The sequence below is a fragment of the Achromobacter aloeverae genome (assembly GCF_004121055.1).
GTDB classification, from domain to species: domain Bacteria; phylum Pseudomonadota; class Gammaproteobacteria; order Burkholderiales; family Burkholderiaceae_B; genus Bordetella_C; species Bordetella_C aloeverae.
This window is the reverse complement of the sequence record NZ_PYAL01000004.1, coordinates 455,542-513,212: the sequence shown is the minus strand read 5'-3', so window position 1 is coordinate 513,212 and position 57,671 is coordinate 455,542. Positions and strand designations below refer to the sequence as shown.

The following is a 57,671-nucleotide window of genomic DNA, read 5'->3' as shown; positions in this document are numbered from 1 at the left end:
GCATGGCCGTGCGGCTCCTGTGAAAAATGCCTCGCGGGGCCATTTCCGTGGCCCCGCGAGGCGAGCTTCGTGACGTGCAATGCCCGTGCTGGCCCGCCATATGGTTTCAGCGGAACCCAGCGGGCTTCAACGCCGGCCGGCGCGCGTCTCGCGGAGGAAAAAGGCCGGCGCCGGAGGCTGGAAGACTAGGCGGTCACGCCGGTGCCCCTGCTGGTCCTGAACAGGTCATACGTCGACCTGGGCAGATCGAGACCATAGATGCTCTTGTTGTCGCCGCCGACATTGGCCCGATCCAGGATCGCGTGGACCGTGGAATCGAGGTCCATGAAACCACGTTCGCCGTTATCCAAGGGCTGTGTATCCGTGAAAGCGCGGGTGGCGGGGTGTGCCAGTGCGAGGTTGCCTATCGTGTTCATGAGGAAGATCTCCAAGGAAGATGCGCGGGGAATGGATGCGCAAGAGGAAGGTACACAGGGCTGCCTCGCGAAGGATGCTCGGCAAAAAAACATGACCCGGTAGCGTGCCTTGGTCGGGACATGGGCAGCGCGCATACGGCGCCACCCATGCGGCTCGACGGCGATATTCCGTGTAGGTTCACATGAACGTCGCGTCGGTTCCCTTCCCTTGGCCCTTGGCATCGACCCTCGGTGCGGCCGCGGCGCCGTGCGCAAGCCTCCCCGCCCTACCGCTTCCCCCTCAGCGCCGAAATCGTCGTCCTGGGCGAGATCGCGTCCTGGCTGACGCGCAGTTCGATCAGCGCGGGGCGGCCGGCCGCGCGGGCGCGTTCAAAGGCCGGCGCGAAATCCTCGGTGCGCAGCACACGCTCGCCGGCTGCGCCATAGGCCTGCGCCAGGGTGACGAAGTCGGGATTGTGCAGGTCGGTGGCATAGACGCGGCCAGGATAGTGCCGCTCCTGGTGCATGCGTATGCTTCCGTACATCGCGTTATTGACGACGATGAAAATGACGTTCAGCCCGTACTGCACCGCCGTCGCCATTTCCTGGCCGTTCATCAGGAAGCAGCCGTCGCCGGCGAAGCAGACCGCCGTTCGCGCCGGGTCGTGCAGCTTGGCGGCGATGGCGGCGGGAACGCCGTACCCCATGGTGCCGCTGGTCGGCGCCAGCTGCGTGCGTATGCCCCGGTACTGGTAGAAGCGCTGCACCCACAAGGTGTAGTTGCCCGCCCCATTGGTGATGACCGAATCGGCCGGCAGGACTTCGCGCAGATGCTTGACGATGACGCCCAGGTCCACGTCGCCCGGCATGGGCGTCGGTTCAAGGTTGCGAAGGTAATCCTGGCGGGCTTGCTGGCGCCATGCGGCCCAGGGACGTTTTGCCGGCGCGGGCAGGCGCGCCAGTTGCGCGGCGAACGCGGCCACGCTCGCATTGACGCCCTGGTCGGCCTGGTACACGCGGCCCAGTTCCTCGGGATCGGCATGCACGTGGACCAGGCGCTGGCGCGGCCGCGGCACGTCCAGCAGCGTGTAGCCGTTGGTGGTGGTCTCGCCCATGCGCGGACCGATGGCCAGGATCAGGTCCGCGTCGGCAATGCGCTGCGCCAGCCGGGGGTCCATGCCCAGGCCCGCTTCGCCCACATAGCACTCATGCTGGTTGTCGAGCAGGTCCTGGCGGCGAAAAGCGCACGCGACGGGCACGTCGTGGGCCAGCGCGAACGCGCCGATGTCCCGGCTGGCCTCGCGGGTCCAGCCGCCGCCGCCCAGGAGCGCCAGGGGCCGTTCGCTGGCCGCCAGCATCGCCGCGATCTGGTCCATCGCCTGCGGCGTCGGCGCCGCCTGCGCCAGCCGATACGCCGGCGCGTCGGCCACCACGGCCGCCTCGGCGAGCATGTCTTCCGGCAAGGCCAGCACGACCGGGCCGGGCCGGCCCGACATGGCGATATGGAAGGCCCGGCTGACGAACTCCGGGATGCGCCGCGCATCGTCGATCTGGTCCACCCACTTGGCGATGTGGCCGAACATGTGCCGGTAGTCGATCTCCTGCCACGCCTCGCGGCCGAAGCAGTCACGGGCGACCTGGCCGACGAAGACGATGAGCGGCGTGGAATCCTGCCGCGCCGTATGGATGCCGATGCTGGCGTTGGTGGCGCCCGGGCCGCGCGTGACGAAGCAGATGCCGGGACGGCCGGTCAGCTTGCCATACGCTTCCGCCATATGCGCCGCTCCGCCCTCCTGCCGGCAAACGATCAGCCGCATCGCCTCGCGGGCATCGTGGAAGGCATCGATCGCCGCCAGGAAGCTTTCCCCCGGCACGCAAAAGGCCGTGTCCACGCCGTGTATCCGCAGCGCGTCGACCAGGATCTGGCCGCCCGTGCGGGAAGGCGTGGCGGTGGCGGTTTGACTCATGACATCTCCTTGATCTCGATTTCTTGATACCGCGCCGCCACCGGGTCGCCGGCGCGGCAAAGATAATGCGGCCCCAGGCCGCGCACGTCGGGGCATCCCAGCAGGGCTAGGTCGACGTCGATCTCGCGCGCCAGCAGGCCCAACGCATGCGCGACGCCGGCGCCGCCACCGGCGGCCAGCCCGTACATGGCGGGTCGGCCGATGAAGGCGGCGTGCGCCCCCAGCGCCAGCGCCTTGAGCACGTCGGTGCCCCGGCGCACGCCGCCGTCCAGCAGGACGGTCAAGCCCGGGGCGGCCGCCACGATGGCCGGCAGCGCATCCAGGGGCGCAACCGCGCCGTCGAGCTGGCGGCCTCCGTGATTGGAAACGAAAATCCCGTCCAGGCCCAGCGCGCGCGCCTGGACGGCGTCCTCGGCACGCAACACGCCCTTGACAAGCAGGCGGCCGTGCCAGCGGTCGCGTATCCAGGCGATCTCATTCCAGGTCATGGCCGCGCGGCCGGCCCGGTGGTCGCCCTTGGCCGCCGTAATGATGGGGCCGCCACGCTCCGCCGTGAAGTTCTCGAAATGCGGCATGCCGCGCCGGACCAGCGTCCGCAGGCAGGTCCCCAGCAGCCAACGCGGGTGGCTCAGCCCGCCCCAGGCCAGGCGGGGCGACAGCCGCAGCGGAATGCTGAAGCCATTGCGCAGCTCATTCTCCCGCGCCGACGCGATGGGCACGTCCACGGTCACCACCAGCACCTGCACGCCGGACGCCGCGACGCGCCGCAGCAGCGGCGCCACGATTTCGGTCCTGGCCGGCAGGTAACCCTGGTACCACATCTCCGGGTAGACCTCCGCCACCCGTTCGAGCGGCGTCGTGGACGCGGCACTCAGCACGAAGGGCACGTTGGCCGCGCGCGCCGCGCGCGCCAGCGCAAGGTCGCCTTCATAGCCGCAAAGCCCCGCCACCCCCATGGGGCTGATGCCCAGCGGCGACGCATACTCCCGCCCGAACAACGTCACCGCCTGCCGCCGTTGCGCGACGTTGACCAGCGGCTGCGGCAGGAAGCGCCAACCGGCATAGGCGGCGCGGTTGGCGTGCAGCGAAGACTGGTCTTCGCTGCCGCCATGCACGTACCCGTAGATGCCTGGCGGCAGGCGCCGCCGGGCGGCGCGTTGCAGGTCGGCGATGGAAAGCGCCCGGCTTGCACCCATGCCCATGTCAGCGATCCGCGCCCGGCCGCGGCTCGTCCAGCCGACCCAGCGTTTCCGGAATGATGCATGCGCCGATGACGAACAGCACGCTGATCACCCCGGCGAAGATCGCCAGCGTCGAGGGCAGCTCCGCCGGCGTCGACGCCACCAGCGACACGAACGTGGGCATCATGCCGCCTATCGCGAAACCGATATTCCAAGACAAGCCCGTACCGGTCGCCCGGATGGCGGTGGGAAAGCGTTCGTTGAGGAAGATCAGGATGGGAGCAAAGCTGGCGCATCCCAGCGAAGCCAGCAGCACTGCATAGACGCCTATCTGCATCGGCGTCTGGGCGTTCTGCAGGCTCATGTACAGGGCCGGCAGGCCGAAGACCTGCACGATGCCCACCAGCAGGAACGTGCGCTTGCGGCCGATGAAGGTGCTCAGGTGGCCGATGGCCAGGGCCACGACGATCACGGCGACCGAGCAGGCCATGAGGATGTCCGCGGCGATACCGCTAGGCGCCTGGTTGACCACCTTCAGGAACGTAGGCAGGTAGCCGGACGTCAGGTAATACCCGCTGCCCCCGCCTATGGTCAGCAGCAGATTGACCAGCAGCACCGCCCGGTATTCGCCGGCGAACAAGGTGCGCAAGGGCGAACGCTGCACCGCCACGGCCTTCTCGCGGCGGGCCTGCTCGGCCTTGGCCGCCTTCTCCGCGGCGACCTTCTTCCAGAGGGGCGACTCTTCCAGCCGGTTGAAGATGAATAGGCCCAGCACCGAGCTGATCAGGCCGGTGAAGAACATGCAGCGCCAGCCCCAGACATCGAATTGATCGCCCGGGAACAGGTGCGACATGGCCATGTACACCAGCGACGCCAGCAGCGCGCCGATGCCCGCGCCGCCGCCGCCCACCAGGCCGGACACCGCGCCGCGGTAGCGTGGCGAGACGGACTCCGTCCCGATCGTATGCGTCGACGCCACCACGCCGCCGACGAAGACCCCCTGGACCAGGCGCAGGAGAATGAACAGGACGGGCGCCAGCAGGCCGACCTGCGCCACGGTCGGCAGCAGGCCGAAGGCGGCCGTGGAAACGCCGACGCCTACGACGGCGAGAATCATCGCACCCTTGCGTCCCTTGCGGTCGGCATAGGAACCGAACAAGGCCGATCCCAGCGGACGCATCAGCAGCGTCACGGCGAAGGACGCATAGACGGCCGCCAGCGACAACATCGCATGCTGCGAGGGAAAGAATAGCCGCCCGACCACCGGCGCGACGTACAGGAGCACGAACAGATCGAACAGATCCAGCGCCCATCCCAGGCAGGACGCGATCACCGCCCCCGCCACCTGGCGGTTCTCGGCCCGGTCGGGCACCGCCGCTTGTTGCATACTCATCGACATTTTGTCCACTCCCTGGTTTATGTGCCCCGCTCAACGCTGGAGACTCGCGCACTGCCGCCGATCACCCCATGGCGTCGGCGATCTTCTCGGCGATCATGATCGTCGGAATATTGGTGTTGGCCGATGGCAGGCGCGGCATCAGCGATGCGTCCACGACCCGCAGCCCGCGCGCGCCATGCACCCGGCCCTGGTTGTCCGTGACGGCGCGCGGATCCCCCGCCGGTCCCATGCGGCACGTGCCGCTGGCGTGCCATACGCCGAATACCTGCCGGCGTATGAATGCCGCCAGTTCCGTCTCGTCGGCCAGCAGCGCCGACATCCGGCGTCCGCCGTTGAAGAAGCGGCCGATCAAGGCCCGCCGCAGTGGCGCCGGCGCGTCCAGCGCCGCGCCCAGCACGCGCGTCAGCCGCGCATTCCCCGGCGTATAGCGGCTCAACGCCTTGACGCGCGGTGAAAACGCCGCGGGGAAGAAGTCCCGCTCGTCATCGCTCAGTCCGCTGTCGCGCACCACGTTCGCCAGCATGCGCACGCCCTGGATCAAGCGCGCGAGGTCGCGCGGATCGTCCAGCAGGTTCAGGTCGACCTTGGGCGGCGCCAGCGGGTCCGCCGACGCCAGTTCGACGCGTCCGCGCGAATAGGGCCGGTTGCACCACAGGAAAAACAGCCCCAGCCGGCTTCCCAGCGCGTGCCAGGCGGCCCGCGTGGCGCTGGACAGGTAAAGATCCGCATCGTCGCAATCGGCCACGCCCGAACTCAGGCGCGCCGCCGTCATGCTGGCGCGGCGGCGCTGCAAGGGCACGCGCAGGCGCGGCGCCAGGTAGTGGCAGAAGGTCAGCGAAGGATGGTCTTGCAGTTCGCGCCCCACCCCGGGCAGATGCAGCGTGCTGGCGATGCCGAAGCGCGCCAGGTCGGCGGCATCGCCGATGCCGGCGTGCATAAGCAGCAAGGGCGATTGCAGCGCGCCGGCGCACACCACCACCTCGCGCGCGGCGTGCAGTTCGAAGGGCCGCCCCGCCTGGTCCACCGCCGACACGCCCCGTGCCGACGCCTGGTTCATCAATATGCGCTGGACGCGCGTGGTCGCGTAGATGTCCAGGTTGGACCGCCGGCGCGTGGCGCGGTCCAGGTAGCCCGCCGCCGCGGACACCCGGCGGTCGTTCTCGTTGGAAAAGGCGCCAGGGAAATACCCGTCGCCGAACTCCGCGTTCTGGTCCGCCAGCGGCGCCAGGCCTTGCGCGCGCAGCCCGGCGGCGAACGCATTGCAGAAGGCCGGCCACTGCGGCGGCGCGATGCGGCGGATGGCGATGGGACCATCGGCGCCGTGCAGCGGATGGTCCGGATAGTCCAGGTCACGCTCCAGCTTGCGGAAATAGGGCAGCACATCGTCCCACCCCCAGCCCGCCGCGCCATCGGCCGCCCAGCCGTCGTAGTCGCGCGGCAAGCCTCGGTTCGCCGACTGGACGTTGATGCTGGACCCGCCACCCATCACCCTGCCCTGCTCATAGACGCGGCGCGCCGAATCGCGCGTGGCCGCGGCCGTCAGCCGCGGCCAGATCCAGCGGTCGCCGCAAAACACCGGCATGGGATAGCTGTCGAGTATCTCCTCCGGCTCCGCGCCGGGCTGCGTATCCTCGCCCGCCTCGACCAGCGCCACGCGGACGTCCGGTCGCGCGGACAGGCGATTGGCCAGCACGCAACCCGCCGACCCGCCGCCGACGATGACATAGTCGTAGGTACGCACCGCTGCGCCGCTCATCGTGCTTGCACCTCAACGGCCACGGAACACCGGCGCCCGCTTGCCATGGAAGGCCTCCACGCCCTCGCGGAAATCGTCGGAACTGCGCAGGCGGCTATAGCAATGTCCCTCCAGTTCGATCGAGGCCGACAGGGACGCGTCTTCCGTGTCGTTCAACAGCTTCTTCGCCGTGCGCTGCGCGATGGGCGAGAAGCCCACCAGCTCGGCGACCAGGCCGGCGGTGGCGTTCTCCAGTTCCGCGTCCGGCACCACTTCCGTGGCAAGGCCCCAGTCGTAGGCCTGCTGGCCGCTGATGCGGCGCGAACGCATGACCACGTCCTTGGTGCGCGTGATGCCGACCATTTTCTGCAAGCGGGCGGAGCCGCCGGAACCGGGAATCTGGCCCAGCTTCTGCTCGGGCAGGGCATACTGCGTCGTTACGCTGGCAAGGCGGAAATCGCAGGCCAGCGAAATCTCGAAGCCCACGCCGAAGGTGTAGCCGCGGTTCGCGGCGATCACCGGCTTGCTGCAGCGTGCCGGCGCCGCCACGTTCCAGGCCAGCTTGGAGACATGCTCGGGGGTAGCTTCCAGGAAGCCCTTGATATCGCCCCCGCTGGAGAAGTGTTCGCCTTCGGCGCGCAGCACGATCACCCGCACGCGCTCGTCTTCGTCCAGGGCCTCGAACACCAGGCGCAACTGGTCGCGCTCCGGCATGGAGATGATGTTGAAAGGCGGCCGCGCCAGGACGATGTCGGCGCGCTGCTTGTCCGCGTCGATCTCGACGCGGAAGCCATCGAGGTTTTCCAGCAGGTGTTGGGCGGGATGTCGCAGGGTAGTCACGGTGTAGCTCCTTGGTTCAGGTCGCGGGCGCCGCCTGCGGCTTGCGCAGGCCTTGCCAGCGTTCCAGCAAATGTTCGTGATGAATGCCGAACAGGTCCAGGACCCTTCCGACGGTATGGTTGACCACGTCGTCCAGCGACGACGGCAGGTTGTAGAAAGCCGGGACCGGCGGAAAGATGATGCCGCCCATCTCGGTCACGCTGGTCATATTGCGCAAATGCGCAAGGTTCAGGGGCGTCTCGCGCGCCAGCAGCACGACGCGCCGGCGTTCCTTGAGTGCGACATCCGCGGCGCGGCTGACCAGGTTGTCGGCCATGCCCAGCGCCACCGAGGCCAGCGTCTTCATCGAGCACGGCGCGATCACCATGCCTTCGGTTGGAAAGGAGCCGCTGGATATCGCCGCGCCGATGTCCTTGACGCTGTGCACCACGTCGGCGAGGGCCTCGATATCCGAGCGCTTCATCGACAGTTCCTGGGTCGCCGTCAAGGCCCCCGACGCCGACAGCACCAGGTGGCTCTCCCAGCCGGGATGGCGGCGCAATTCCTGCAGGATGCGCACGCCATAGATGGCCCCGCTGGCGCCGGTGATCCCCACGATAAGACGCTTGCGCCCCCCCATGATCACCCCCCGGTCGCCGTGAAGTCCACATGGCGGCCGGCGTCGACCCATGCCGACAGGTCCACGCTATCTTCGCCCGGCACGCGCACCCGGGTGAAGGTGTGCTCCTGGTACTTGACGGGCCGGGTGGCGTCCAGCCCCATCTTGGCGCTGATGCCTTGTTCATGGGCGGGCGCGACCTGGCCCGCCTGCGCGCCGCCCAGCGTCGTGGACGGGTCCAGCGCCGACCCCTGCGCGCCGCTGATCACCACCAGGTCGCGATCGGCCTGGAAGCGCGTCGCCACGGCCCACTCCACTTGCTGCGTATCGTGGACCTCCACGTCATCGTCGACCACGATGACCTGCTTGATATCGTAGTGCGCGCCAAAGGCCCCCAGGATCACGTTCTTCGGCTGGCCCTCGTGCGTCTTGCGCAGCTTGACGTACAGGTGGTAGCGGCCCACGCCGCCGATGGAAAGGTGCACGTCCAGCACATTCGGGAAGCTGCGCTGCAAATGCGCCAGCAAGGTCGCTTCGCGGGGAATGGACCCCAGCAGCAGGTGCTCCATCTCCGCCGGCACGATGGTATGGAAGATCGGCGAGCGGCGATGGGTAATCGCGTCCACGGCGATCACCTCGCGCTGTTCGCGGGCGCTGTAGTACTTGGGAAACTCGCCGAAGGGCCCTTCGGCCACGCGCTCGTCGTGCAGGATACGGCCCTCGATCACGATTTCGGCGTCGGCCGGCACGTGCACGCCGTTGGTCAGGCAGCGGACCACGCGCAGCGGGCCGCCGTGCAGCGCGCCGGCAACCTCCAGTTCGTCGCTGTCGATGGGCGAGATCGCCTGCGAGGCCAGCAAGGTGAGCGGATCGGCGCCGATCACCACGGCCACGGGCAGGTCCTGCCCACGCTTTTCGGCCTCCTTGTAGAAGGCGAGCAGGTGGCGCGGCAGCATCAGGATGGCCATGCGGTCCTTGGCGTGCACCTGGATGCGGTTGATCGAGACGTTCTGGACGCCCGTGACGGGATTGCGGGCGATCACCATGCCGGCGGTGATATAGGGCCCGTTGTCGTGCTCGCTGTGGGTGGGGATGGGCAGGATCGCCCGCACGTCGGGGTCGCGATGCACCACCTGCTGGCAAGGCGCGTCGGCTTGCGGCACCTCTTTGGAAGGGATGGGCTCGGCCGCGGCATTGCGAAACGCCGCCAGCAGTTCCGACTCCGGCACGCCCATGGCTTCCGCGATCCAGGCGCGCCGGGACATGAAGCCGGACACCACCGGCACGGCGTGGCCGCCGGGCTGCGGGAAATAGGCCGCCTGCTTGCCGTCCAGGCGCTTGGCGATCGCCGCCAGCTCGTGCTCCAGCGCCGCGCCCGGCTTGATCACCGAAAGGCGGTCCGTGGCGGACAGGTGGTTCAGCCAGCCGCGCAGGTCGGTATGGGCTGCCTTGCGAGGTTCAGGTTGCGTCATATTCAGCTCGACGTGTCAGGTTACAGGGATAGGTCCGCGCGCTTACGCTGCCGCGCCGGTCGATGTATCGGGTTCGTATTCGCCCGCCGACAGCTTGCGGCGCAAGACCTTGCCGACCGGCGACTTGGGAATATCGTTGACGAAGACATACTCGCGGGGACGCTTGAAATTCGGCAGATCCGAGCCGCGGCAATAGTTGTCCAGTTCAGCCGCGTCGACGGCGGCCTTGCGCTTGACGAAGGCGACGACCCGCTGTCCCCAGCGTTCGTCGGGCATGCCCGCGACGGTCACTTCGTCCACCGCCGGGTGCAGCGACAGCACGGACTCGATATCCACCGGGGAAATGTTCTCGCCGCCGCTGATGATCATGTCATCCACGCGGCCCGTGACGTACAGGTCGCCATCCTGGTCCACATAACCGGTGTCGCCGGTGCGGTACCAGCCGTTGCGTATCGACTTGGCGTCGGCGTCGGGGCGCTTCCAGTAGCCCTCGAAGGCTTCGTCGCCCGCCAGGTCGGCGACGATCTCGCCCTCCTCGCCACGCGCGGCCAGCGCCTCGGGCGCCCCCGGGTCTTCCGCGCCCAGCGCCACCACGCGCAACCGCGTATTGATGCCCGCCTTGCCCGCGCTACCCGGCTTGCGGGTGGCGTCGGCATCGATGGCCACCGTGTAGATTTCCGACGATCCGTAGTGATTGACGAAAAGACTGGGCTTGAACACCTGGTCCAGGCGCTGCAACAGGGCGTCGTGCATCGGCGCGCCGGCGAAACCCAGCTTGGTCACCGAGGACACGTCGCCGCCCAGGCGTTCCCGGCAGGCCAGCATGTCGTGGTAGAGCGTGGGCACCAGGTAAAGGCAGGTCAGCCGGTGGCGCGCGATCACTTCCAGCGTGCCGGCGGGATCGAACCTGGGCATGCAGACGAACAGCCCGTCGACCAGGGCCATGGCCAATAGCGAACGCACGCCCATGGTGTGGTACAGCGGCATCACGCCCAGGGTCCGCTCGCCGCGGCCGTACAGGTTCTGCGCCACATGGGCCAGGGCGGCGGCGCGCTCGTGGCGATGGCGGCGCGGCACGCCCTTGGGCTTGCCGGTGGTGCCGGACGTATAAAGCATCAAGGAATGGTCGTCGGCCCGCGCCACGGGCGCCAGCGGCGCACCGCGATGGGCCGCCAGCAGGGCATCGAAATGCAGCGCGCCCGGCGTATCGCCCACGGCCACGGCCGGTATGCCGCATTGCGCCGCGGCGCTGGTCACGGCCTCCGCGCTGGCCGACTCGAAAAACACCGCGCGGGCTTCCGCGTTCTCGATGCAATAGACCACTTCCTCCGGTTTCGCGCGCCAGTTCAAGGGCGTCATGACCAGGCCGAGGAACTGGCAGGCCCAGTGCAGGGTCGCCATCTCGTACCGGTTCTGCAGCACGGCGAGCACCCGCTCGCCCTTGCGCAGGCCCATGTCCGCCAGCGCGCCGCCCAGGGCCGCGATGTCGCCATGCCAGGCGGCATAGTCGCGCGATGTCTCGCCATCCACGATGGCCGTTGCGTCGGGGCTGCGCTCGACGCTCTGCAAGAAGGTCTTTCCAAGGTCCAGCATGTCTACCCCGCTCCTCGTAATGCCGCCCGTCGTTCGGCCGCGGTTTCCAGCACGGCCTTGACGATATTCGTGTAGCCGGTGCACCGGCACAGGTGCCCGGACAACATGTCGCGCACCTCCTGTTCGCTGGGGTCCGGATTGCGTCCCAGGTAGTCCTGGCAGGACATCAGGATCCCGGCCGTGCAGAACCCGCACTGCAACGCATGGTTGCGCCGGAACGCGCGCTGCAGGTCGTTCAATTCGCTCTCGCGGCCGGCCAGGCCTTCCACCGTATCGACGTTGCGCCCTTCCACCTGGACCGCCAGCGTCATGCAGGCACGGCCCGCCACGCCATCGATCAACACGGTGCATGCGCCGCAGACGCCGTGTTCGCAGCCGACGTGCGTGCCGGTGGCTCCAAGGCCGTGCCGAAGATGGTCCGACAGCAGGGTGCGCGACTCGCACGCCGCGCGGCGCGGCTCGCCATTGAGGATGAAGGACACCGTGTGCGCCTCATCGCGTTTCAGCCGTTTCATGCGACCTCCCCTCCTGCATCGGCACGCATCACCTTGCCCAGGGCACGCGCGCCCAATGTGCGCACCAGATGGCGGCGAAATACCGCCGTGGCGTGCCCGTCGTCCTGCGCGTCCAGCTGCCACGCGAAGTCGTTCACGGCGCTGGCCAGGTCCGCCGCCGGCATGCGCGGCCAACGCCGCACCATGGGCCGGTCGGCCACGCCGCCGACCGCCAGCGTCAACTGCTTGTCATCGGCCACGGCCGCGACGGACGCAATGGCGAAGTCGCCATGCCGGGACGAGAATTCGTCGAAGGCGTAGCGCGTGCCGGGCGCCGCCAGGGGATAACGCACGGCCGCCACCAGTTCATCCGGCGCGCGCGCCGTCATCAGCATGCCCTGGAAGAACTCCTCCGCCGGCAGCGTGCGCTGCTTGCGGCGCGTGCGCAGCAGCACCTCTCCGCCCAGCGCGGCGAGCACCAGCGGCAACTCCGCGCTGGGATCCGCATGCGCCACCGATCCGCAGACCGTCCCGCGATTGCGGATCTGGAAATGCGAGATGAAGGGAATCGCCTGCGCCAGCATGGGCACCTCGGCCGCCAGGCCGGGCCGCCACTCGACCTTGGCCTGCGTGGTCGCCGCGCCTATGGTCATCCACCCCTGCTCGACCGTCACATAATCGAGATCGGCGGCGCGCGAGATATCGATCAGCGCCGTGGGCTGGGCCAGGCGCATGTTCAGCACGGCCATGAGCGACTGGCCGCCGGCCAGGATGCGGCCGTCGGCGCCCAGTTCGGACAAGGCGTCCAGTGCATCCTGGGCATGGTCCGCGCGGATGTAGTCGAAAGCCTGGGGTTTCACGATACACGCCTCCAGCGGCCCAGAAGGCGCCGCCACCACGGCTCGGCCGCCGTGCCGCCGCCAGCCTGGCGGCCCAGTTGATCGAAAAGCTGACGCAGCACGATGCGGGCGGCGCCTTCCAGCATGCGGCCGCCCACGGCCGCCACCTTGCCGGAGACCTCGGCCTCGTAGTCGTAGGTCAGCAGGGTGCCGCCGTCTTGCGGTTGCAGCGTCACCAGGCCGCTGCCCTTGGCGGTGCCCACGCTCGATATCCCCGTGCCGGACAGGCGCAGGCTGCGCGGCGGGTCCAGGTCGGACAAGGCGACCTCGGCGGCGTAGCGGGCCTTGATCATGCCCACGCCCACGGTGACGTCGGCGCGATAGCGGTTTTCCCCGGCGGGATTCAGGGCATTGCAGCCCGGGATCACCTTGGCCAGCGCGGCGGGATCCATCAGCACCGCGAACACGGCCTCGGGCGTGGCGGACAGCCTGACTTCGCCGCGCGCGGACAGCGACTTGCCGCTCTTGCCGGCGGCCGGCGCCAGCCGGACCGCGCCGGCCGAGGGCGGCGGGTCCGCCATCCCGATGAGGTGCATGACCTTGGCGGGCGTCAGCGGCAGGGTCACGTCGTCCGCGCCCAGCGCATCCGCCACCGCGTTCGCCACGCAAACCGGGGTGCTCATATTGTTGCCCTCGCCCAGGCCCTTGGCGCCCAACGGCGTAAAAGGGCTGGGCGTTGCCATATGCAGGATGACCGGCTCCGGGACCTCGCAGGTGGTCGGCACCAGGTAGTCGGCGAAAGTGCCGGACTGGAAGCTGCCGTCCTGCCCGTAGCGGAATTCCTCCATCAGCGCGGCGCCCAGGCCCTGGGCGAAGGCGCCGCGGATCTGCCCGTCGGCCAACGCGGGATTGAGGATGCGGCCCGCGTCGTGCGTGGTGATGTAGCGGTCGACGCGCACGCGACCCGTGGCGGGATCGACCTCCACGGCGCACACATCGAAGGCGAAGCCGTACGCGGCCGACGTGTTCACGCGGTCCTGGTCGTCCGGGGCGCTGAGCTGCGGCGGCGTCCAGAAGACGGTCTCGCGCAGGCCCGGCTCGACGCCGGGCGGCAGCAGCGCGGGCGCCCAATGCGGACTGGCCGCGAGACGCGCGAAGGGCTGGGCCGCGTCCGGCTGGTCGCGCCGGCCTATCCTGCCGTCGGCGAAAACGATGTCATCCGGCGCGCACCCGAACTGATGCGCCGCGATGCCGGCCAGCTTGTCGCGCAACTTCGTCGCCGCCAGGTGCACCGTGCCCGCCACCGCGCCGGCAAACCGGCTGGAATAATTGCCGGCCGCCACGGACCAGCCGTCTTTCTGGGTGTCGAACTCGATATTGACCGAGACCGCCGAGGGATCCACGCCGAAGACATCCGCCGCCACCTGCGCGCAGACGGTCTTGTGCCCTTGCCCGGCCGGCGCCGAGGCAATCACCACATTGACGCCGCCCAGGGGGTCGACCGACACGGTGGCCGCCGCGATGGCGCCGTTCTTGGGACCGGCCTTCTCCCGCGCCTCGCGCGGCAGCACCGTGGTGATGTAGCCCATGTTGGAGATCGAGGGCTCGACAATGGCGGCGTAGCCGATGCCGTACAAGCCGCCCCGGGCTCGCACCTGGTCGCGCCGCGCCAGCAATTCCTCCAGGCCGCCCTTGGACCGCACGAGGTCCAGCGCGCCCGGGTAGTTGCCCGAATCCAGCAGCGCGCCCGCCGCCGCCCTGTAGGGAAAGGCGTCGGCCGCGATGAAGTTGCGCCGGTACAGCTCCAGCGGATCGATATCCAGCTGGCGCGCGATGCGCTGCATCAGGCGCTCCAGCGCGAAGTACACCTGCGGACCGCCGAAGCCGCGCACCAGCCCCGCCGGCGTCTTGTTGGTCAACACCACCCGGTTGCGCACCGCCAGGTTCGGGATATCGTAGGGCCCGGTCAGGCAACCGTGCATGCGATAGAACGTCGCCGGCTCGGGCGCGCGCAGGTAGCCGCCGCAATCGTCGAACTGGTCGTAGGACAGTGCCGTGATACGGCCGTCGGCCTGCACGGCGGCTTCGATATGAGACAAGCGGCCGGTCGCGGACGTCGCCGCCGCGAGATGCTCCAGCCGGTCCTCCACCCACTTCACCGGCGCGCCGGCCTTGCGCGCGGCCAGGCACATCAGGACCGCGTAGGGGAATACCGCCTGCTTGACGCCGAAGCTGCCGCCGGAATCGGGAAACGTGCGGTGGCGCAGCCGGTTGCCCGGCACCTTCAAGGCCAGCGCCATGACCGTGTGCAGCGAGAACGGCCCCATGAAATTGGACTGCACGTCGTAGCCGTCCTGGGCCGACAGGTACTCGGCCACGACGACCGCGCATTCGATGGGCGTGCAGGAATTGCGGGGATAGCGGATGGTCATCCCGATGCGGTGCGCCGCCGCGGCGAACGCCGCCTCCGGATCGCCATAGCGGAAGGACCGGTCGCTGACGACATTGCCGCCCACCTTCTCGTGCAGCACCGCCGCGCCCTCGGCACAGGCGTCCTCGACGGTGACCACGGCGGCCAGCGGTTCATAGGACACCTGCACCAGGTCGGCGCCGTCCTCGGCCAGGTAGCGGTTTTCCGCGACCACCACCGCCACCGGTTCGCCGACGTAGCGCACCTTGTCGACGGCCAGCGACCATTGCTCCATCGGCTGCTTGACGCCCACCACGAAGGGCCGCGACCACGCGGCCAGGTCCGCGCCGACCAGCACGGCGCGCACGCCGGGCAGCGCCATGGCCTTGGCGATGTCGATGCCGGTCAGGCGTGCATGCGCATGGGGGGACCGGACAATGGCCGCGTGCAGCGTGCCCGGATGCAGGGCGGCATCGTCGCCGTAGCGTCCGCGTCCGGCCAGGATGGCCTGGTCTTCCACGCGCTCCCGTCCCTGGCCCACGTGGGAAGGCCGGAGCGGCGTGGTGTCCGCGGCGGGGAAGGATGGTCGAGTGCTGGTGTCCATGTCGATGAGCGCTGCCGCGTGGGGATGTCGTGGGCTGCCTGCGTCCTATTCCGCCTGGATTCCGGCGTTGCGTATCACGCCGCCCCACTTCTTGATCTGGCCGTCGAAGAAGGCCTGGAAGTCCTGGACGGAGCCGCCCACGGGCTCGACGCCCTGGTCGGCGAACACCTTCTTCACGTCGGGCGACTGCAAGGCCTGGTTCAGCACCTCGTTCAGGGACGACACGATGGCCGGCGGCGTGCCCGCGGGCGCGGCCAGGCCATACCAGACCGCCACGCTGAAGTCGGGATAGCCCTGTTCCGCCACAGTCGGCACATTGGGAGCCAGCGCGGAGCGCTTTTCGCTGGTCACCGCCAGCGCGCGCATCTTCCCGGCGTTCAGATGGGGCAGCACATTCGGGCTGTTGTCGAACATGACGTCGACCTGGCCGCCGAGCAGGTCGGTCACCATGGGCGCGCTGCCCTTGTAGGGGACCTGGACCAGGGACACCTTGGCCTGCTCTTCGAAATACACCATGGTCAGGTGGTTGGACGTTCCCGTGCCGGCGGTTGCATAGTTCAGCCGGCCCGGACGTTCCTTGGCCTGCTTGACGAAGTCGGCCAGCGACTTGACCGGCGACGACGTCTTCACGACCAGGAAATTGGGCGTCTGCGCGCCGACGATGATGGGCGCGAAGTCCTTCGCGTCATAAGGCAGCTTCTTGTAGAGAAACTGGTTGGCCACCAGCGGAAAGCCGACGATGGTCAGCGTGTAGCCGTCGGGCGCGGCGCGCGCGCCCTGCTCCGTGCCCACGATGGTCCCGGCGCCCGGCTTGTTCTCCACGATGAAGGGCTGCTTGTAGGCCTCCTGCAGTTTCTTCGCGAACAGGCGCGCCATGGTGTCGTTGAATCCCCCCGGCGTGTAGGGCACGATGATGCGTACGGCCTTCTCCGGGTAGGCGGCCCGAGCCGCGCCGCCCGCCGTCAAGGCCGCCGCGCCCACCAGGGCGGCAAAGGCTACCTGCAAGTACTTCCCCATGCGCGTCTTCATATTGCGTCGTCTCCACGATACGGACCGTCAACGCGGTCCTTTCCTTTATGTCGGTGTGTTTATCCAGGCGTACCCGCTGGCAAGCGCGTACGCCTGGCCGCCGGACACGGCCGCGACAGGCGCGGCGGCCCGACTTCCCCCCAGGGGCGTCTAAGCCATGCGTGGGACCACGCCGGCTTCCTGGTAGATGTGCTTGATTTCCATGAAATCGATCAAGGCGTCGTAGCCATGCAGGCGGCCGATGCCGCTGCGCCGGTAGCCGCCGGTCTCGGCTTCGGCGAACAGCTTGTTGTGGTCGTTCAGCCAGACCGTGCCATTGCGCAGCGCGCGGGCGACGCGCATGCCGCGCGCGCCGTCGTGCGTCCAGACGCTGGCCGACAGGCCGTATTCGGTATGGTTGGCGCGCGCCACGGCCTCGGCTTCGTCCTCGAATCGTTCCAGCACCAGCAGCGGGCCGAAGATCTCTTCCTGCACGAAGAAGGCCTGCGTATCGCGGTGCGCGACCAGCGTGGGCGACACGAAGCAGCCCGCGGCCAGTTCACCGTCCAGCCGCCGCCCCGCCAGCACGACTTCGTCGGCCTCCTGCTGCGCGGCCTCGATGCGCGCCTGCACCGCCGACGCCGATGCCGGGTCGATCAGCGGGCCGATCTGCGCGCCCGGCGCGGTCCCCGGCGCCACGCGCAAGGCCGCGAGGGCATCGCGCAACGCCGTCTTCATTTCCTCGTAGCGCGAGCCGTGAACGAGCACGCGGCGGGCAGCGGTGCACTGCTGCCCCGAGATGATGGTGGCGGCGGCGGCCAGGCGAGGCGCGGCCCACTGCACGTCCACGTCGTCGAAGACGAGGCAGCAAGACTTGCCGCCCAGTTCCAGCGACAGTTTCTTCATGGTGGGCGCGGCCGCGGCCATGATGCGCTGCCCCACGGCATTCGAGCCGGTGAAGCTGATCACGTCCACGTCGGCCGATGCCACCAGGGCCTGCGACGCCGCGCTGCCGCTTTCGGTCAGCAGGTTGACGGTGCCAGCCGGCACGGCGGCGTCCTCGATCAAGGGCGCCACCAGGGCCGCGGTCAAGCGCGCCGTCTGCCACGCCGACTTGATGACCACCGTGCAGCCCGCCGCCAGCGCCGGCGTCAAGGCGCGTATCAACAGCACCGCGGGCGCATTCCAGGGAATGATCAGCCCGGCCACGCCGGCCGGTTCCTTCAGCAGCGTGGAGAACGCGCCCGGTTCGACTTCCAGGACGTGGCCGGGGATATGGCGGGCCAAGCCGGCGTAATAGCGTATTTCCGATATCGCACCGGCGATCTCGCCGCGCGACTGCGCCAGCACCTTGCCGTTCTCCAGCGTCAGCAGGTCGGCCAGTTCCGCAGCCTGCTGTTCCAGCCGGTCGGCCCAGCGCAGCATGGCCATCTGGCGCACCCGCGGGCTCTGCGCCCAGGCCGACTGGAAGAAGGCCCGGTGGGCAGCCGCGATGGCGGCCTCGGCATCATCGGCGCCGCTATCGGCATAGCGGCCCGCCAGCTCGCCGGTGGCGGGATCGCGCCGCTCGCCGATGCGGCCGCTGTTCGCGGGCACCCATCGTCCCGCGATCGAATTCAAGGCAATATCGGCGGCGCTCATGCGTAGCTGTCTCCTGTCCGACGAGCCTTCCGGCCCGTTCTTTTGATGTACGCAGTCTAGGAAGCGGCCAGTATCACGTCAATTAATCTTTAATTATCCAGTTCATCACACAAACTGATAATATGGCCCGAACGCCCAGGCACCGGCCGGACGCCAGGACTCGACAGGATCGACTTGCACCATGGAATTGCGGCAAATCCAGTACTTCATCTGCCTGTATGAGGAAGGCACGGTCACGCGTGCGGCGCGGCGGCTCAATATCGTGCAGCCCGCGCTTAGCATGCAGATCGCGCGCCTGGAGGACGAAATCGGCCGCAAGCTGTTCGAGCGCAGCCAGCAGGGCATGCGCCCGACGGCGGCGGCGCGGCAGATGTACCGCACCTTCCTGCCCATCATGCGCGACTTCACGCATGCCCGGGACCAGCTCCTGCGCACCGATGGCGAGCTCAAGGGGCATGTCAACGTGGGCATGATCGCGTCCATCGCACAAGGGGTGCTGTCCGATGCGATCGAGGAATTCGCCGCCCAGCATGCCAAGGTCACCATCACGGTCACTGATGGGTATAGCGCCACCCTGGGGGACCTGGTCGCGGGCGGCCAGCTGGATGCCGCGTTCATCAACAAGCCGCGCCGCCCCCTGTCCCTGGCGGTCGAGCACATCGTCGACGAGGACCTGGTGCTGGTCACCGGCAGCGCCCATGCGCACAGCCTGGGCCAGACCGTGCCCTTGCGCGAGGCCGCCATGCTCAACCTGGCCTTGCCGACCCGCCAGCATGGGTTACGCGGCATCCTGGAGAGCTTCGCGCAGGCCGAGGACATCGACCTGTCGCCCACCTATGAGATGGACTCCATCGTTTCCATCATCAAGCTGGTCGAGCGCACGGCCTACGCGACCCTTCTACCGCGCGTCGCCGTGCGCAATCGCGTGCAGCGCGGCAGGCTGCGCCTGCACGAAGTCTCGGCGCCGCACCTGTTCCGCCAGGTCGTCTGCGTCACGCACCCCCGCCGCGCGTTGAGCGCCGAAGCCGCCTCTTTCCTGGAAGTCTTGACCCGCCACGTCCGCGGCTTGTCCGCGCCCCTCAGGCAACCGGATACCATGCGCGGTGACTTCCCCCTTTCGAACCAGGTAGCTCAAACCCGATGAAAACCTACCAAGGCACCTGTCATTGCAAGGCGGTCCGGTTCGAGATCGATGCGGATATCGACCATGTGCGCGCCTGCGATTGTTCGGTCTGCTCGCGGCGCGGCGCGCTGATATTCCGGGTGGCGCCGGAGGCGTTCCGGCTGCTCACGCCCATCGAAGACCTGTCGGTCTACCGCTGGGGCAGCATGACGGGCGCGGACTATTTCTGCCCGGTTTGCGGCATCCTGCCTTTCCGCAAGCCCAGCGCTCCCACCGCAACGGAAGCCGCCGCCGGCCTTCGGCCATTCCTGGGATGGGCAATCAATACGCGCTGCCTGGAAGGATTCGATCCCGCCAGCGTGCCCCTGATGAAAATCCACGGCAGCCGGCTATGAAAGAACAATAGACTACGTTTCAAACAACAGGAGTTCACGTGCCCAATGCTGCCGTCGATATAGAAGCCGTCACCACCGTCACGGATGAAATAGTGACCGCCTTCGAGAAGTTGCTGCCGCAGCTCTCTCGCTCCGCCACGATACTTACGGTAGAACAACTGGCACACATCGTGGCTGCGCCCGCGAACACCGTGCTCCTGGCCCGCGACAGGCGCAACGGCCGCATCGTGGGCACGCTGACCCTGGTGTGCATGCGCATTCCCACCGGCCAACGCGCCTGGATAGAAGACGTGGTCGTGGACAGCAGCGCGCGCGGACTGGGCGCGGGCAAGGCCCTGGTCGACGCGGCGCTCGGTCATGCGCGGACATTTGGCGCGCGAACGGTGGATCTCACCTCGAATCCCTCCCGCGCCGCCGCCCACGCCCTTTACGAAAAATCCGGTTTCGCCGTGCGCGATACCCGTGTTTATCGTTATACGCCTTAAGGCCGCAACGGCTCGGCGCGCAGTGAGCCGCGCAGGTTGATGCCCACGTGCGGTTCGCGTTCCAGCTGCGCCACCAGGCCGATTTCCCAATCGAGATAGGCCCGGAACTTGGCGTCGCGTTCAGCGAGATCCCGGTACACATATGGGCCGTACCAGGTGTCTTCCTCGCCCGTCTCGATGCCCTCGCGGCCCGTGCCGGTCTCCAGGCCGGCGGCGAACCAGGCCCGGCTGCCGCCTCGCAGCACGTGCACCGTCCGCCCGGTCGATCGCAGGTCCTGCGCCACGCCATGGGCCAGCAGGCCGTCGACGGATGCCAGCACCACCCGCGTCCCGCCGGGCAGCGCGGCCAGCGCCTGCTCCAGGGCATGCGCCCCGACGAAACGCGCGCCGGCGATATGCCGCCGCGCATAGGCCACGCTGTTCTCGATATCGAACACCACCGTGCCCCCTTCCTTCAACCACGCCGCCAATTCCGTCGGATCCACCGCCGGCGGCTCCTCGATATGGGCACGCAGCACCCGCACCGGCTCCGCGCCCGTCTCCAGGCCCACGCCCGGCTGCAACGCGACGGGATACACGTGCACCTGGAAACCGCCCAGCTGCGCCAGCCAGGCGGCCGTGGTCAGCGCGCGCACGCCGTCCCAATCCGCCAGCACGATATGCGCGCCGCGGGTCGCCGCGTATTCGTCCGTCGCCTGCACCAGCTGACCGCCCGGCGCCCACCGCCAACCCGGCAGATGACCCGCAAGGTATTCCTGCCGGTCACGCACATCGAAGCGGTACACCGTGTGCGTCGCCGACTGCGACAGCAAACGCTGCAAGTCGGCCTCATCGAGGCGATTCACACCGGCGCGGCTGGCCATCTGGTCGGCGCGCGCCCGCGCCTGCGCCAAGGTCCGGTCCGTCGGCACGGGCGCCGGACGTATCTTGCCGTGGTCCAGCGTATCGCCATTCAACAGCCAGGCCATCGTGCCATCGCGCAATGACACGACCGGGTTGGGGATGCCCGCATTGATCAAGGTCTGCGCGCCCACGATGCTGCGCGTGCGGCCGGCGCAGTTGACCACCACCAACGTATTCGGATCCTGGGCCACCTCGCCGATGCGATAGACCAGTTCCGCCCCCGGCAGGCTGTATGCGCCCGGAATGCTGAAGTCAGCGAACTCCTCGGTGGTGCGGCTGTCGACCACCACCAGGTCATCCCCCCGCCGCAGGCGTTCCTTGAGGTCCGCCGCATCGATGGAGGGCGTACCCAATTCATGTTCCAGCACTTCGCCAAAGGCCTTGCTCAGGACATTGGTGCCGCTGAACAGCTGCTGGCCGGCCGCCTGCCATCCCTCGACGCCGCCCTGCAACACCGCCACGCGCGTATAGCCCAGCACCGCCAGCTTGCGCGCCGCGCGCTCGGCCAGCCCGTCGCCGTCGTCCACCAGCACCACCTGTGCATCACGGCGCGGCACCAGGCGATCGATCTCCAGTTCCAGGTTCCAGTACGGCGCCGAGGCGGACAACAGGAGATGCCCGCGCGCATAGACGCCATGGGGACGGACGTCCAGGACGGCAAGCTCGCCGGGATTGCCCAGGAGGCCCAGCAAGTCATCGGTGGCAAGTACCGTATGGGCGTAGGAGGTCTGTGTAGTGCGGGTCATAGGCGCTTCCGTAGGTCGAACAGAAAATGAAGACGGGAATCCCGAGGATCATAGGCATCGCTCGCGCCGCCGCCAAAGACCGACTGCGCATATGTTTAAGGGCTGCTTGAATGCGCGGTACGTTTCAATGCGCGCCGGGGCACGCATTAAGACGCGCACATGATCGCGCGCATGAACGCGCGCATGAACGCGCACAGGAACCCGCAATGAACCCGCACAGGAACGCGCATTTGAACGCGCAGGGGATTCAGGCGAAACTAGCGCGGCGGCGGTGCGACGCACGAACCGCCATCCAGCCCGCTTTTCCAGGATCAGCAGCCGTGATCACCAACATCAGCATTCTCGTCCGCGACCGCCATGGCCGCGCCCTCCTGCAAATGCGCGACAGCGGTGCCACCCTGGGCCCGCTGTGCTGGAGCTTCTGGGGCGGCGCGGTCGAACCGGAGGATGAAGATCACGCGCATACGGCGGCGCGCGAACTGGAAGAAGAGCTGGGTATCGTCGCCCGCCCGGCGGAGTTCATCGAGATCGGCCGGCGCACAGGCGGCGACGGCCAGGAGGCCCCCTTGATGCTGCTTCCCCGTCCCATCGAATGGGGCGACTTCCGCGTGATGGAAGGCGCGGGGGCCGGCTACTTCAAGCTGCACGAAATACAGCAGCTGCCGGTCACCCGGTCCCTGGCCTGGTATCTCGCCCATCGTCCGGACGTCTTCCTCTGGCAAGAGGGTCGCTGAGCGCTACAGGCGACGGCTTCTCCGGGGCCCTTGCCCGCGGCCGCTCTACCCGTGCCCGCGGCCGCTCCACTTAAGCCGGCGCCCGGCACATCGATGCCCACAACGCCCATGAGCGCGCTGTCTAGGACCCCGACCGCGCGGTCTCCTTATCGATCGAGCGGTACTTGTCCACCGCGCGTTTCAGCATGGCGCCGAACGCCTCCGGACTCGCGCTGGGTTGCACTTCTATTCCCTGCCTGGCCAGCACGGCGACGGTCTCCGGTCGCCGCAGGACCTGGGCGATGGCGTCATGCAGCCTGGCCACCACCGCCGCGGGCGTCCCGGCCGGCGCCAGGATGGCATTGAACGTATCGTCCTCGAAACCCGGCAGGCCAGCCTCGGCGATGGTCGGCACATCCGGCAGCAACTTCGATCGGGTGCTGGTGGTCACGCCTATCGCATTGAGCTTGCCCGCCTTCACATACGTGCCCGACGTGCTCACCTGGTCGAACATGATCATGACCTGGCCTCCTACGAGATCCGTCAATGCCTGTGAATTGCCCTTGTACGACACGCTCAGCATCCTGATGCCGGCCTGCTTGCTGAAGAGTTCCGCCGCGATGTAGCCGGTCGATCCCACCCCCGAGGATGCGAACGACACCTCGCCGGGATGCGCGCGGGCCCGCTCGATCAGGGCCCGGACTGTGCGCTGCGGCACCGAGGGATGCGCCACCAGGACCATGGGGATCTGGCATGTCTGCGTGACCGGCGCGAAATCGGCGAGCGGATCGTAGCCGGCGTCCGGCACGAACTGGGGCGCCGACACGAAGGTATTGGCGACCGCCAGCAGCGTATAGCCATCCGGCGCCGCGCGTGCCACCTCGCGGGTGCCGAGCAGGCCGCTGGCCCCCGGCTTGTTCTCCACGATCACGGACTGCCGCAGGTCCTCGGACAGGCCCTTGGCCACCAGGCGCGCGACCAGGTCCACGGTCCCGCCCGCCGCGACGGGCACGATGATGCGTATCGGTTTGCTCGGAAAGGCATCACCGGCATGCGCCGGCAGCGCCAGGCAGGCCGCCGCGACGGCGAACGCCCCCGAGAGCGCGGCCAGGCCGCGTGCAAGCTTGTTCATGATGTGTCTCCTGATAATTATTCTCTGCCGCGCCGCGCCTTAGGTTGTCCGACGTCCCGGGCAGCCCGTGCCGGCCGCCGCGCGATATGGCCGCGCGCACGCCCCGCGCCGCAGTCGTGGCGGCGCGCCGCGGAAGCCGCGGGGTTCCGGCATGTCCGCCCGGCACGCGCTCAGAACTCGTACAGCCGCGCCGCGTTATCCACCAACAGCTTGCGCGCCACGTCCGGCGTCCCGGCCCACGCCAGGGCGCGCGCCATGGCCCGCGCGTCGTCCTCCGCGCGGAACGGCGTAATCTCATCGAGCGGCCGCGGCTTGCCCGCCGCCGCCCCCGGATGTGGCCAGTCCGATCCCCACAGCACCCGATCCGGATTGGCGGCGATCAGCGCACGGGCGATCGCCGCCGCGTCGGCATAATCCGCGTCCTGAGAAATGCGATAAGGCGCGGACAACTTCACATACACGCGGCCTCTGGCCATCGCATCGCACAGGCGCTCGAATCCGGGTTGCGCCGTTCCCAGCGCCGCCTGGGCGCGCCCGAAATGATCGACGACCAGCGTTGCGGGCAAGTCCGCCAGCGGCCGCATCAACGCCGACAAGGTCTGCAGGTTGGTGTAGGCCTGCACATGCCACCCCAGCGGCGCGACGCGGCGGGCCGCCCAGAACAGGCAGTCTTGCGCGTAATCCGGATCATGCCGACCGTGGGTTTCCAGGTTGACGCGTACGCCCCGCACACCCGCCGCGTGCAGCGCGCGCAAGTCCTCGTCGGAAGTCGATGCATCGATCACCGCCACGCCGCGGCCCGCGTCGCCCAGGCGCTCCAGCGCCGCCACCGTGCAACGGTTGTCCGTCCCATAGGGGCTGGGCTGCACGATGACCATGCGATCCACGCCGATGCGCGCATGCAGCGCCAGCAGTTCGTCCAGCGTCGCGGCCGCCGGCGTGTAGTTGCGGGATGCATCCCATGGGTAGCGCGTCCCGTCGTCGAAGACGTGGACGTGGCAATCGCAGGCGCCCGGGTAGCGCACGGGCGCCGGACCGCCTTGTCCTTGCGCATGCGGGGGTGTCGAGGGGACCGTCGTCGTATTCATCGCGGCGACTCCCGTCAGGCGTCGTAGGACGGATACCCGCCCGGCTCGGCTTCGAGCAGGCGCAGCATGGCGTGCCATTCGAGCTCGCCGTAAGGCCGGCGCGTGCCCGGCTGGTACAGGTGCGCCGCGCGCTCCAGCACCTCATTGCCGGGCAGCGCGACGTTCTCCAGGCCGCCGGCCATCGCGTCGACCTGGGCGCGGCAGGACATCTCCAGCTGGTACATCAGGTTGAACGCCTGCGCGATGGACGCGCCGCAGGTCAGCAATCCGTGGTTGCGCAGGATCATCGCATTGTGCGGACCGAGGTCGCGGACCAGCCTGTCCTGCTCGGCCAGGTCGATGGCCGGCCCCTCGAAGTCGTGATACGCGATATGGCCATGGAAGCGGGAAGCGGTCTGCGTGATCGGCAGCAAGCCGCCGCGCATGGCCGACACCGCCATGCCGGCGCGCGTATGCGTATGGATGACGCAATGCACGTCCGGCCGCGCGCGATGGATGCAGCCATGGATGACATAGCCGGACCGGTTGATGCCGTAGTCCGTATCGGGCTTGCGCAGCACATTGCCGTCCAGGTCGATCTCGACCAGGCTGGACGCCGTGATCTCCTTGTACAGCAGGCCATAGAGATTGATCAGCAGGCTGCCGGGCTTGCCGGGAATCTGGGCGGTGATGTGGTTGTAGATCATGTCGGTCATGCCGTAGCGATCCATCAACCGATAGCAGGCCGCCAGGTCCCGGCGCGCCCGCCATTCCTCGGGCGCGACCTGGTCCCGCAACGACGGAAAGTCGGTGCCATATCGGGTATTCATGCAATGTCTCCCGCCCCGATAGCGTAGTAAAAGTAATGGGTTCGGGGCTCGCCACCGGGCTCCACCATGGCGCTCTCGGCGTTATTCCTTGATCTTAGGGACAGCTTCGTCCGGACACCATCGAGAATTTTTCAAGGCCGCATGAGCAAACCTAATAAATGAATCCGCAACTGCCTCCTCTCAATCCGCTGCGCGTCTTCGAAAGCGTCGCTCGCCACCTGAGCTTCACGCTGGCCGCGCAGGAACTGCACATCACGCAAGGCGCGGTCAGCCACCAGATCAAGGCCCTGGAGTCCTGGGTCGGGTTCGTGCTGCTGGATCGGTCCGGCCGCCAGCTGCGCCTGACGCGCGGCGGCGCCACCTATGCCGCGGCCCTGACGCAGGCCTTCGCCCGCATCACGAACGCCACCCGCGAACTCGTAACGACGGGCGCCAAGCAGGTCCTCACCATACGCGGCCACACGACCCTGTTCGTGCGCTGGCTGATCCCGCTGGTGCCGGCCTTCCAGGCCGCGCATCCCGACATCAACGTGCGCCTGAGCAGCGCCGTCGAAGGGGTGGACTTCACGCGCGAGAACGCGGACATGGGCATCGTCTACGGCGACGGTCCTTGGGAGGGCCTGCGCAACGACCTGCTTTTCAGCGACGAATTGACGCCGGTGCTGGCGCCCGCGCTGGCGCGGCGCCTGCCCGTGCCCTGCGGCACGGAAGCCTTGCTCCGCCTGCCGCTGCTGCACTCCAATCGCCGGCCGCAGCACTGGCCGGACTGGATCGCCCTGGCCGGCGCGCAACGAGGCGTCAGCGCCGGCGACATGTACTACGAAGACCTCAGCATCATCTACCAATGCGCCACCGAAGGGCTGGGCGTCGCGCTGGGCCAGTTGCGCTATCTGGAAAAGGACCTCGCCCAGGGCAGACTGGTCGCGCCGCATCCCCTGGTCCTGCGCCGTCCGCGCGGCTATCACCTGGTGTGCCCCGCCAGCCGCGCCGACGAACCGAAGGTCGCCTGTTTTCGCGCGTGGCTGACCGCGCGGGCGCGCGGCGCCGTGGCGGACTGACCTCAAGCGCCCGAATCTTGCCTACCCCACTTGCCTACCCCAGATAGGCGCCGCCATTGGCATGCAGGGTCTGCCCGGTCAGGTAGCGGGCCTGCGGGCCGCACAGGAAGACGATCAGGTCCGCCACTTCCTCGGACGTCCCGCGCCTTCCCAGCAGCGTGGCGTGCGAGGCGTGATGCGCGGGCGCGCCGGTCGCGGAATGGCCCCGCACGGTATCGATCAGGCCGGGCACCACGCAGTTGGCCGTCACGCCGCTGTCCGCGAGGTCGTGCGCCAAGGCGCGGGTCAAGCCCACCAGGCCCATCTTGGCGGCCATCACGTGCGCGCGTCCCGACGACCCCGCGTGCGCCGACATGCCGCCGATATTGACGATGGCGCCCGCCGGCGACTGGCGCAGCCACGGCGTGGCGGCTTGCGCGCAAAGAAACGCGCCGTCCAGGATCACGCCGGTCACCTCTCGCCATTGCGCCCAGTCCAGGTCGTCGATGCGGGCTTCGCGACGCACGGCGGCATTGTTGACGAGGATATCGATCCGGCCGTACCGCGCGACCGCCGCATCGACCAGGGCACGCGCGCCTTGCGGCTGCGACACGTCGGCCAGATGCACGGTCGCCTGGCCGCCGGCCGCGCGCACCAGCGCGGCCGTTTCCTCCGCCATGTCGGCGGACGTATGCACGTTGACCACCACGCTCGCCCCTTGCCGACCCAGCGCCACGGCGGTGGCCCGCCCGATATTGCGCGCGGCGCCGGTCACGATGGCCACCCTGCCGTCCAGGGGTAGATTCTTGCCGAGACTCATGCTGCCTGCTCCTTTGCCGAGCGTTGTCGATAAACCTGCGATGTGGACTGCGCCGGCGATGCAGTTCCGAATTGCGCCGGCGGGTGCACGGCCAGCTCGCCCGGTGCCGGCGGCTCCAGCGGCCGGTCCGGCCGCATCCAGAATGACATGACGATCCCGAATGCCAGGATGGCGATGGACAGGGCGAAGGGCGACGTATAACTGCCCGTGACGTCAACCAGGTAGCCGAAGGTGATGGGGGAGATCACGGCCGCCAACCCCGCCGCCGTGCTGACGAAACCCGTCGCCACGCCTGCGTGGGCCGGCGCGATATCCATCGGGGTGGCGAACACCGGCCCCGCGCTCAGTTCCAGGAAGAACAGCGCGACGGCCAGGCACAGGGCCACGCCGATCTCGTTATGCAGGAACAGCACGCTGGCCAGGAAAGGAATGGATCCGCCAAAACCCAGGATCACCACGTTACGCCGCGCGGCATTGAGATTGCCGGTCCGTGTGTACAGCCAGTCCGTCAACACGCCGCCCGCCGTATTGCCGATGACCGCCGCCGCGAACACCGCCCCTGAATGAAAGGCCGAATGCTTCAGGTCGATATGGAAATGCGAGACGAAGAAGCTGGGCAGCCAGCTCAGGTACATCCACAGCGCCCAGGCATGGGCGAAGAACACCAGCGTGACGGGCAGGATGCGGCGCAACAGCGCCAGCCAGGGCACGGGCGGCGCGCCGGCGCCCCCGTTGCCGCGTCGTCCACGACCCGCCTGGCTGAAGGCCGGCAAGGCCGCGAGTTCAGCCGCGGTCACCGCGCCATGGTCGCGCGGGTCGTCGCGGAAATAGCCGTACCAGACCACGACCCACGCCAGGCTGGCCACCCCCATCGCCATGAACGCGCCGCGCCAGCCGATGAGGGGAATCAGGAACACCACCAGCGGCGGCGTCAGCGCCGCCGCCGCGCGCGAGGCCGAATGGGTGAACCCCTGGGCAAAGCCGCGCCGGTGGCGCGTCACCCAATTGCTCATGGCCAGCGTGGCCACCGGTATCGTGCCGCCCTCCCCAGTGCCGACCAGCAGGCGTGCGAACACCAGGCCCGCCAGGCCGCCGGCGAACCCGGTCAACAAGGTCCCCAGCGCCCACAGCACGCCGGAGATGGCCAGCATGCGCCGCGGTCCCAGGCGGTCGCCCAGGTAACCGCAAATGACCGGGAACACGGCATAGCAATAGCCGAAAGCGGACAAGGCCACGCCCAGGCGGGTATTGCTCAGGCCGAACTCCTCCTTGATCAAGGGCGCCGCGACCGAGAGGTTGACCCGGTCGACGTACTCGATGAAATACATGGCGCACAGCAGCAGGAATACCCTGCCCGGCGCGCCCCGGAAAACACCGGTCCTGACGAAATTGGACATGTCTCGACTCCACGTTGTCATGCGGGCGCGACAGCACCCGACCATCCTGCGTGGTCCTCCCGCGGCAGACGCTCCGTCCAGATCGGCAAATTAGGCGACGTTATTTATCGTATTTGCTCTTATGCTGACGATTATTGATATTGTCGACGATCAGACAATATTGGCGAGAGCATATTCCAAGCGCCTGACCCGGCGCTGAAGATGGCCAAACCCCGCGCTCCCGGCGTACCATGCCCGGCGACGCCGCAGCCTCATGCGTATGCGCTTATTCGACCGCCCATGCCTCCAACGCCCAACATTCCCATCGACCTGTTCCGCTCCATGACGCTTTCGGCCCTGGTGCAGGAAGAGATATTGCGCGGCATCAAGTCAGGCGAACTGACGGGCGGCTCGCGCTTGAATGAAAGCGAACTGTCCCAGCGGCTGGGCGTAAGCCGCAGTCCCTTGCGCGAAGCGTTCCGCGCGCTGGAGGAAGCGGGGCTGGTGCGGCTGGAGAAGAACCGGGGCGTCTTCATCCGCGACCTGTCGGACGAAGAGGCGGCGGAACTGTACGACCTGCGTGCGGGCCTGGACGAAATGGTCGGCCGCCGGGTCGCCCCCCGCATCACCGACGAACAGCTGCATGAACTGGGCGGCCTGCTGACCGAACTGGAGGGCACGGCCGCGCGCGAGGGCGTGAATCGCTATTTCGAGCTGAACGTCGCATTCCACGACCGCCTGGTGCGGATGACGGGGAATTCGGCCCTCATCGGTGTTTATCGCCAGGTCGTCAACCGCATGCACCTGCTGCGCCGCCGCGGTTTTTCCCTGGCCGGCAGCTCCACTGCCTCGCACGAGGAGCACCGCGCCATACTCGACGCCCTGGCCACCCGCGACCCCGACACCGCCGCCAGCGCCATGCGCCAGCATGTCCACAACGGGTTCGAGCGGGCGGTCAAGGCCCATCATCGGCAGGAAGCGGAAAAAGCCTCACCCGCGGCGGCTTGAGGGCTGGCTTGAGGGCCGGCTTTAGCGTTGCCTTGCGGTCGTCCTGACCCCGGCTTGCTAGAATCGCCCAATTTTCAGGGCACAGCCATGCCTCGCGTCAATAGCGGCCGCCACGCGATCCTGGTCGGCGCCGGCATACTTTGCAGCCGGTTGATGGGACTGGTCCGGCAACGGGTCTTTTCGCATTATTTCGGGCTCTCGGACATCGCCGACGCGTTCAGTTCCGCGCTGCGCGTGCCCAATTTCCTCCAGAACCTCTTCGGCGAAGGCGTGCTTTCCGCGTCCTTCATCCCGGTCTACGCCCGCTTGCTGGCCCAGGGCAAGGAAGAAGAAGCCAACCGGGTGGCGGGCGCCCTCGCCGCCATCCTGGCGCTGGTCATCTCGTTGATCGTCCTGATCGGCATCCTTGCCACGCCCTAGCTGATCTGGGCGGTCGCCCCGGGCTACACCGGCGAAAAGCGCGAGCTCACCATCCTCCTGGTCCGCATCCTCTTTCCCGGGGTGGGCCTGCTGGTGGGCTCGGCCTGGTGCCTGGGCATCCTCAACAGCCACCGCCGCTTCTTCCTGTCCTATGCCGCCCCCGTGATCTGGAATCTCTCCATGATCATCGCCATGGTGGTGTTCAGGCATGCGCCGCTACCCATGCTGGCGGTATGGCTGGCCTGGGGCGCAACGCTGGGTTCCCTGCTGCAATTCGCCATCCAGGTGCCACCCGTCCTCAAGCTCACGGGCAGCCTCCCGCTGCGCCCGGACGGGTCCAACGCCAACGTCCGCGAGGTCGTCCGCAACTTCGGCTCGGTCGCCATCAGCCGGGGCGTGGTGCAGATCAGCGCCTATGTGGACCAGGCCATCTCCACCCTGCTGGGCCAGGGCGCGATGGCGGCGATGACGACCGCGGCATCGATCAACATGCTGCCCGTCAGCCTGTTCGGGATGGCGATCTCGGCGTCCGAGCTCCCGGCGATGGCGCGCACGCTGGGCGATGGCACGGCCGCGGACGCCCACGCCGCGCTGCGCGGGCGCCTGGACCAGGGCATGCGCCGCATCGCGTTTTTCGTGGTGCCATCGGCCATGGCCTTCTTCGTCCTTGGCGATGTCATCACGGCGGCGCTCTACCAGTCCGGCCGGTTCACGCACGAGGACGCGGTGTTCGTCTGGGCCATCCTGGCGGGATCGGGCATAGGCCTGCTGGCCTCGACGCTGGGCCGGCTGTACTCGTCGACCTACTATGCCCTGCTCGATCCTCGCACGCCCTTGCGCTACGCCTTGGTGCGCCTGGCGCTCACGACCATGCTGGGCCTGGCCTGCGCGCTGGGCCTGCCCCCCTTGCTGGGCATCGCGCCGCAATGGGGCACGGTGGGCCTGACGGCGTCCGCGGGCATCGCCGGCTGGGTCGAACTGTTCCTGCTACGCCGCACCATGAACGCCCGGATCGGCGTCACCGGACTGCCGCGACGCCTGGTCGTCACCCTATGGACGTCGGCGGCGGCCGCGGCGGCCGCGGCCTATGCCGCGAAAATCGCGCTCGGGTGGAAGGAACCGATACTCCTGGCGTTCGCCGTGCTCGGGGTCTATGGCAGCCTGTACCTGGCCCTCACCTACCTGGGCAAGGTGGACGAGTGCCGAGGGTTCCTGCAAAAACTGGCGCGGCGGCTGAAGCGTTGACCCCGGGACGCCGGCGCGCAAGGCGCAGCTTGTATTTGATGAAAAACAAAATTCGGCGGATAGTATCTCCAGATACACCACGTATCCAGAGGTGACAGTAGACTCGTTCGTCCGAAAGTCCGTCCACACCCGCCGCGCGACCCTACAGGCGTCTGGACACACTGGGTGGCTTCAATGCCTGTTCGTAATTGGCTCGGCTTCGCGCTGCTCCTGATCAAGCTGGTCGTCATCGGCCTGGCGGGAGCGCTTTGCTGGCGCACGGTCGGCCAGATGGGCGAGTTGGACACCAGCCTGGCGCGCATCCAGGCCATCAAGGCGCTGGCCAATATCCAGGGCTACATAGCCTCGGAGCGCGGCGCCTCGACCCTGGCGCTGAGCGACGCAGCCGCCGTGCCTCACTTGCATGCCGTGCGCAAGGAAACCGATGCGGCCGTCACCACCGCGCTGGCGCGCGTGGACGTCCTGGTTTCGAGGGATAAAGGCAGCGCCGGCCTGCTCGCCAGAAGCAAGGCGGTCGCCGCGAAACTGGCCGCCAGCCGCGGCTTCTGCGATGAACAACTGAATCGCCCCCCGGGACAACGGCGGGCCGCCGCTCCCCGCATGGTCGACCTGATGATAGGCGTGAACGCGGAAGTCACCTGGCTGGTGCGCAGCGAGGTCGACCTGCTGTCCTCCGTCGACGGGCCCGCCTATGCGTCAAGCCAGATCGCCGGCCAGGCCGGCATCCTGCGAACGGTTGCCGGCGAGCAGGCGGGCCTGCTGCAACAGCTTGTCGTCGACGCACGGCCGGTAAGCGCGGCCGACAAGGACGATTTCCTCGTCTACGAAGGACAATTGCGGCAGGTCTGGGCGGGCATACTCGCGTCCCGCAGCGACAGATGGATAGCCCCGTCGCTGGTCGAAGCCATCGACAACGTCAAGATCCGGTTCATGGACCGGTACGAAACCCTCAAGCGGCAACTGGCGCCCCATTTCTCCGATGGCGCCTTCCCGATGACGGGACCGGCGTATCGGGAGCGGGCCCAGGCCACCTACCAGCCCATCATCGCGCTGCGCGACGCTGCCTACGACGCCGCGCTGGATGACATAAGCCTGGCCTATGGCAGGCTGCGGGCCTGGCTCATCGCCTCCGTCGTCGCCACAGTGTTGACCTTGCTTGCGCTGCGGATCATTTTCTTGCGGGTCAACCGGAAACTCACCGGCCTGGCCATGCACGATGCCCTGATCGGCCTGCCGAATCGCCTCTTGCTGGAGGGCAGGCTGGCCCAGACCATGGAAAGGGCCAAACGCAACGGCGATCATTTCGCCGTCATGTTCCTGGATCTCGATGACTTCAAGGCGGTCAACGACGCCTGCGGCCACCATGCCGGGGACCAGCTGCTGATCGCGATCGCCCGCCGCATCAGCGACACGGTCCGCCTGCAGGATACCGTCGCCCGCGTCGGCGGCGACGAATTCGTCCTCCTGGTCGAAAGCAAGGAGCCGCAGGACGTCGCCATCATCGCCCAGAAGCTGATCGAGGCGGTCGACCACCCCATCACCATCGCCAACCACGAACTGCGCGTCACGGCCAGCATAGGAATCGCCATCTACCCCTGGAACGGCACGACGCAGCATGCGCTGATGACCAGCGCGGACACCGCGATGTATCACGCCAAGCAACAAGGAAAAAACAGCTATCGCTTCTACGACGCGATGATGAACTCCGATGTGCAGGACCAGCTTTCCATGGTCAAGGCGCTGCGCAACGCCTTGGCCGGGCACGAATTCGAGCTGCATTACCAGCCCAAGTTCCTCGCTTCCGCCGGCACCGTCGTCGGCGCCGAAGCCCTGTTGCGCTGGCGCCATCCAGAACGGGGCTATGTGACCCCGGACGGCTTCATGCCCGTGGCGGAAAAGTCCGGGCTGATCGTTCCCATCGGCGCCTGGGTGCTGGACGAAGCCTGCCGGCAAATGGCGCGCTGGCATGACGACGGCCGTGAGGACTGGTCGATTGCCGTCAACCTGTCGCCGCTGCAGTTCTTCCACGCCGGCCTGGTCGACTCGGTACGGGACACCCTGCATCGCCACGGGCTGCGGCCGGGCAGCCTCACCCTGGAGATCACCGAGGCCACCGCGATGCGCGACCCGGAGGCCAGCGTCGCCATCCTCAACCACCTCGCCGGGATGGGCGTGAGCATCTCCATCGATGATTTCGGCACCGGCTATTCAAGCCTGCTGTACCTGAAGCGCATCGCCGCCGCCGAGCTGAAAATCGACCGGGGGTTCGTCGCGGCGCTCGCCCATGGCACGGAGAACGCCACCATCGTCACGGCCATCGTCGCACTGGGCCGGATCCTGCGCATGAACATCGTCGCGGAAGGCGTGGAAACCGCCTTCCAGCAGGCTTTCCTCACCGATCTCGGCTGCCACGTGCTGCAAGGCTATTTCCTGGGCAGGCCCTTGCCCGGCGCATTGTTCTACGCGGCCGCGGGCAGCGTGGCAAGGCCCCAGGATATGCCTCCGGAAACAGGCTGGGAATTGCCGGGATGCGCGGACCGGCCAGGGCCTATGCCGGCGCAACGGCCCGATTCCCCGCAGCGGCCTGCAAGCACAAGCATCACGTGATGTCATGCCCCAAATGGAGGATGACACGCTGACATCCCGCTGTCATCATTCCGCATCGGCCCCTCGTAAGAAAGACTAGAGTGCTTCGAGTTCCTCTTAAACGAAACACGTGGGCCATATCGGACGAATGCGCCGAGATCTGGCGGCGCGTCGGCTCGCTGGGCAGCCGCGCTACCTTTCGCAAGGGCAGCGTCATAGGCCACCAGGGCGAAACGCCGCAGTCCTTCTATTTCATCCTCGAAGGTGAAGTCCACCTGACCGTCGTCTTTCCCGATGGCTACGACGCCGTGTACGACATACTGGGGCCCGACAGCATGTTCGGGGAAGGCGCCGCGTTGATCAGCGTGCCCCTGCATTGCACGGCCCGGGCCGAACGGGATACCGACGTGCTGTGCTTCGACGCCAAGGGGTTTCGCGCGGCGCTGTCGGCCGATCCGGACCTGATGGGCGCATTCGTGCAAGTCCAGGCGTCCCAGCACCAGGTCTGTGCGCAACGGCTCTCACATATGTTCAGGACGGAGCCCGAGTGGCGCGTCAAGGAATTCATCCTGCGCATGATGCGCCTGCACGGACAGGACGTGCTCGATCCCGTGGCAGGCACGCTGCTCGCGGTCAACCTCACGCACGGCGAAATCGCCAAGATGACGGGATTGACTCGCGTGACCATCACTCGCACGCTCAAGCGCATGTGCAGCCAGGGCGTCATCGCGATCCTCAATCGCCGCATCGTCGTGCTCGATGTCCGCCGGCTGGCGTCCGAACTCTGACTCCAACCGGCATGCGGCGTACCGGCCTTCCGGACGCCCTGGCCTGGCACGGCCGCCCGCCTGCAACCGATATCTAGAATCGATACCTAGAACCGATACGCCAGCTTCAGCGATCCCGAATGGCTGGTTCCCCTGGACGCGAACTCTCCGTCGTATTGAAGCCGAAAGTCCAGTCCGTCGGCATGCATGATCTGGAGCCCGGCGCCGATACGGCCGATCACATTGTCCGTGGGCATGACGGTGGTGAAGCTGCCGGCATCGTCGCTCGCGCCGCTCAACCTCGACCTGGTTTTCCAGCCATCTTCGGTAAGCACCGACACGCCCGCGTAGGCGAACGGCCGCATGACCGCGCCGCGCGGCAGTTCCGTGCGTCCGCCGATTTCCAGGGTGGGCGCGATGCCAAGCACGAACTGGTCGCTGCCGGCCACTTGCAGGCGCAGGGCGTCGCCCGATTCCTTGTAGCCCGGCATGCGCGAATAGGTCGCGTCCAGGTCCACATAGGGCTTGACGTAGAACGCGCCGTCGCTGAATGTCCGCGCCACGCGCAATCGTGCCCCGAAGCTGTACACATCGGGCGAACTCTTGGCCTGCCGCTGGTAGTTCGGGATATTCAGGCTGCGGTACATGTCATAGGAACCATAGCCGCCGCCCAGCGCGCCGGAGAACGTCCACGGCCCCGCTTCGCGCTTGAGCACCAGGCCGGCATATCCCGAGTCTCCCGAGCCGGTGACACGATGGTCGTCGCCACTGAGATGGGTGTTCTGGTAAGCGAACGAACCGCCCATATACCAATCGGGCGCGATCCGCTTCTGGCCACCGACCTGGTACGTGACGCTGTCATAGTCGAATCCCGACGACCCCTTGCTGGCGTCCTGGCTCGTATGACGCCCGGTCACCTGCCCCCATACGCAGTTCTGTTCCTTCGTCGCGGCGGCGTCGCCGATGAATGCGGGGCAGGACATCATCGACCCCGTGAACCTTGCCATGCCCAGCTGCATCTGCGCGGCCGGCGCCAGCGTGACGCCGGGAGACAGGTCCGACAAGCGCGACTGGTAGGCGCCCGCGCCCTGGCGAGAAGCGGTGTCCAGCACCGCATAGAGCTCCGCCAGCGCGGACGATCCACCCTGGTCCCAGTCCCGTTGCAGCGCACCGGCCAAGGTCGATGCATTGTGCTTGAGCTGCATCGCGCCGGCATTGAAGTTGGCGGCGACGGCGCGCACGCGGGTGATATTGCCGTCTTGCCGCGTCTCATAGTCCACGACCGGCGAGTCCGATGCGACCAAGGCACCGGACTGGGCGCCATTGACCGTCAGCACGCCCAGTTCCCGATTCGGCAGCAAGGCGCGCGGCGCCACGCGCAAGACCCCATCCAGGTTCGCGGGACCGTTGATCGTCAAGTAATCGGAGGTCAGGTTGTCGAAGTTCGCGCCGACCTGCAGGACGCCGGCCGGGGTTTGCGCATACGCCGTATTGAAGGTCGTCGCGGCGAACCGGGTCCGGTCGTAGCCGAAATATGTCCCTTCGCGGCCGCCCAGGGCAACCGTGCCGCTGTTCGCCAGCGACGCGCCCTCGAACTCAGCGCCCGCCGCATACGTGCCCGTGTTCGTGAACGAGCCGCCGTTCAAGCTGACCGATCCCGTCACGGTGCCGGCATTGTCGACATCGAGTCCGCCAGTCGTGGCCAGGATGGCGGTGTCCGCGGTGATCGAACCGGTGCTGCCCACGGTCATGCCGCCGCCGGTGTAGGCGTCCAGCCATACGCCGATGCCCGCCGCGGAGGACGATCCGGCGGTGACGCTGCCGTCCACGGTAACGATGTTGGAGGAACCATTGGCGCTTTGCGAGAAAACGCCGATGCCGTTCTCGCCGGTGGCGTTGACGACCGAACCTTCCGTGAGCTTGACGCTGACCGCGGCGGCGCCGTAGCCCACGTCCGGCGTCCCGCCCGCATAGACGGTATGTCCATCGGACGCCAACCTGAGCCCGCCGGCGCCCGTGACGCTTTGTGCCAGGATGCCGATCGCGCCGGCGCCGCTGACATTGATGGTGCCGTGGTGGGTCACCGTGACGGTGCCGCCGAATCCATCGCCCGCCGTCAGGCCGGGGTCCTGGACGGTGACCACCTTCAGCGTCGGCGCGCTGCCGGGCAGGCCTATGATGCCGCCGCCACCGCCCACCGACTGCGCGATCAGGCCGTGCGCGCCCGTGCCGGACGTCGTGATCAGCGTATCGGCGGCGAGGTCGACGAATACGTCGCCGCCATTGGCCGTCGCGCCGATTCCGGGCGTGGTGCCATAAATGGAAGCGTTGACCGCGCTGACCGTCTGCTGCTGGTTCTGGGAGTTGATGATGATCCCGCCACCACCGCCCACGCTTTGGGCCACCAGGCCGTAGGCATTGCTGCCTTTGGTGGTGATGGCCGGGCCGCCTACATTGTTGAAGTTGTTTACCGTTACGGCGCCGCCGTCGCCCGAGCTCGTGTTCTGGACGCCCTGGCCTGTAGCCGTGTCCACGGCGCTGCCGCTGGTCAGGTTGAGCGCCGGAATCGGACCATTGGCCAGCGCCACCCGGACGCTGGTCCCGGCACCCGCGAAGCCGCCCCCGCCGCCGACCGACTGCAGCACCACGCCGAATGCCGCCTCGCCTTGCGTGCCTATGGTCGTGGCGGTGGAGGGATTCAGCGTGACGACGCCCCCGTTGCCCGCTCCGCCGCCGGACCCGCCGAAGCCTAGGCCCAGGGCCAGCGTGCCATAGAAACCGTCCGATCCATTCGCGCCATGGCCGCCGCCGCCGCCGACGCTTTGCGCGAACAGGCCCGTCGCGCCAAAGCCGCCGGTCGAAATCTGGCCGCCATCGAGCGCCACGGTCACCGGGCCGCCGTTCGATCCTCCGCCGCCGTCGCCGCCGACGCTGACATTGTTGTTGAGGTCGAAATGCGTGGGATCGAGCCAGCCCGAACCGGTCGCCAGCGCCGCGCCGCCCTTGCCGCCGCCGCCCCCCACGCTCTGGGCGAATATCCCCATGGACCAATCGCCCGCGGTGGTGATGCTGCCGGTGGGATCCAGGGTCACGTTTACCGGACCACCCGTATTGCCGGGGCCGCCCGCGCCGCCCACGGATACGTCTATGCCGAGATTGAGCTGGTACGTGCTGGGCCATTTCTGCTGGACCATTTCATAGATGTCTTTCAAGGCATCTATCGCGTCCGCCCGGCCGTCCAGCGCGGAAAGCACCGGGTTGTCGGCGGAGCCGTCCGACCCTGCCGCGCCGCCCTGCCCGCCTCCGCCGCCGATGGACTGGGCTTGCACGCCCGCCGCATCGCCGCCGTTGGTCGTAATGACGCCGCCGACGCTCACGTCCACGGTACCGCCCTTGCCGCCGGCGCCGCCCGGCCTGCCGACCTTGACATCGATGTTGGGCTCGACGTGCTTGGCCTCGAAGATGAGATTGTAGGAACCGCCCTGCGACGTGCCGCCGCCCCCGCCTACGCTCTGGGCCAGCACGCCTATGGCGCCCGACCCCAAGGTCGTGATCGTTCCCGTCGGCATGACCTGCACCTGGACGTCGCCGCCATTTCCGCCCTTGGCTCCCAAGCCGCCCAATCCGATGTTCACATTGAGGATGTTTCCCGTGCCCAATGACTGCGTGTTCCCACTGCCGAAACCCGCATTGCCGCCTCCGCCGCCTATCGATTGGGCCGCGATGCCGTTGGCGTAATCGCCGTAGGTCTCGATCGTGCTCTTGGCTGTGCCAGGTGCATCCGCGGTGAACGTCGCATTCCCGCCGGACACGCTGACCAGGCCTCCCAGGGCGGACCAGACAGAGCTGCCGTCCCCGCCGCCGCCGCCGTTGCCGCCGAGGGCGATCGACGTCTGGATGGACAGTGACAGCGCGCCGTCCGGAAGCGTCGATCCATAATCGAGCGCCGCGGCCAGCGACGAGGAATCGCCGCCGGCGCCGCCGCCGCCGCCGATGCTCTGGATCAGGACGCCGTGCGAGCCTTGCCCCCGCGTCTCGATGGCCGCGCCTTGGGCCGCGGCGAAGGTCGCGTAGCCGCCATTGCCGGCGATATTGCCGGAGCCGCCCACCGCGACGGCGACGGGTATCGCAACCTGGTCCCCTTTCTCGTCCACCGGAATGCCGATCGCCGCAGCCTTGGCCGTTGCGTTTCCGCCCAGGCCACCGCCCCCGCCTATGCTTTGTATGACGGCGCCGAAGGCATCGACCGGCAGCTCGTTCATGCCCGCCAGGCAGTCGGATCCCGTGCACGTGCCGGTGAGCAGTTCCTGGCTCTGGCCGGTCTTGATGCTGCCGCCCACCATCTGCGTATTGATGCTGCCGCCGTTGCCGCCGGTGCCGCCTTGCCCGCCGACCCCCACGGTGGCGCCGGCGCCCACGCCAACGGTATAGGCAAAGGCCTGCCCCCCGGTCCCGCCGCCGCCGCCGATGGACTGGCTGACCACGCCCGCGGCCTTGGTGCCCTGGGTGGAGATATTGGTGTTCGACAGCTTGAGGTCTATCGCCCCGCCTGTGCCGCCATCGCCGCCCGACTGTCCGATCGCCACGGACGTGAACAGGCCGAAACTATCGGCATTGCCCGCGTTGCCGCCACCGCCGCCGATGGATTGACCGACATACCCGTAGGCGTTGTCGCCGTTGGTCGTGATCGACAGGTTCGTCAGCGTGCCGGTGACTTCGCCGCCCGAGCCACCCTTGCCGCCGCTGCCGCCGATGCTGACCAGGCCCTGGGACCCGCCGCCCGTGCCGCCCCCGCCACCGACCGATTGCGCCAGGATCCCGATCGCGGAAAGGCCGTTGGTCGTGATGGAGCCGGACGCATTGATGTTCACGCCGTTGGCGTTGGAGCTGTAGGGATTGGTGTCGCTATCGCCGCCGAGGGAAACGCCCAGGCCGGCGGCGCTGCCCGCCACGCCGCCGCTGCCGCCGACGGACTGCGCCAGGATGCCCAGCGCCAGCGTGCCGCCGGTCGTGATCGTTCCGGTGTTGTTGACGGTAATGACGCCGGCCGACCCGGCGGAACCGCCGCTGCCGCCCTTGCTGTAGAAGATGCCATAGGCCTCGTCGCCCGCGCTGCCTCCACCGCCCGCTAGGGACTGGGCCACGATGCCGGCCGCGTCCAGGCCCAGGGTCGAGATCGTGCCGCCGTTGGTCACGGTGACCGCGCCGGCCGCGCCGCCCGACGCGCCATTGCCGTCGACCCCGCCCAATTGCGCATCGGCCGCGCCGCCGTTGCCGCCGGCGCCGCTCGCCGTCTGCGCGACGATGCCGGCCGCGCCTGCGCCAGCCGTCTTGATCGATGTGTTCGAGTCCGTCGAGATCGTCAGCGCCCCGGTCGAACCGCCTCCGCCACCATCGCCGCCATCCGCGACGGAGGTCGTGGCCGAGCCGCCGTCACCGCCATTGTTGCCCAGGTTCTGGGCCAGGATGCCGAACGCGTTCGCGCCCTGCGTGGAGACCGTCGTAGACTGCAACGCCACCGTCATTTTCCCGGTAGCGCCACCGGCGCCGCCGCCGCCGCCGCTGCCCCCGCCTACGGTGCCGGTAAGCTGCCCCCCATCGGCGCCCGTACCGCCCTTGAGCAGGGCACGGATGCCGGGGGAATCGTTGCCTATAGTCGTAATGGTGATGGCATGGGCACTGCTTCCGGCCAGCGTGATGGACAGGTTGCCGGTGTCGCCGCCATTGCCGGCCGTACCCGCGTCGTGGACTCCGATCCCGATGCCATCGCCGCCGTAGTCGCCGCCGGCGCCGCCGGCCCCGCCTGTCTGCGAGGTCTGGATGCCGGCGGACGTGTCGCCCTTCGTCGACAGTGCAATGGCGACGCCCGAGGTGGACATCGTAACGGCCGCGTCGCCGGCCGAGCCGCCTTGGCCGCCGTTGCGATCGTGGTAGCTGCCCTGGTTGTAGGTTCCGGCGCCAGCGCCGCCTTGCGCCAATATCCGCAAGGCCGGCAGTTGATCGCCGTTCGTTGACACGCTGGCGTCGGTGACGTTGATTTGCAGGGCGGCCGAGGAAGCGCCTATCGTCCCCGCATTGCCGCCATTGCCGCCGGACGTGCCATCCTCGTCGGCCAGGCCGTTGCCGCCCTTGCCGCCAATGGCGATAGCCGCCACGCCCGCGCCCGCCGCGGGCGGCGTGCCGGTCTGGTTGACCGTCACGTTGCCGCCGCCCAGCAGGGTCACGATCGCACTGAGATCCCGGGCGTCTCCCGTACCCGCATTTCCGCCATTGCCCAGGCCGTCCGTCAGCGACGCCCCGCCGTTGCCCGATTGGGTCTGGGCCAGGATGCCATAGAGCGCGGATGAGGCCTCGGCGTTGGGGGCCCAGGTCCAGTTCAGGTTGATGCTGCCCGTGCTCCTGACCGACGCGGAACCGGATCCGCCGCCGGTATTGAGGCCGCCGTCATACTGGTCGGCGGCATTGCCGCCGCTGCTGGATGCCAGCAGGCCCGCGAAACGCTTCGTCCCTGCGAGGGTGACGTTGATCGTGCCGGCGTTGTCGATGGCGACGCCCGCGGACTGGCCACCGGCGCCGCCCTGGTTGTGGTCGTCCGTGGTGCCGGCGCCCGCGCCGCCGGCGCTGAAGGCGCCCACGGCCGCTCCCCCTTGCGACGTGACGCCCGGCAGGTTCATGGTGATGTTGCCGTTGTTGGTCACGGACAGGATCTCGCTCGGCGACTGGCCGGCCACTCCGCCATTGCCGCCGTATTTCTGGTCGCTGCTGGATGCGGCGTTGCCGCCCAGCATCTGGGCGAACAGCCCATAGACCGTGCCATTGGTCACAATGGAGCTTGTCGGCGGCACCAGCGTAAGCGCACCCTGGTTCGTCACGGTCATGCCCTGGGTATCGACGCCCGTCAGGTTGCCCGACGGGTCGCCGCCGTTGGCGATGGACAGGACTTCCAACGCGGCCTTGGTCGACGATCCCATCGTCACCGTGATGCTTCCGGTGGAACTTGCCGTGACGTGCGGGATGGGGTTGAAGGTATTGTCGGCCTGCATGACCAACGTGTCCGTATAGATATTCCCCGTGGAGCACGAGAGCCCGCTGGTGCTACCCCCGCAGTTGATCGAGTTCCCGGCGAACGCGGCGCTGCCCACAAAGGCGCTGGCCATGCTGGTCGAAAGAACGGTAAGGCGGAAAGGAAGCCGGCGGCGGGCCATGGACATCATCCTCGGTTCAAGGGAATTACAGCTTTGGGACGATGGGCAAGCATAGAAAACCTGCGCCTAGCTGTATGTCCCTAGAACTGAGGACATGACGCGTGAAGACGGCCGAATTGGCCTGGGGCCCTGGGGACATGGGGGCCTGTGGTCTGGGCTGCGCAGCGCCCCACGCCGCGACCGGGGCCCGGTCGGCGGTATTAAAGGATTCGGGATTCGACGAGCTGCCTGCGGTCGCGCAGGATGGAAAACAGAGCGGGCCGTTTTGAAACCAGCGCCAGGAAGTGGAGAGCGGCTATCGCATCAGGACTTATGCTTCGCGGACGACGAGGATTTTTCGCAATCATCCCGCTCCTTGCGCAATTCCTCGGCGCTGATATGAACCAGCTTCCCCTCTTTCTGCACGACGATCCCGGTGTTCGTCTGGATGGCTATTTCGCGCGCCATCTCGGCCGCGCGCAGCATCCCGGCCATCGAGGCGCGAAGATCCGGGGTTCCTGGCCTTGGATATGTCCTTGGGCTTCATAGTTCTCTCCCCATTCGATCATGCGGGGGGTCGACGCTTCGTTGGAGTACATGACCCAATCGTCAACGGCTTGGCAGTAGCTGTCCTTGAAGTTACGCAATCCGGCTTCGAAGCGACGTCGTATCACCGGCTCCGGGATATTATGGCCGCCTTGACTTACTCGGCGCGCCACGCGGTTAACCGCAACGTCCGCCGAAGGTAGAGACAGGAAAAACAAGGTGACCCAACACCCCGCTTCTCGCCATTTTTTTTATGTGGCGCAAGCGGCTTGATGGTACCAGCGAATCGGCGGACGGCGTGTATACGCGGCGCTACCACGCCGATCAGCGCTGTGCTGTGGCCGCGAACCGCGCGAACCGCGAGGGCGGGACGGATGCCCGCCCGCTTGTCGCTCGCATTGCGCAGGTCCCAGTCAACCAGGGGTTCGAAAACGGGATAACCCAGGAACCGCATGCCCTCCGAACCGTTATTGGGTACGCCCGGGGGTGGTCGAGATATCCGCGCTTGTCATGGCGATGCGCAGATGGCCTGTCGCTGCAAATACCTCTTCGGGAAGACCCGACAGAAAGGCCGTAAATGTTGTGCACGCGCACGTCCCTGGTTTGGTGCAACTTCTTGTCAGGCGCGCAATTGATCCATGCTGATGTCCCGCGTGAGCAGGCTACGCTGGACCATCGCGTGGATGCCCTTGTTCCCGTCGACCAATTGCGTCACGCGCAAGTCGCAGGCCAGGCTGCAGAATGTGTAGGCATCCTGCTGGGACCAGCCCTGGGTCCTGGACAGCAGCGCGATCATCTTGCGCAAGGCGATCTTGGCGGCATCGTCCAGGTCATCGTGGAACGCCATCGTGATGATGTGCGTTTCGGTCTGCCCCAAAGGGAGCTCCAGCGGGACCTGCTTGTGGAGAAAGAATTTAAAAGTACCGGTCAGCGACGTCTCCAGGGCGGTCAGGCAGACCTCGCCGTCTCCCTGCACGGCGTGTCCATCGCCGGTGGAGAACAGGGCCAAGGACGTTTGTACCGGGAAGAAGACGGACGAGCCCGCGCCCAACTCCTTATTGTCCATATTGCCCCCGTATTCGCGCGGCTCGATCGAACTGACAGGGCCGTACTCAGGACGCGGCGCCAGGCCCATGACGCCGAAGAACGGCGCCAGGGGGATCGACGGGCCGAACGCCGTGTCGGCGGTCATGCGCTCCCGGTCGATGGGTATGGCCACGATGCGCCGGTTGGGAAAGTCTTCCGGCAAGGTGCCGCGCAAAGGCAGTTGTGAGTTCCAGCCCCATGGATAGCGCAGCTTGATATCCAGGACACGGACCTCCAGCACATCACCGGGCTCGGCGCCGCGGATGCCGACGGGCCCGGTCAGGATATGGCCGGCGAACATGGGCTTGCACTGTTCATGAATGAGACGGTGCTCGGGCAGCAGCTCGACACCCAACTCGTTCAGGTAGCCGGGGCCGCCGCTGACCGTATCGATGGTGACCGTTTCGCCGGAGTCTATGGTGATGGCCGGTTTGAGCGACGCGCTCAAGTATCCCCAGTGGATGGTTTCGGGGGAAGCAGGCAGGTGATGTGAGGGCATGGCGGGGTGGGCTCAAGATGGGACGGGGTCCTATCATGATCCTGACCCGGCCATCATCGATATGGGGCCTATTCCTAGGATCGCGAGTCAGAGGTTCGCGGACAAAGGTCTCCCGCTGCTTGCGACGCAAGCCTACGTCGACACGACCGTTGGCATCGGCCGACCGCACTGCGCCCCGGCCAGGCAAGGCGGTGGCCGCCCCGATACGTTGCGGGTTCGTCGCCAGCGGCGCCCAACCGATCTTCTATCGGGCGCCGAAGAGTTGGCCCGGGACAGCCGAACGAGATCACATTCGCGAAAAATCGTAGTCTCGCTCAACGCGGCAAATACGGGTCTTGTAGGATTCGTACCATTTCTCCCTGCCCGTCTGCTGGGCGATGAGGTGCGCGGCGTCCCGTTTCCAGGCGGCTATCGATTCCAAACTGTCCCAATAGGAAACCGTAATTCCGACCTCTTCCCGCGCGGACTCGACGCCCAGGAATCCGGGTTGCCTGGATGCCGCCTCGACCATCGCCTGCGCCATGTCGGCATAGCCATCGTCGCCGGGCGTACGGATGGACGTGAAGATTACCGCGTAGTAGGGAGTGGATCCGGTCTTTGCGATGGACATTGCTGCCTCTTGGTTCTGCCTTGTTTGCCGCCACTGCCTGGATATCGCAATGGCGCCTTGAGCGACGGAGCGATGATAACGGACTGCCTATGCGGCGCCCGAGTTCGACAGAAGAAACGCCAGAAACGCCGCCGTGGCGGGCGAGAGGGTCCGGTCCGGCGGCACGATCGCCCCGACCTCCCGCGTCGCCGCCGGCTTCAGCGGCAACAATCGGCAATGCGCCAGATCCAGCCCCTGCAGTGAACTCAAGGGCTGTATGCATACCCCAAGGCCTATTGCCGTCATCGCGACCAGGGGCGCGGTGCTGGTCAGTTCCTGCGCGGCCACGATGGCTAGTCCGGCCGCCTGGAACATCTCCTCGACTCGCTCCCTATGATCCACGCCCCGCGGATTGAGCAGCAGCGGGCGACGTGCCAGATGTGCCAAGGTCACCGACCGGCGCTTGGCAAAGTACGGGTCGGATGCGGCTACGACAGCCATCAGCTTCTCTTCGAACAGCTTGTGGAAGGTCACATCCGGCGACCCGCGCGAAGCAATGGCAATGTCGACCCCTCCCCGCAGTATCTGCTCGTGCGCACGCTGCGAGTCAGCGTCTTTCATTCGAACCTTGATGCCGGGAAAGGCGTCCTGAAACCGCAGCATGACCCGTGGCAGAAATGTCGACGCAAGCGAAGGAAGCACGGCCACGCTGACAGTTCCCTGCTGCAAGCGCCCCTCCTCCCGCAAGTTCGACAGCACGCGCGCCAGGCCCTGTCCTGAATGCTTGAACGCCTCGTGCAGCCGTTCGCCTTCGCTGGTCAGGCGAACGCTGCGCGTATCCCGATGCAGCAGATGAACCCCAAGGGCAAGTTCCAGTTGCTGCACCTGCACGCTGAGGGCCGATTGGGAAATATGCAGGCGCGCCGCGGCCCGGCGAAAACTGCCCTCGGCGGCGACCGCCGAAAAAGACACGAGCTGGTTGAGCTTGGTGCGCCGCAGCGACAAAAGCCAGTTTTCGTCCATGGCCCAGCGATCGGATTTGGTTATCGATTAGCGCAAACATAACATTTGTTTTGATCGCCGAGCCTCCTTAAGATCGATGCCAGCGCACCAGAGATGCGCACCGGGACAGGAGACAACCCCATGCATCGCTTCGATCGATTTCCAGGCACAAGGGCATTCCCAGGCGACCGACGTCGGCAACTGCTATCAGCTGCCCTTGGAGGCCTGCTGTCGCTGTCGGCGGCACTTGCGTCAGCACAGGACGCCGCGGCGCCGAAGTACCCGCTACGCCCCATCACCATCATCGTCCCCTACGGCGCGGGCTCCAGTACCGACATTCTCACGCGCGTAATCGCCAGGAATATGTCGGAGCGACTGGGCCAGCCTGTCATCGTCGAAAACAAGGCTGGGGCGGGAGGCGCGGTGGGAAGCGCGATGGTCGCGCATGCGGCGCCGGACGGATACATGCTTGCCATGGGCACCATCTCTTCGCATTCCATCAACCAATCGATGATGCGTAGCCTGCCCTACAACGTCCTCAAGGATTTCGCGCCTATCTCCTTGGTTGCCTACTTCCCCAACGTGCTGGTGGCGAATAAAGACCTGCCGGCCAACACGCTGCAGGACGTCGTGCAACTTGCTCGCAAGCGCGGCAGCCTGGACTACGCCACGGGCGGCATCGGCTCGTCGGGCCAGATGGCCGGCGAGCTGCTGAAACTGCGTACCGGTGCGCCGTTGAATCACGTCCCCTACAAGGAAGTGGGCCAGGCCATCGCGGACACGATCGCGGGTCACGTACCCCTGCTCTTCTACCAGGTCCCGGCGGTGGTCGCGCAGATCAACAGCGGGCAACTGAAGGCCATTGCCGTGCTCGCACCGCAGCGAACACCCTTGCTGCCCGAGGTGCCTACGACTACGGAGCTGGGCATCAACGATTTCGACGCGACCGCCTGGATGGGCCTGTTCGCGCCCGCCGGGACGCCGCGCCCCGTCGTCGACGCGATCAATCTATCCGTCAAGCAGGCGACGGCGGACCCCGCGGTGCAGAAACAGCTCGCGCAACAGGGATTCTCCCTGGTGGGAAACTCGCCCGAAGCCTTTCAGCAATTCCTGCGGCGGGATATCGACAAGTGGGCGGAAGTGATACACGCCACCGGTGCGCAAATTCAATAAGGAAGTCATGGAGATGAACAAGACCGTACCCTTGCGAGAGGTGGCGCATTCGCGCTCTGGCGAAAAGGGAAACAGCAGCATGGTGTCGGTGATCGCGTACGACGCCAAGGACTACGACATTCTTCGCGACCAGATCACCGTGGAGGCCGTACGCAAGGTCTATGGATCGATTGCGCGTGGACCGATTCATCGCTATGAGGTGCCTTCCATCGGAGCATTGAATTTCGTGATGGAGGAAGTGCTGGAAGGCGGCCGCTCCCGAACGCTCGCTTTCGAGGAGTCCGGCAAGGCGCTGTCGTCGCTGATGCTGACGCTGCCGGTGGAAGTGCCTTCAGGCTACGTCGGTCGTCGCGATCGGGATCAAAGCCATCCCATTGAAACCCTTGCCCAGCCATCGGGCCGCAGCATACGCCTGGGGTCGGCGACGGCCTGGTCGCGCGACCGCTTCAGCGCTGCTCGCGATCTGGTCGACCGGGGCGACCTGGACTACATCTGCTTTGAATCGATGTCGGAAGTGACCATGAGCGCCGCGCAGGTGGCCAAGCAGGATACTGGCCGGGGCGGGGCCGCGGCAATGGCCTATGACCCGTACCTGGTCGACCGACTGGGTCCCATCCTCAAGGATTGCAAGGAAAAAGGCATACGCATCATCAGCAACCAGGGCTGGCTGGACCCGGTGGGCGCGGCGCGCCGGATCAAGGCATTGGCCGACTCCCTGGGGCTACCCGGCCTGAAGGTCGCCGCGGTGACGGGGGCCGACCTGACGGACCGCATCGCCGACATGGGACTCAAGTTCCTGGAGACAGGTAAACCGGTGGCCGACGCGGGGGCTTCCATCGTTTCCGCGGAAGTGTATCTGGGTTGCGAGGGTATCGTGCAAGCCTTGCGCGACGGCGCCGACGTCGTCCTGACGACGCGCGTGGCCGATGCCTGCCTTTATCTCGGCCCCCTGGCCTTCGAGTTCGGCTGGCCGCTGGGCAATCACGAAAAGATGGCGCGAGGCATGGTCATCGGACACCTGATGGAGTGCAGCGCGCAACTGACGGGCGGCTATTTTGCGGACCCTGGCTACAAGGACGTGCCGGGACTGGAAAACCTGGGCAGCCCCATCGCGGAAGTCTGGGACGACCACATCAGGTTGAGCAAGGTGCCAGGCAGCGGCGGGCTGCTCACGCCGGCCACCTGCAAGGAACAGTTGCTCTATGAGGTGGGTGACCCAGCTCGATACCTGGCCCCCGACTGCGTGACGAATCTCGGCGCCGTGACGTTCACGCAAACCGCCAGGGACGAGGTGGCCGTCCATATCGGGCAGTTGGCCGGGCAGAAGCGGCCCGACACCTTGAAAGCCTTGGTGGGCATACGCGAAGGCTACATGACCGAGGAGATGGTCATTTTCGCCGGACCGAGTTCGCTCCAGCGAGCGAAGATGACGCAAGATCTCCTGAGCAAGCGTTTCGAGGCGGTGAACCTGAAGGCCCAAGAGCTGCGATTCGATTATCTGGGCCTGAATGGCGTACATCGGGAAGCGACGCCTCCGCCTGGCCAGGATCCTTATGAAGTCATCCTGCGCGTGGCGCTCAAGACGCAGGACCCACACGAAGCGGAAAAACTGCGCAAGGAAATCGACCCGCTCGCGGTCAACGGCGTAGCGGGAACCGGCAAGTGGGCCACCAGCGCGCCGGGCTCCCGGGTCCGCTCGGTCATCGGCTTGAGTTCCTGCCTGGTCCCGCGGGACTGCATCGAGACCCAGGTCAGCATTCTTTGAGGACACCATGATGCGTATCACTGCGCGAAGAATGTGGGCGGGCGCGGCGTGCCTGGGTATCGGGCTTGCGCTGGCAGGAACCAGCCAGGCCGCTGGCTGGCCGGAACGGCCCATCATGTTGATATTGCCTTCAGGCGCCGGGGGGTCTTCCGATCCGCTCGCCCGGCTATTGGCGGCCGAGCTGGGGAAGCGGCTCGAAACGTCGATAGTCGTGCAGAATCGGCCCGGGGCCGGCGGCAACGTCGGCATGGCGCAAGCGTCCCGTGCACAGCCGGATGGCTACACCATCACCTTATCCTGGACCGGACCGCTTGCAACCAATCTCGCCCTCTACAAGCAGGTGGGTTATGACCCGCGCACCGATTTCGCGCCGGTGGGCATGGTCGGCTGTACGCCCAACGTCCTCGCGGTCGGGCGCGACAGTCCAGCCAATTCACTCAAGGACTTCGTGACCTACGCGCAGGACAAGGCGCACAAGATCAGCTACGGCTCCACCGGCGTCGGCAGTTCATGGCATATCGCCGGTGAAATGGTGAACCGGCTGGAGGGAGGGCGGATGGTGCATATCCCCTACCAGACGCCTGGGGCGGCATTGACCGACCTGGAAGCCGGGCGACTGGATGCGATGTTCCCGGTGGTGCCCATGACGGTCGGGCACGTCAAATCCGGTGACATCAAGGTGCTCGCGGTCTTCTCGAAAACGCGGGCCTCGGTGCTCCCGCAGGTTCCGACGGCCGCCGAGCAAGGCTATCCCGACTTGATCAGCGACACCTGCTTTGCATTGCTGACGCCGAAGGGCGTTTCCGCGGACATCATTGCCAAGCTGAATGCGGCCTTGCAGGGCGTACTGAGCGACGCCAACTCCAGGACCGCGATCGAAGACATGGGAGTGCGGATCCAGGCGGGACCACCCGCCGCGCTCTCCGCGTATCTGGAGAGCGAAATCCCGCGTCAGGCAGAGCTCGTGCATGCCGCGGGAGCAACCGCGCAGTAGGCCTCACCCACGGCGACCCAAACCGCCGTGCTGATCTGGTCGGGACACATCAGCGAGAAAAGCGCGGGCGCAATGGCAGCACGAGCATGGCGGTCGCACCTCCGATCACGCTGCCCAGCACCGTCTCCCACAGGCGCGCAAGCAGCACGGGGAGCCCGTGCTCTCCTCCCGCCGCCAGCGTGACCAACAACGTGAAGGCGAACGCGCCGCAGGCGATGTCATACCGCTCGGGCAGGGCCATGGCGTAGACGATCATCGCCAGCGCGGCGGCGCACCAGAGCAATAGCGGCGCCTCCGTGGCCAGCGGCAGGCACACCAACGCCAGTGGGACGCCTACCAGGGTTCCGGCGATCCGCCGCCTCACGCGTTCGAGCGTCCCCGCGGCTGTCGCGGCGACCACGTAGATGCAGGCGGTCACCGCCCACACGGACTCGATCAGGCCCAGAAGGTCGGCCAAGGCGACAATCAGCATGGTGGCCGCCGCCGCTTGCAATCCCATCGCCAGCTCCGCGGAATACCCCCTGCCGGGCTCGGCCACTGGCGCTATAGCCGCCATCAGCGCGGGGCGTTCGGCGGAGCCGCTCAGCAAGCGCGGCACGATCGACGCCAGCATGGCGATCAGTGCGGCGACGACAATCGCGCCGATGTCTGTCCGGCCCAATCCCATCGTGCAGGCGGTCAACTGGCCGATATAGATCTGGGAGCCCATCCCGGCACCCAGGATGCCGTATCGTTTCAGATAGCCGACAGCGAACGCACCGCTTACCAGCACCCATTCCTTGTCCGCGCCAAGACGCGCGTGCAGCAGCGGCGCGAGCACCGCGAAGAGCGCCGCACCCGCAGCGGCTGCCAAGCACAGCAAGAGCAGATCCCGGCTGGACGTAAACCGTGTCGTCCTGGCCTCCGAGACGCTGGCCCACAAGGCAAAGCTCGCCGCCAATGCGCCCGGCGAGACACCTGCCGGCGCACTGACGCTCACGTCATGCAAGGTTCCCACGGCCGTCGCAATGCCGTAGGCCGTGCCTAGACGCAGTCCCTTGATGCGCCGGTGCGCGCCGGGATCGACGCGGTCAAGCCAGGCCACGATGAGAGTCAACGGACGGCGCACGTGCCGACATCCTTGCGGTCATACCGAAATCAACTCACGCATTGCCAGGCAATGTCGCACCAGCTCAGGCCGGGACGAGACATAGCGCTTGAGCGGCGTATCGATATCGTAGAAATAGATATTCGCCACGCAGCCGAAGATCGCGGCATCCACCGTACGGGGCGTCGTGCCGAATACGAAGGCCTTACCTCCGATCAAATCGGCCGCCATCCGCAAGTCCGCCACGCCGCGCGCATAGACCTGGGCCGGCTCATAGCGCCCGATGCCTTGATAGTGATACCGCAGGTGGTTGTACTCTCGCGCCGCCTCCAGGGCCTCCCGACTGATATCCATATGCGTCGTCATGATCGCATCGCGGAATGCCGGCCAATACCGTTCATCGCGCCATCGCGAATAGCTCATCGGCCAGTAGAGGTCGTCCAGCGTTCGGCGCATCATGAAATCCAGGTCCTGCTGCTCCCGTGTGAGCCCGGCATCGATGCCAAGGTCGAATTTCCCGGTCAGGTAGGCAATGATCGCATCGCTATCCCCAATGCTCGCGTCGCCGTCCGTCAGGTATGGCAGCTGGCCCCGGGGCGCCGACTTCGTGTCCAGGATGTGTGCATGCTGGAATTCCAGCCCGCACAGCCGCATGAAGGTGTAAACCTTGAGCCCGAACGGATTGTTATCCGCGACGCCGAACAGGTCCGGGTAGGAATAGAGGGTCAGCATGGGGCCTCCCATTTGGAACGACGCCGTCTTTGATCAGGACGGCCCCCAGTATCGGCCACTTTTCCGCGTCGCGCCAGCTCATGCGGGGGCGCCGCGCATGAGCTTGTCCAGCGTAACGGGATAGTCCCTGATACGAACGCCGGTGGCGTTGTAGACGGCGTTTGCGACCGCCGCGGCTACGCCGCATATTCCAAGCTCGGCGATGCCTTTTGCCTTCATCGGCGAAGAAGTCGGGTCGGTCTCATCGAGGAATATCACCTCCTGATGAGGGATATCCGCATGAACGGGAACTTCGTAGCTGGCCAGGTCGTGATTCACGAAGAAGCCGAAGCGCTTGTCCACGACCAGTTCCTCCATCAAGGCAGCGCCGGCTCCCATCGTCATGGCGCCGATCACCTGGCTGCGCGCCGACTTCGGATTAAGGATGCGACCCGCGGCGCAGACGGCCAGCATGCGCCGAATCCGTATCTCGTACGTCGCGCTGTCAACCGCCACTTCCACGAAATGGGCGCCGAAAGTGGATTGCTGGTACTTCTTGGCCAGGTCCCCATACTCCATTTTGTCTTCCGCCTCGATGTCACCGTCCGCCGCAAGACTGGCCAGGCTTGCACGCTTTCCATCAGCTTCGACAAAACCCTCCGTGAAGCGCGCCGCCTCATGCGGGACACCCAGTTTCCGGGCGACGGCCTCGCGCAGTTTCACGCAGGCGGCGTAGACACCCGCGGTGGAGCTGTTCCCGCCCCACTGTCCGCCCGAGCCCGACGAAACAGGGAAGTCCGAATCACCAAGACTTACCGCGACCTGGTCCAGCGGCAAACCCATCATTTCGGCAGCAGTCTGGGCAATGATGGTGTAGCTTCCCGTACCGATATCGGTCATGTCGGTCTCGACCGTGACGATGCCGCGCGCGTCCAGCCGCACCCTGGCACCCGAAGGCGTGACCAGGTTATTGCGGAAAGCGGCCGCCATACCGAGACCCACCAGCCAGCGCCCTTCCCGCGCCTGGCCAGGACGCTTGCGCTTATTCCACCCAAAGCGCTCGGCCCCGATACCCAGGCATTGCACGAGCTGTCTTTGCGAAAACGGGCGGCTTGGATCTTCAGGATCGACCTGGGTGTCATTGCGCCGACGAAACTCGACGGGATCCAGGCCCAGCTTCTCCGCCATCTCGTCCATCGCGATCTCAAGGGCCATCATGCCGGGGGCTTCCCCGGGGGCACGCATCGAATTGCCCTCCGGGAGATCCAGCGTGGCTAGCCGCATCGCCGTCATCCGATGGCTTCCACTGTATAGCAGCCGAGTCTGGTTCACCGCCGTTTCCGGCTGCCCGTCCGGTTGGTCGCCCGACCAGCTTTCATGGCCGATGGCCTCGATGCGTCCGTCGCGTGCCGCCCCGATCCGAATGCGCTGGATGGTCGCGGGCCGATGCGTGGTGTTGTTGAACATCAGGGGGCGCGTCAACGCGACCTTGACGGGACGCCCCGCCGCCTTGGCGCCGAGCGCCGCCAAGAGCGCATCGGCACGCAAAAAGAGCTTTCCGCCGAACCCACCCCCGATGTAGGGGGATACCACCCTCACATTCTCACGCTTGATATTCAAGGTCTTGGCGATGTCGCCCGCATCCCAGGCAACCATTTGCGTCGAAGTCCAGATCGTCAGCTTGTCGCCGTCCCACCGCGCGGTCGTCGCATGCGGCTCCATCATCGCATGGCCCTGATCGGGCGTCGTGTACGTGGCATCCAGCTGCACGGGAGCCGCGCTGAAGACGCCCTGGAAATCCCCCACCGACGTCGCCGCTTCTCCCCAGTACCCGCTTCCAGCCAGCGGAGCATCGGCCCGGGCTTCGGCCAGGTCGAACCTGCCCCCCTGCGCCACATAATCGACCTTGACCTTCTCCGCCGCGTCGCGCGCTTGCTCGAAGGTTTCCGCCACGACCATGGCGACAGCCTGGTGATAATGGTCGACATCCGGGCCCGCCAGCAGCTTGGCCGTATTGCGGCCCGCCTTGGCGAGTTTTCCGGCGTTATCGGCCGTAACGACGGCGAGCACGCCCGCACTGGCTTCGGCCGCCCGCAGGTCGACGGACGCGATCCGGCCTTTGCCGATGGCAGCCCCCACCACGAAGCCGTACGCGGGATTCTGGACCACGTCGTGCCGTTCATACGCATAGGGCGCCGTCCCGGTCACTTTGAAGCGTCCGTCGATGCGGTCAGTCGCCCTGCCGACGACGCGAAGCTGGTCGATCGGATTGATATCCGCAGGCGTATCGAATTTCATCTGTCAGCTCCTGGCTTGAGTCATCAGCGCGCCGAGCGTACGTTCAGCCAGCTCGATCTTGAACGCGTTGTGCTGCGTTGGTTGGGCATCGGCAAAGAGCGACGCCGCCACGGCTTTCTCGCCCCGGGTCATCTCCTGTTCCGCCGCTTCGACTCGCCACGGTTTGGGAGCCACGCCGCCGACCGCCACGCGACCACTGCCGTCATCCTGCACGATCGCCGCTATCGAAACCAGGGCAAAGGCATAGGACGCGCGGTCGCGCACTTTGTGATAGAAGTGCTTGCCGCCCACCGGCTTGGGTAGCGTCACGCCGGTTATCAATTCACCCGGGACGAGATCCGTTTCGACCTCCGGCGTATCGCCCGGCAGCCGATGCAGTTCGACTATCGGTATTACCCTGGACTTGCCGTCCGGCCTGATCGTTTCCACCTTCGCATCCAGCGCGCGCATGGCGACCGCCATGTCGCTGGGATGGGTGGCAATGCATGCGGTGCTTCCGCCGACCACCGCCAACGTCCGGTTGTAGCCCTTCATCGCGCCGCACCCGCTACCGGGACGGCGCTTATTACAGGGCATATTGGTGTCGTAGAAGTAGGGGCACCGTGTTCGCTGCAGGAGATTGCCCGCTGTCGTCGCCCTATTGCGCAATTGCCCCGATGCGCCCGCCAGCAGCGCGCGCGACAGTACGGCATAGTCGCGGCGCACACGTTCATCGGCCGCCAGGTCCGTATTCCTGACCAGCGCACCGATATGCAGGCCGCCGTCGGACGTGGGCGTTATCGCGTCCAAGGCCAAGCCGTTGACGTCGATCAAATGCATGGGGGTTTCTATCCGCAGCTTCATCAAGTCGAGCAGATTCGTCCCCCCTGCGATGAACTTCGCGCCGGGCGTCCCGGCCAGCGAAGCCGCTGCCTGCGCGGCCGACGTCGCGCGCTCGTAGGTAAAGGGCTTCATGGCTGGCTCCCCGAGACCTCCAGCATCGCCTCGGAAATATTCGAATACGCGCCACAGCGGCAGATATTGCCGCTCATGCGTTCGCGCATTTCCATGGCGGTGGGTTGTGGCGTCGCGACGAGGTCCTCGGTGACGTGACTCGGTACCCCTGCCTTGATTTCGTCCAGTACACAGACCGCGGAACAAATTTGCCCGGGGGTGCAATACCCGCATTGATAGCCGTCATGCTTGATGAAAGCCGCTTGCATCGGGTGCAGGCGATTTGGCGTGCCCAGGCCCTCTATGGTCGTGACCGTACTACCGTTGTGCATGACGGCCAGGGAAAGACAGGAGTTGATGCGCTTGCCATCGACGATGACGGTGCAAGCGCCGCATTGACCGTGATCGCAGCCCTTTTTCGTGCCGGTAAACCGGAGGTGCTCCCTCAAGGCGTCGAGCAGCGTGGTTCGCGTATCCAGCGACAGGGAATACTGGCTACCGTTCACGGTCATCGTCGTATCCACCGTCACCGGCGCCATTTCCAGGTTTTCGTCACGGCCGGCGGTAGTCAACGCATTGGCGGCATTGGCGGCATTGGCCTTAGTCTGGCCCAGCGGTACCGAGCCAATCGCCGCGGCGCCTGTACCCGCCAGTTTCAACAGTTCACGGCGGGTAATTTTCAGGCCGTCGACGTCATATACGTGCATGGCCGGCTGAACGGCCGGTGAGCCAAGGCGTTCTGGCGTTGGAGTACTCATGGTTTGCTCCCAGGAATCGCGTAGCTTGAATCCGGACTGGCAGGTCGCCTGTCCGGGGACGGTTTCCGTACAACGGTATTCGACCAGATGAGCAGGCCGTGGCGAAGGGCACGGAGGGCACGGCCTCGATAAATCAATAATAGGGAATTTCGTGCGCCGCATCTGATTTTCGGCAACAAGCAGGCAAAACAGTATTCAAAAAATTGGATCGAATTGAAAAACGCCTTAACCATGTGCAAGACGGCAGTGTCGTCATGCTCCGGATAACACGACCGCTGCTGATGTGGAGCACGCCAGTTGCCCTCGAAGGCAAGCCACGCGAGCCCATCGAGCGCGCAATCCAAATTCGCAGGCCCGGCGAAGCTTGCGACCCGACATGACATCACGACCTGGAGACTTTATGAAAAATCCCCGCTGCAATTGCAGACGCGCATTCAACCTGTCTCTGTTGAAGGGCGCGATCCTCCCGGTCACAGGTTTCCTGGCGCATGAAGCCAACGCCGCGGAAGACGCCGGCAGCCCCGTTGCGGGCACCGGACGCAGCGCCAAAAGCCACCTGTTGGATGCGGGCGCCGGGGTATTGCAATCCAAGCCGACCCTCGACGCGATGAATGCCTACCTCAACGGCTTTCACTTCTATGCCGACGACATGAACCGGCAAGTCGAAGCGCACCATTTCTGCACCCACCTGACGGAAGACTTCCACCAGTGCGTGATATTCGACTCGAACGCCAAGGACGCGAGACTGATCGGCATTGAATACATCGTCAGCGAGCGCCTTTTCCTGTCGCTGCCTGAAGAGGAAAAAAAGCTTTGGCACAGCCATGCCTATGAAGTGAAGTCCGGGGAGCTGATTGCCCCTGGGATACCGGACGTGGCGGAACACGCCTTGATGCAGGACCTCGTTTCCACGTATGGCAAGACGTGGCACACCTGGCAGGTCGACCAGGGACATCAACTTCCCTTGGGCATTCCGCAATTGATGATGGGCTTCACACGTGACGGGCAGGTCGATGCCGCGCTGGTCCAGGCCCGCGACGACCGGCTGAAGCTATCCACCTCGGAACAGCGGAAAAACCGTGGGGATATCGCCACGCCAGCAGTTGCTCAGGGGGCAAACGCCTGGGAAAGGGGGAAAACGATCCAGCTCCAGGCGTCCGAGGTCAGCGTGAAGAACCTGAAACCATAGGCGGGGCTGGCGGTAAAGGGATAGGCACTTATATCGGGATAGGCACTCATATCGGTATTTTTTTATCGCGGGCCAACATGAAAAAGCTGCTCAAAACGATAGGACCGGCAATCAGTGTTCTGGACACGTCGCCGGCAGGCGCGCAAGGGACGCATGACACGCATGAGGCGCAATGGGACGTGGCCACCAAGATTGCGCCTGTCGACTCAGGCAGTTACGAGGTTCGAATCGACGTAGTCCATACCCGTGAGGGCAGGATGGAAAGCCGTGCCCTGCCCTCCATCCGCGGCTTCGACACGCCGACGGACGCGGCGGAGTATGCGTTGGCATGGGTGCAGGCATGGTTTCATCGATCGGCGGAGGAATGATTCGGGGTGTCCAAACCCGCAAGGCGCGCCATCGCCACCTTCCCCGACTCGCCCCGCTTTCCCGGTATTTCGTCGCGCAGGTCCCGTGACATCCCGACTTGGCCGTCCCTCATCGCGTCATCGCTCTGCAATCGCCAAAGCGTCCGGAAAGGTCCGTCCATCCCCAGGAGTTCGCACAGCGTGCCGTCCTGGACGACACTGCCCGCATCCAGCACCAGGATGCGGTCATAACGCGCGAGCGTGGATAGCCGATGCGCGACGGCGATGACGGTGCGCCCGCGCATCAGGCGCTCCAGCGCCTCCTTGACCAGCAGCTCGGATTGGCTGTCCAGCGAACTGGTCGCTTCATCCAGCAGGAGAATGGGCGAGTCCTTCAAGAAAGCGCGAGCGATTCCGATGCGCTGGCGCTGCCCGCCGGACAACTGCGCCCCACGCTCTCCAACCAGCGTGTCCAAACCCTGCGGCAGGCGTTCGATGAACTCCAGGCAGTGCGCCTGCCGAGCGGCTTGCAGCACTTCGCCGTCGCCGGCGTCCGGTCGCCCATAGCGTATATTCTCCATGACTGAACGCCTGAACAGGCTGATATCTTGCGGAACGACGCCCAGCACGGCGCGCAGGCTGTCTATCCGCAGGTCTTGCAAATCCTGGCCGTCGACGAGT

General features: G+C 66.7%; 45 protein-coding genes and 1 pseudogene (2 of these 46 only partly in view). 15 read left to right on the top strand and 31 right to left on the bottom strand.

Annotation, left to right across the window (positions count from 1 at the left end; all coding sequences use genetic code 11):
• Nucleotides 1-23, top strand: the 3' end of a protein-coding gene (locus tag C7R54_RS16380) for a LysR family transcriptional regulator (RefSeq protein ID WP_129151492.1). The gene continues 871 nt to the left of window position 1, outside the view; only the last 23 of its 894 coding nucleotides appear in the window; its start codon lies off the left edge, out of view; the stop codon is at nucleotides 21-23.
• A gap of 162 nt (nucleotides 24-185) precedes the next feature.
• Here C7R54_RS16380 and C7R54_RS16375 read toward each other — a convergent pair whose 3' ends face one another.
• The 14 genes from C7R54_RS16375 to C7R54_RS16310 form a co-directional block, all read right to left on the bottom strand.
• Nucleotides 186-416: a hypothetical protein gene (locus C7R54_RS16375; protein ID WP_129151491.1), complete on the bottom strand. Its 231-nt coding sequence runs from the start codon at nucleotides 414-416 to the stop codon at nucleotides 186-188.
• A gap of 266 nt (nucleotides 417-682) precedes the next feature.
• The gene (locus tag C7R54_RS16370) at nucleotides 683-2,362 is read right to left on the bottom strand and encodes a thiamine pyrophosphate-binding protein (RefSeq protein WP_129151490.1); all 1,680 of its coding nucleotides are present in this window, start codon (nucleotides 2,360-2,362) and stop codon (nucleotides 683-685) included.
• Complete coding sequence (locus C7R54_RS16365; RefSeq protein ID WP_240039555.1) at nucleotides 2,359-3,564, bottom strand: alpha-hydroxy acid oxidase; 1,206 nt, start codon at nucleotides 3,562-3,564, stop codon at nucleotides 2,359-2,361. Before C7R54_RS16365 ends, C7R54_RS16370 begins: the two co-directional genes overlap by 4 nt.
• A gap of 1 nt (nucleotide 3,565) precedes the next feature.
• Nucleotides 3,566-4,942, bottom strand: coding sequence for an MFS transporter (locus C7R54_RS16360; RefSeq protein ID WP_129151489.1), 1,377 nt, complete (start codon nucleotides 4,940-4,942; stop codon nucleotides 3,566-3,568).
• A 61-nt stretch (nucleotides 4,943-5,003) separates the two neighbouring features.
• Nucleotides 5,004-6,683: a GMC family oxidoreductase gene (locus tag C7R54_RS16355; protein ID WP_129151591.1), complete on the bottom strand. Its 1,680-nt coding sequence runs from the start codon at nucleotides 6,681-6,683 to the stop codon at nucleotides 5,004-5,006.
• 27 nt (nucleotides 6,684-6,710) lie between these two features.
• On the bottom strand, nucleotides 6,711-7,517 hold the full coding sequence (locus C7R54_RS16350) for an enoyl-CoA hydratase/isomerase family protein (protein WP_129151488.1): 807 nt from the start codon (nucleotides 7,515-7,517) through the stop codon (nucleotides 6,711-6,713).
• Between the two features lie 16 nt (nucleotides 7,518-7,533).
• A complete protein-coding gene (locus tag C7R54_RS16345) occupies nucleotides 7,534-8,136 on the bottom strand; it encodes a UbiX family flavin prenyltransferase (RefSeq protein ID WP_129151487.1) in 603 nt (200 codons plus the stop codon).
• A gap of 2 nt (nucleotides 8,137-8,138) precedes the next feature.
• Nucleotides 8,139-9,587: a UbiD family decarboxylase gene (locus C7R54_RS16340; RefSeq protein ID WP_129151486.1), complete on the bottom strand. Its 1,449-nt coding sequence runs from the start codon at nucleotides 9,585-9,587 to the stop codon at nucleotides 8,139-8,141.
• Between the two features lie 42 nt (nucleotides 9,588-9,629).
• On the bottom strand, nucleotides 9,630-11,180 hold the full coding sequence (locus C7R54_RS16335) for an AMP-binding protein (RefSeq protein ID WP_129151485.1): 1,551 nt from the start codon (nucleotides 11,178-11,180) through the stop codon (nucleotides 9,630-9,632).
• Between the two features lie 2 nt (nucleotides 11,181-11,182).
• Nucleotides 11,183-11,695 (bottom strand): (2Fe-2S)-binding protein, encoded by a 513-nt coding sequence (locus C7R54_RS16330; protein ID WP_129151484.1) that lies wholly within the window; start codon nucleotides 11,693-11,695, stop codon nucleotides 11,183-11,185.
• Nucleotides 11,692-12,534, bottom strand: a complete 843-nt coding sequence (locus C7R54_RS16325) for an FAD binding domain-containing protein (RefSeq protein WP_129151483.1) — start codon at nucleotides 12,532-12,534, stop codon at nucleotides 11,692-11,694. Before C7R54_RS16325 ends, C7R54_RS16330 begins: the two co-directional genes overlap by 4 nt.
• The gene (locus tag C7R54_RS16320) at nucleotides 12,531-15,527 is read right to left on the bottom strand and encodes a xanthine dehydrogenase family protein molybdopterin-binding subunit (protein ID WP_129151482.1); all 2,997 of its coding nucleotides are present in this window, start codon (nucleotides 15,525-15,527) and stop codon (nucleotides 12,531-12,533) included. The genes C7R54_RS16325 and C7R54_RS16320 overlap by 4 nt, the downstream gene beginning before the upstream one ends.
• 45 nt (nucleotides 15,528-15,572) lie before the next feature.
• Nucleotides 15,573-16,556, bottom strand: a complete 984-nt coding sequence (locus C7R54_RS16315) for a tripartite tricarboxylate transporter substrate binding protein (RefSeq protein ID WP_129151481.1) — start codon at nucleotides 16,554-16,556, stop codon at nucleotides 15,573-15,575.
• A gap of 150 nt (nucleotides 16,557-16,706) precedes the next feature.
• Nucleotides 16,707-18,176 (bottom strand): aldehyde dehydrogenase family protein, encoded by a 1,470-nt coding sequence (locus C7R54_RS16310; protein WP_129151480.1) that lies wholly within the window; start codon nucleotides 18,174-18,176, stop codon nucleotides 16,707-16,709.
• A 181-nt stretch (nucleotides 18,177-18,357) separates the two neighbouring features.
• Between C7R54_RS16310 and C7R54_RS16305 the strand changes: the two genes are divergently transcribed.
• Genes C7R54_RS16305 through C7R54_RS16295 form a run of 3 tightly spaced genes read left to right on the top strand, consistent with a single transcriptional unit; the run spans nucleotide 18,358 to nucleotide 20,179 of the window.
• Nucleotides 18,358-19,320 carry a LysR family transcriptional regulator gene (locus tag C7R54_RS16305; RefSeq protein WP_129151479.1) on the top strand — a complete coding sequence of 321 codons (963 nt, stop codon included), beginning with the start codon at nucleotides 18,358-18,360 and terminating at the stop codon, nucleotides 19,318-19,320.
• Entirely contained in the window at nucleotides 19,317-19,694 is a 378-nt protein-coding gene (locus C7R54_RS16300; RefSeq protein ID WP_129151478.1) for a GFA family protein, read from the top strand. The genes C7R54_RS16305 and C7R54_RS16300 overlap by 4 nt, the downstream gene beginning before the upstream one ends.
• Nucleotides 19,695-19,732: 38 nt before the next feature.
• A complete protein-coding gene (locus C7R54_RS16295) occupies nucleotides 19,733-20,179 on the top strand; it encodes a GNAT family N-acetyltransferase (RefSeq protein ID WP_129151477.1) in 447 nt (148 codons plus the stop codon).
• Here the strand turns inward: C7R54_RS16295 and C7R54_RS16290 are convergent.
• Nucleotides 20,176-21,828 carry a rhodanese-like domain-containing protein gene (locus C7R54_RS16290; protein WP_129151476.1) on the bottom strand — a complete coding sequence of 551 codons (1,653 nt, stop codon included), beginning with the start codon at nucleotides 21,826-21,828 and terminating at the stop codon, nucleotides 20,176-20,178. The genes C7R54_RS16295 and C7R54_RS16290 overlap by 4 nt on opposite strands.
• A 320-nt stretch (nucleotides 21,829-22,148) precedes the next feature.
• Between C7R54_RS16290 and C7R54_RS16285 the strand changes: the two genes are divergently transcribed.
• Entirely contained in the window at nucleotides 22,149-22,562 is a 414-nt protein-coding gene (locus tag C7R54_RS16285) for an NUDIX domain-containing protein (RefSeq protein ID WP_158021226.1), read from the top strand.
• A 121-nt stretch (nucleotides 22,563-22,683) separates the two neighbouring features.
• On the opposite strand, the gene C7R54_RS16280 is transcribed toward C7R54_RS16285, so the two are convergent.
• The 3 genes from C7R54_RS16280 to C7R54_RS16270 form a co-directional block, all read right to left on the bottom strand.
• Nucleotides 22,684-23,673, bottom strand: a complete 990-nt coding sequence (locus C7R54_RS16280) for a tripartite tricarboxylate transporter substrate binding protein (protein WP_129151474.1) — start codon at nucleotides 23,671-23,673, stop codon at nucleotides 22,684-22,686.
• 170 nt (nucleotides 23,674-23,843) lie between these two features.
• Nucleotides 23,844-24,761 carry an amidohydrolase family protein gene (locus C7R54_RS16275; protein WP_158021225.1) on the bottom strand — a complete coding sequence of 306 codons (918 nt, stop codon included), beginning with the start codon at nucleotides 24,759-24,761 and terminating at the stop codon, nucleotides 23,844-23,846.
• 14 nt (nucleotides 24,762-24,775) lie between these two features.
• A complete protein-coding gene (locus C7R54_RS16270; RefSeq protein WP_129151472.1) occupies nucleotides 24,776-25,570 on the bottom strand; it encodes a class II aldolase/adducin family protein in 795 nt (264 codons plus the stop codon).
• Between the two features lie 158 nt (nucleotides 25,571-25,728).
• On the opposite strand from C7R54_RS16270, the gene gcvA reads away from it, so the two are divergent.
• Entirely contained in the window at nucleotides 25,729-26,628 is a 900-nt protein-coding gene (gene gcvA / locus C7R54_RS16265; protein ID WP_129151471.1) for a transcriptional regulator GcvA, read from the top strand.
• A gap of 34 nt (nucleotides 26,629-26,662) precedes the next feature.
• On the opposite strand, the gene C7R54_RS16260 is transcribed toward gcvA, so the two are convergent.
• Entirely contained in the window at nucleotides 26,663-27,427 is a 765-nt protein-coding gene (locus C7R54_RS16260; protein ID WP_129151470.1) for an SDR family NAD(P)-dependent oxidoreductase, read from the bottom strand.
• Entirely contained in the window at nucleotides 27,424-28,824 is a 1,401-nt protein-coding gene (locus C7R54_RS16255; protein WP_129151469.1) for an MFS transporter, read from the bottom strand. The genes C7R54_RS16260 and C7R54_RS16255 overlap by 4 nt, the downstream gene beginning before the upstream one ends.
• Before the next feature lie 279 nt (nucleotides 28,825-29,103).
• Between C7R54_RS16255 and C7R54_RS16250 the strand changes: the two genes are divergently transcribed.
• The 4 genes and pseudogenes from C7R54_RS16250 (at nucleotide 29,104) to C7R54_RS16235 (ending at nucleotide 34,850) form a co-directional block, all read left to right on the top strand.
• Complete coding sequence (locus C7R54_RS16250) at nucleotides 29,104-29,811, top strand: GntR family transcriptional regulator (RefSeq protein WP_129151468.1); 708 nt, start codon at nucleotides 29,104-29,106, stop codon at nucleotides 29,809-29,811.
• Between the two features lie 87 nt (nucleotides 29,812-29,898).
• Nucleotides 29,899-31,476: pseudogene (gene murJ, locus C7R54_RS16245) on the top strand (murein biosynthesis integral membrane protein MurJ).
• Between the two features lie 174 nt (nucleotides 31,477-31,650).
• Entirely contained in the window at nucleotides 31,651-34,083 is a 2,433-nt protein-coding gene (locus tag C7R54_RS16240) for a putative bifunctional diguanylate cyclase/phosphodiesterase (protein ID WP_240039553.1), read from the top strand.
• 80 nt (nucleotides 34,084-34,163) lie between these two features.
• Nucleotides 34,164-34,850: a Crp/Fnr family transcriptional regulator gene (locus C7R54_RS16235; protein WP_129151467.1), complete on the top strand. Its 687-nt coding sequence runs from the start codon at nucleotides 34,164-34,166 to the stop codon at nucleotides 34,848-34,850.
• 86 nt (nucleotides 34,851-34,936) lie between these two features.
• On the opposite strand, the gene C7R54_RS16230 is transcribed toward C7R54_RS16235, so the two are convergent.
• The 5 genes from C7R54_RS16230 to C7R54_RS16205 form a co-directional block, all read right to left on the bottom strand.
• Nucleotides 34,937-41,986 (bottom strand): autotransporter outer membrane beta-barrel domain-containing protein, encoded by a 7,050-nt coding sequence (locus tag C7R54_RS16230; RefSeq protein ID WP_129151466.1) that lies wholly within the window; start codon nucleotides 41,984-41,986, stop codon nucleotides 34,937-34,939.
• Between the two features lie 351 nt (nucleotides 41,987-42,337).
• Nucleotides 42,338-42,508 carry a hypothetical protein gene (locus C7R54_RS16225; RefSeq protein ID WP_240039552.1) on the bottom strand — a complete coding sequence of 57 codons (171 nt, stop codon included), beginning with the start codon at nucleotides 42,506-42,508 and terminating at the stop codon, nucleotides 42,338-42,340.
• Between the two features lie 670 nt (nucleotides 42,509-43,178).
• Nucleotides 43,179-44,144: an acetamidase/formamidase family protein gene (locus tag C7R54_RS16215; RefSeq protein WP_129151465.1), complete on the bottom strand. Its 966-nt coding sequence runs from the start codon at nucleotides 44,142-44,144 to the stop codon at nucleotides 43,179-43,181.
• A gap of 286 nt (nucleotides 44,145-44,430) precedes the next feature.
• Nucleotides 44,431-44,754, bottom strand: a complete 324-nt coding sequence (locus C7R54_RS16210; RefSeq protein ID WP_129151464.1) for an antibiotic biosynthesis monooxygenase family protein — start codon at nucleotides 44,752-44,754, stop codon at nucleotides 44,431-44,433.
• A gap of 87 nt (nucleotides 44,755-44,841) precedes the next feature.
• A complete protein-coding gene (locus C7R54_RS16205; protein ID WP_129151463.1) occupies nucleotides 44,842-45,756 on the bottom strand; it encodes a LysR family transcriptional regulator in 915 nt (304 codons plus the stop codon).
• 120 nt (nucleotides 45,757-45,876) lie between these two features.
• Here C7R54_RS16205 and C7R54_RS16200 point away from each other — a divergent pair, with 120 nt between their 5' ends.
• Genes C7R54_RS16200 through C7R54_RS16190 form a run of 3 tightly spaced genes read left to right on the top strand, consistent with a single transcriptional unit; the run spans nucleotide 45,877 to nucleotide 49,667 of the window.
• Nucleotides 45,877-46,908, top strand: coding sequence for a Bug family tripartite tricarboxylate transporter substrate binding protein (locus C7R54_RS16200; RefSeq protein WP_129151462.1), 1,032 nt, complete (start codon nucleotides 45,877-45,879; stop codon nucleotides 46,906-46,908).
• Between the two features lie 13 nt (nucleotides 46,909-46,921).
• The gene (locus C7R54_RS16195; RefSeq protein WP_240039551.1) at nucleotides 46,922-48,673 is read left to right on the top strand and encodes an acyclic terpene utilization AtuA family protein; all 1,752 of its coding nucleotides are present in this window, start codon (nucleotides 46,922-46,924) and stop codon (nucleotides 48,671-48,673) included.
• Nucleotides 48,674-48,680: 7 nt separating this feature from the next.
• The gene (locus tag C7R54_RS16190) at nucleotides 48,681-49,667 is read left to right on the top strand and encodes a Bug family tripartite tricarboxylate transporter substrate binding protein (protein ID WP_240039550.1); all 987 of its coding nucleotides are present in this window, start codon (nucleotides 48,681-48,683) and stop codon (nucleotides 49,665-49,667) included.
• A 49-nt stretch (nucleotides 49,668-49,716) separates the two neighbouring features.
• On the opposite strand, the gene C7R54_RS16185 is transcribed toward C7R54_RS16190, so the two are convergent.
• The 5 genes from C7R54_RS16185 to paoA form a co-directional block, all read right to left on the bottom strand.
• Entirely contained in the window at nucleotides 49,717-50,775 is a 1,059-nt protein-coding gene (locus C7R54_RS16185) for an FUSC family protein (RefSeq protein ID WP_129151461.1), read from the bottom strand.
• An 18-nt stretch (nucleotides 50,776-50,793) separates the two neighbouring features.
• Nucleotides 50,794-51,486, bottom strand: a complete 693-nt coding sequence (locus C7R54_RS16180) for a glutathione S-transferase C-terminal domain-containing protein (RefSeq protein WP_129151460.1) — start codon at nucleotides 51,484-51,486, stop codon at nucleotides 50,794-50,796.
• Nucleotides 51,487-51,564: 78 nt separating this feature from the next.
• The gene (gene paoC / locus C7R54_RS16175) at nucleotides 51,565-53,763 is read right to left on the bottom strand and encodes an aldehyde oxidoreductase molybdenum-binding subunit PaoC (RefSeq protein WP_129151459.1); all 2,199 of its coding nucleotides are present in this window, start codon (nucleotides 53,761-53,763) and stop codon (nucleotides 51,565-51,567) included.
• Nucleotides 53,764-53,766: 3 nt separating this feature from the next.
• Nucleotides 53,767-54,717: an FAD binding domain-containing protein gene (locus tag C7R54_RS16170; protein WP_129151458.1), complete on the bottom strand. Its 951-nt coding sequence runs from the start codon at nucleotides 54,715-54,717 to the stop codon at nucleotides 53,767-53,769.
• On the bottom strand, nucleotides 54,714-55,403 hold the full coding sequence (paoA, locus tag C7R54_RS16165; protein ID WP_129151587.1) for an aldehyde dehydrogenase iron-sulfur subunit PaoA: 690 nt from the start codon (nucleotides 55,401-55,403) through the stop codon (nucleotides 54,714-54,716). The genes C7R54_RS16170 and paoA overlap by 4 nt, the downstream gene beginning before the upstream one ends.
• A gap of 451 nt (nucleotides 55,404-55,854) precedes the next feature.
• On the opposite strand from paoA, the gene C7R54_RS16160 reads away from it, so the two are divergent.
• Both C7R54_RS16160 and C7R54_RS16155 read left to right on the top strand, forming a co-directional pair.
• Nucleotides 55,855-56,643 carry an OBAP family protein gene (locus C7R54_RS16160; RefSeq protein ID WP_129151457.1) on the top strand — a complete coding sequence of 263 codons (789 nt, stop codon included), beginning with the start codon at nucleotides 55,855-55,857 and terminating at the stop codon, nucleotides 56,641-56,643.
• Nucleotides 56,644-56,720: 77 nt separating this feature from the next.
• Nucleotides 56,721-57,011 (top strand): hypothetical protein, encoded by a 291-nt coding sequence (locus C7R54_RS16155; protein WP_129151456.1) that lies wholly within the window; start codon nucleotides 56,721-56,723, stop codon nucleotides 57,009-57,011.
• Here the strand turns inward: C7R54_RS16155 and C7R54_RS16150 are convergent.
• Nucleotides 56,990-57,671, bottom strand: partial view of an ABC transporter ATP-binding protein gene (locus C7R54_RS16150; protein ID WP_204524344.1) — the end only. 1,145 nt of this gene lie beyond the right edge of the window; the window shows 682 of its 1,827 coding nt (coding positions 1,146-1,827); its start codon lies off the right edge, out of view; the stop codon is at nucleotides 56,990-56,992. The two genes, C7R54_RS16155 and C7R54_RS16150, sit on opposite strands and share 22 nt — an antisense overlap.

Coding starts and splice junctions, on each gene's coding strand:
- C7R54_RS16375 (WP_129151491.1), bottom strand. CDS start 416: ATGAACACGATAGGCAACCTCGCACTGGCACACCCCGCCACCCGCGCT.
- C7R54_RS16370 (WP_129151490.1), bottom strand. CDS start 2,362: ATGAGTCAAACCGCCACCGCCACGCCTTCCCGCACGGGCGGCCAGATC.
- C7R54_RS16365 (WP_240039555.1), bottom strand. CDS start 3,564: ATGGGCATGGGTGCAAGCCGGGCGCTTTCCATCGCCGACCTGCAACGC.
- C7R54_RS16360 (WP_129151489.1), bottom strand. CDS start 4,942: ATGTCGATGAGTATGCAACAAGCGGCGGTGCCCGACCGGGCCGAGAAC.
- C7R54_RS16345 (WP_129151487.1), bottom strand. CDS start 8,136: ATGGGGGGGCGCAAGCGTCTTATCGTGGGGATCACCGGCGCCAGCGGG.
- C7R54_RS16340 (WP_129151486.1), bottom strand. CDS start 9,587: ATGACGCAACCTGAACCTCGCAAGGCAGCCCATACCGACCTGCGCGGC.
- C7R54_RS16335 (WP_129151485.1), bottom strand. CDS start 11,180: ATGCTGGACCTTGGAAAGACCTTCTTGCAGAGCGTCGAGCGCAGCCCC.
- C7R54_RS16330 (WP_129151484.1), bottom strand. CDS start 11,695: ATGAAACGGCTGAAACGCGATGAGGCGCACACGGTGTCCTTCATCCTC.
- C7R54_RS16320 (WP_129151482.1), bottom strand. CDS start 15,527: ATGGACACCAGCACTCGACCATCCTTCCCCGCCGCGGACACCACGCCG.
- C7R54_RS16315 (WP_129151481.1), bottom strand. CDS start 16,556: ATGAAGACGCGCATGGGGAAGTACTTGCAGGTAGCCTTTGCCGCCCTG.
- C7R54_RS16310 (WP_129151480.1), bottom strand. CDS start 18,176: ATGAGCGCCGCCGATATTGCCTTGAATTCGATCGCGGGACGATGGGTG.
- C7R54_RS16305 (WP_129151479.1), top strand. CDS start 18,358: ATGGAATTGCGGCAAATCCAGTACTTCATCTGCCTGTATGAGGAAGGC.
- C7R54_RS16300 (WP_129151478.1), top strand. CDS start 19,317: ATGAAAACCTACCAAGGCACCTGTCATTGCAAGGCGGTCCGGTTCGAG.
- C7R54_RS16290 (WP_129151476.1), bottom strand. CDS start 21,828: ATGACCCGCACTACACAGACCTCCTACGCCCATACGGTACTTGCCACC.
- C7R54_RS16280 (WP_129151474.1), bottom strand. CDS start 23,673: ATGAACAAGCTTGCACGCGGCCTGGCCGCGCTCTCGGGGGCGTTCGCC.
- C7R54_RS16275 (WP_158021225.1), bottom strand. CDS start 24,761: ATGAATACGACGACGGTCCCCTCGACACCCCCGCATGCGCAAGGACAA.
- C7R54_RS16270 (WP_129151472.1), bottom strand. CDS start 25,570: ATGAATACCCGATATGGCACCGACTTTCCGTCGTTGCGGGACCAGGTC.
- gcvA (WP_129151471.1), top strand. CDS start 25,729: ATGAATCCGCAACTGCCTCCTCTCAATCCGCTGCGCGTCTTCGAAAGC.
- C7R54_RS16260 (WP_129151470.1), bottom strand. CDS start 27,427: ATGAGTCTCGGCAAGAATCTACCCCTGGACGGCAGGGTGGCCATCGTG.
- C7R54_RS16255 (WP_129151469.1), bottom strand. CDS start 28,824: ATGTCCAATTTCGTCAGGACCGGTGTTTTCCGGGGCGCGCCGGGCAGG.
- C7R54_RS16250 (WP_129151468.1), top strand. CDS start 29,104: ATGCCTCCAACGCCCAACATTCCCATCGACCTGTTCCGCTCCATGACG.
- C7R54_RS16240 (WP_240039553.1), top strand. CDS start 31,651: ATGCCTGTTCGTAATTGGCTCGGCTTCGCGCTGCTCCTGATCAAGCTG.
- C7R54_RS16230 (WP_129151466.1), bottom strand. CDS start 41,986: ATGGCCAGCGCCTTTGTGGGCAGCGCCGCGTTCGCCGGGAACTCGATC.
- C7R54_RS16225 (WP_240039552.1), bottom strand. CDS start 42,508: ATGGCCGGGATGCTGCGCGCGGCCGAGATGGCGCGCGAAATAGCCATC.
- C7R54_RS16215 (WP_129151465.1), bottom strand. CDS start 44,144: ATGCCCTCACATCACCTGCCTGCTTCCCCCGAAACCATCCACTGGGGA.
- C7R54_RS16210 (WP_129151464.1), bottom strand. CDS start 44,754: ATGTCCATCGCAAAGACCGGATCCACTCCCTACTACGCGGTAATCTTC.
- C7R54_RS16205 (WP_129151463.1), bottom strand. CDS start 45,756: ATGGACGAAAACTGGCTTTTGTCGCTGCGGCGCACCAAGCTCAACCAG.
- C7R54_RS16200 (WP_129151462.1), top strand. CDS start 45,877: ATGCATCGCTTCGATCGATTTCCAGGCACAAGGGCATTCCCAGGCGAC.
- C7R54_RS16195 (WP_240039551.1), top strand. CDS start 46,922: ATGAACAAGACCGTACCCTTGCGAGAGGTGGCGCATTCGCGCTCTGGC.
- C7R54_RS16190 (WP_240039550.1), top strand. CDS start 48,681: ATGATGCGTATCACTGCGCGAAGAATGTGGGCGGGCGCGGCGTGCCTG.
- C7R54_RS16180 (WP_129151460.1), bottom strand. CDS start 51,486: ATGCTGACCCTCTATTCCTACCCGGACCTGTTCGGCGTCGCGGATAAC.
- paoC (WP_129151459.1), bottom strand. CDS start 53,763: ATGAAATTCGATACGCCTGCGGATATCAATCCGATCGACCAGCTTCGC.
- C7R54_RS16170 (WP_129151458.1), bottom strand. CDS start 54,717: ATGAAGCCCTTTACCTACGAGCGCGCGACGTCGGCCGCGCAGGCAGCG.
- paoA (WP_129151587.1), bottom strand. CDS start 55,403: ATGCACGTATATGACGTCGACGGCCTGAAAATTACCCGCCGTGAACTG.
- C7R54_RS16160 (WP_129151457.1), top strand. CDS start 55,855: ATGAAAAATCCCCGCTGCAATTGCAGACGCGCATTCAACCTGTCTCTG.
- C7R54_RS16155 (WP_129151456.1), top strand. CDS start 56,721: ATGAAAAAGCTGCTCAAAACGATAGGACCGGCAATCAGTGTTCTGGAC.